A 57,303-nucleotide genomic window follows, 5' to 3' on the forward strand; every position below is an offset into this window, starting at 1 on the left:
ACAAAGACAAACTTAGCAACGAACTGCTGATGCGTTTATTACGCCACTTTAATCGTCATAAACTGGGCAATAAAAACCTTTATAAAGCCGATTTGTTGGGCGATGCCTATGAATACCTGATCGGTATGTTTGCTGACGATGCGGGTAAAAAAGGCGGAGAGTTCTACACTCCACATGGTGTGGTAGAGCTGATTGTAAAACTGATTGACCCTAAACCTGGCCACGAGATCTATGATCCAACCTGTGGCTGTGGCGGCATGCTGGTCGAAGCCGCAAACTACATTCGGGATACCTATCCTGATGATGGCGTCGTAATGGGTAAACCCAACTGTAAGCTCTACGGTCAGGAAAAGAACCTTGGAACCTGGGCTATCGCCAAATTGAATATGTTCCTGCACAACCTGGATGGTGATATCAGGCGTGGAGATACGCTGGTCAATCCACAGCATCTTGACAGCAACAATGGCGTAATGCCATTTGATCGCGTCATTGCTAATCCACCGTTTTCCAGCAAAGAGTGGTGGGAACCGCTGGAACTTAACAAAGAAACTAAAGTCGATAAGAACGGCAAAGAAACCGAAATCGCACCAAAATACGCTACCGAACTTAAGGATCCTTTTGGTCGCTTCGGATTAGGTGTAGCGCCCCGGACGAAGGCTGACCTTGCCTTTGTGCAACATATGATCACATCCACTCGTGAAGATGGTCGTATTGGCGTGGTCGTCCCGCACGGTGTGCTTTTCCGTGAAGGGGAAGAAGGTAAAATCCGTCAGGGCCTTCTAGTGGGTAAAGATGACTTTAAGGGGGATTTAATTGAAGCCGTTATTGGTCTGCCTCCCGCATTGTTCTTTAACACTGGAATTTCAGCTGCGATTGTTCTGATTAACAAAGCTAAACCTGCTGCGCTTAAGGATAAAGTGATCTTTATTGACGCCTCATCTGACTATGAAGATGGTAAAAATATGAACCACCTTCGAGAAAGAGATATCAAACGCATTGTTTTCGAGTTAAATAAAGCCAAGCAGACGATGATTGATGCCGGTGAGAACACTGAAGAGTCATTGAATGAAATACTGAAAAAAGTTGAAGTTGATAAATTTTTACGTATCGTCGAAATGGCAGAGATCATTAAAAACAATTACAATCTAAATATTAGTAGATATATTGACACATCAAAAGACGAAATAAAAATAAACATATCAAAGACATGGGATAGGTTATCTTTTATTGATTCGGAACTCGATAAAGTCAATAAAGAACTTGCTACATATCTTTCAGTTCTTAGGGAGATATAATATGAAAAAAATATTTATTGAAAAATCATTTCAATCTTCTCCGATCGGGGAGATTCCCACTGACTGGAAACACATTCCGCTTTCTGATATCGCAGAAATTAACCCTAAGCCGATCAAACTTTCTAATGATTTTACTAAGATCAGCTTCATTGGAATGGCTGACGTTACCGTTGACTCTCATCTTAGTAATACTACCGATAAGTCCTATGGTGAAGTTAAGAAGGGATTCACGTCATTTTATAATAATGACATTTTAGTTGCGAAGATAACACCTTGTTTCGAAAATGGTAAAGGAGCTCTCGTTAAAGGCCTTAAAAATGGAATAGGCTTTGGAAGCACTGAATTTCATGTGCTAAGAGCTAAACCAATGAAAGGTTGTGCATCATTTATTCATTATATCACCACCACTGAGGACTTTAGAAAAAAAGGTGAGATGAATATGACAGGAACTGCTGGGCAAAAACGCGTTGGGAAAGATTTTATTGCCAATTATGTGATTGCATGTCCTCCTGTTGACGAACAAACAGAAATAGCAAATTTTTTATCGATAGTAGATAAAAAAATTGAGCTTATTGACAGAAAAATCATTGAGACGCAAAATCTTAAAAAAGCTCTATTGCAAAAGTTATTCTCTGAAGGAGTGGGGGTTCAAGATGAAAATGGTAAATGGCATCCACATACTGAATTAAAAAAATCATCATGTGGGAAAAACCCAAAATCTTGGCATATTGCTAAACTTGGCGAGCATGCAACCAAGGTTGGTAGCGGTGTAACCCCTAAAGGGGGAAGTAAAGCATATGTTAACCACGGCATCCCTCTATTAAGAAGTCAAAATATATTATTTGGAAAATTGAAGTTAGATGATGTTGCTTTCATCACAGAAACGCAACATGAAAAGATGAAAGGCTCTCAATTACAACCACGAGATGTATTGCTAAATATTACCGGCGCATCCATTGGCCGATGTGCTGTTTTGCCTGATGATTTTTTAGAAGGAAATGTTAACCAGCATGTCTGCATAATTCGCACGACGTCTTCTTTATTACCAGAGTTTGTTAGTATATTTTTGAACTCACATTTTGGCCAGAAGCAAATATGGAATTTACAAGCTGGTGGTAACCGAGAGGGATTAAATTTCCAGCAGATTCGTAGCTTTGATATCCCACTGCCACCTGTAAATGAACAAAAAGAAATTATGGGAATTTGCAGCACAGTTGATAGTAAAATTCGGTTACTTGAACAACAAAAATCCGAAACTCAGATTCTAAAAAAAGGTCTGATGCAAAAGTTACTCACAGGAGAATGGCGGATACCGTTGGATTGTGACGAAGCAGAAGCTGCGTAATGAGAAGATGCCCTTTTCCGGGCATCTTTTACACAACATGAATGAAGGAAACGGCTATGTCAGGTAAGACTGCAACATCTTTCCCGGAATTGGATGGCGTTGAGCGTCCAGCAATTGAGTTGCTAAAGAAGCTCGGCTATACCCACATCAAGGGATGTCAGGTTGAACAAACGGTGCGGACCGAGCCCTTGATTCTGGAAGAAGTCCTCCTCGAAAGGTTGCATGCACTCAATCCCTGGCTGGCAGAAGTTTCCGGTGCTGCTTCCCGAGCAATGAAACAACTGCGTGATATCTGGTTTGAAAATAACAGCGATTTGATGCTGGCAAACCATGCGTTCTGGGAAAACGTGCTGTTTCAGTCCAACCTGCAAGAAAAAGATAAAGAGGGGCGCAAGCGTAGCGTCCGATTTATTGACCAGTCCGGTGCGGCCCATAACCGTTTCCACGTTGTCAATCAGTATGTTGGTAAAAATAGTAATGCTGCACCTTTTAAACCAGACCTTTTGCTGTTCATTAACGGGATACCGCTTGCATTGATCGAATGTAAAGCCAGCAACGTCAAACTGAGCAAGGGCATCGCACAGATTGACGGTTACCAGAATTCATTCCCGCATCATTTCGCATTTAACATGGTGTGTGGGGCAATCAATCGCAGCCAGGCAAAATACGGTGCGCTTTATGCTCCAGAGCAGTTTTACCTTAAGTGGAAATTTGATCCTAAAAGGCCTGATGAGCACGTCATTCTCAATGAAATTAAAGCGTTACTAGGTAAAGAGCCCACAGCCCAGGACACTTTGCTGTGGGCATTATTCGAACCTTCTCGCTTTGTTCGTTTTGTTTGCTTCTATCCTCTGTTTGAAGTCGAAGATGGTCAAATGATCAAAAAACTGCCTCGCTATCAACAGTGGCGGGCCGTTGAGAAATCCTTGCTCCGTCTGCAGGGGAATGATCCAGCCTTGCCGGGTAAAACACAGGGAGGCGTGATCTGGCATACCCAGGGAAGCGGGAAATCGCTGACCATGGCACTATTGGCGCGTTTGATGCGCGCAGAAATATCCAATTTTGAAAATCCTAGCATTCTGGTATTAACGGATCGCACCGATCTGGACCGTCAGATCCACAACACCCTTACCAACGTGGGGCTCAGGGCGTCAAAAGCTGATTCAGTCGCTGGCCTTGAGGCAATGTTAAGCAATGATTACGGCGCGATCTTCACCTCTACGGTTCAGAAGTTTCAGGAAAGCGATGGTAAACAGATCCAGGCGGCAAAAGACTCTGAAAATAGTGAGGATACGGATGAAGAGCAGTCCTCAAAGAGCCGCGTCAGACGTGTCTTAAAACGTCTGGAAAACGGTAAGGATGAATGCTGGATAGTCAAAGAAAACAATCTTAACTTTGGTCTGAATAACGCCAGTGGCGAGCCCCTGAAAGCAAAATGGCAAAAAGTCAGCGAAGAAAAAGTGGATTTCCGGGTTCTCAGTACTAAAGCAAACTTCTTTGTTATGGTTGATGAAGCACATCGTAGCCAATACGGTTTTCTCGCGGCCTTTATGCGCGCATCACTCCCCAATGCGAAGTTCATCGCCTTTACAGGTACGCCTCTGTTCAAAGAAGACAAAAACACCCTTGGCGAATTTGGCGGCAAAGAATACATCGATATTTATCGCCTTGATGAAGCGGTGGCAGATGGTGCAACGTTACCCATCAAATACCAGGAAGGTATGGCCGAATGGGCCAGTGATGGCAATCTGAAAGAAGCGTTTGAAACTGAGTTTGGTCAGGAACCTCTGGCACGCAAGAAAAAACTGAAGCAACAGCTGCTGAAAAAGCGCCGGGGGGCCATCAGTCGCATTGAACAGAACGCGAAGCATTTGATTGAGCACTTTCTTACCAGCGTAAAACCTCGAAAATTTAAGGCGATACTTGTCTGTGATGGCCGGGATATGGCGGTTCGCTACAAAGATGTTATTGATGGTCTGATGGCAGAACGCCAGGCACAAAATTTACCCACATTCGACAGTAAGGTCGTTATTTCTCTGGGGAGTATGACGGATAACCGTACTGGAGCAAGCGAGCAGAAAGCCCACAGTGCCACTGGTGCACAGAGGATTCTGGAAACGATAGAAGAGCGAGTAAAGCGCGAAGCTAAAGAAGGAAAAACTCCGGTTGCCGTTCTGAGCGATGATATTCCCACACTGGTCAACACCGAATTCAAACTGCCTTATGGTCACGAAGCAGAGAACAAACCTGATGGACAAGCTAGGAGCAATAACATTGGTTTGATCATCGTTTCCGATATGCTGCTCACTGGCTGGGATGCGCCGATTGTCAGTACCCTCTATCTTGATAAGCCGCTGAAAGAACATACCTTACTTCAGGCTATTGCCCGTGTGAACCGTACCCGCAAGGGGAAAAAGGCAGGTTATATCGTCGATTACTACGGAGTTGTCGAATACTTGGATGAAGCGCTCAAAATTTATGGTGGGGATGTTCTGCCTGAACAAGTCTGGACCGATGTAGAATCAGAACTGCCAAAACTTAAAGCCGCGCTGAGCAAAGTAGAAGATATTCTGCCGAAAAAACACAACCTGCTTAAGCACCCGGAGCCCTATAAAGAAGATGCCGACCTGTATTTAGATCCGGACGTACGGCTTGATATCGTGGAAGATTTCCTCGTTGCTCTTGCGGAGTTTAATGGTCGTTTAGATATTGTATTACCCGATGAGCGCGCGGCCCCGTTTAAACCTTATTTTAAGATATTCAATGAAATTAAACTGCAGTTGCTGAATAAAATGCCGGACAGTGCGGATAAGGTACGCATCACTGCTTCAGAATCAGAGCTGCTCAAGGGAATGCTGGACGAACATATTGAATCAAGTGAAGTCAAAAGCCTGCTGGGACGCGAAGTTTCTATCCTTGATGCTGCCGATATGGATCTTCTGCGTAAGCAAAAAAGCAAAGGTAGTGCAGCGCTGGTTATGAAGAATAAACTTAAACACACGATCAGAACCGGTAAAGGCAAAGATCCGGCGTTCTTCGGCGATCTTGAAGAAGAGCTCGCAAGACTGATACAAGAAGAGCGGGAAGGTCGGATCGAACAGGCTTTGTTTCTGGAACAGCTGGAATTGTTCGCACAGCGTGTCAGAGACAAAGATGCGAAGCCCAGCGAAATGGGGCTGAGTACCGCAACTGAGCGGGCAACGTTCAATTATCTGATAAAACAGGTTGCTGAAGCAGAAGCCTTGGCGTGGACGAAAGGATTATTCAATCATCCAGATATTGCAGCTGTCATGCGCTCTCCTATCTGGAAGAAACAAAGTGACATCCACAATGAGATCAAGAAAACGATACGTACAATTTTACGCGGTCTGGGGGGGTGGGACATGACCGTTGCGCGCCAGCACACCAATGAGATATTCCAGATAATGCTGAACAACTGACAGTCGAGTCATTAACAATGCCCATTTTTCAATACGGCACCACAGCTATCGAGTGGGAGTTCAGGGTCGACTCAAGGCTCGCTCATCACTACGTGACCGTGGAACGTGGCCATAAGGTACTCCTTCGAGGACCGGATGTGTCGTTGCAGGAACAGCAAGAGTTGATACGCTATCGCGCCCGATGGATCAAGCAACGTTTGGCTGAGGTCAACCGGCCATTGAAAGATGAGATCGTAACCGGTAGTCGCTTACCTTACCGGGGTAAGACGTTCTATTGTGAAGTCATTTCTTCGCCTGAGCTCACTGTACCCAACATTACGTTCAACCAAAGTCGATTCAAGGTGTTTTCACCCGAGGGCCATTTTGTAAGCCGTCGTCTTTTTAAACCTGCACTGGACGGTTTTTACAGGCAGAAAGCAAAAGAGAAGCTGCATGCGAGGATCCTTCACTGGCAACGAGAAACAGGCCTAACCGCAACGACGTGGAGAATTAAGCACTTTGATGCGCGATGGGCAAACTGCACGGAAAATAACGTACTTGAATTCCATCCCCGTTGTATGGAGTTTTCAAATCGCGTAATGGATTACATCATTATCCATGAGCTGTGCCATACCGTTGAGAAAAATCACAACAAAACATTCTGGTTACTCATAAAGAAATATTGCCCAGAATGGAAAGAGCTCCATGCTCAGGTTGAACATCCTGAAATGCAACTGTAATGCATCACATGGTCGATGAATATCTACCCATTAACAGGACTAACATAATCAACATCTATTATTTTTAAAGGGCTATAGTGTTCATCTTTGTTCTCATAAATCCCCCCCCCCATTATTGTCGCGCTTATTTTTAACAGTGGAGTGCCCTCCAGTATTTCAATAGAGTATGGTTACCATGATATAGATTATTTAATTTTGATTGTTATTTTACTGTCTATTTTCGCCAGTATTTTATCTGGCATCTTTTTACTGAAATCTAGCGTGAGACAGAATACTCCGCCATTACAGAAGGGCAACCGGCTGCACTATCTGGCTGACCGGGCCAGCATTATTGGTAAATTCATTAAAGCTGAATATTTGAAGTTTGATGAAGTATTATCGCATTTTATCAGTCAGATGGAATTGATATTGGCCACTGGTGAAATAGATCCTCGCTATGCCCACTGTGTCACCCTGTACCACAACGGTTTCACCTGCGAAGCCGATATACTTGGCAGTTGCGGCTACGTATACATCGCCGTTTACCCCACTAACGTTAACTACTTTCACAAGAGCACATATGAAAACTCTACCTGCAACAACTCCGTAGGCGGTGACGCTATGTCTGTCGCCCATGGCAGTCTGATAAATGCTGCTTGCACGCCTGCTGGAACAATATTATGGCCTGATACTCACCAGCACACTATTCAGTGATGAAACGGTAATTCAGGAACATATAGATGCCAGTATATCTTTGGCCGATGCCGTTAATTTTCTGGTGGAGAAGTACGAGCTGACTCGTATTGATCGCAGGGGATTTGACTGAAAAGAACAGTCCCCGTATCTACGGGCAGTCGATATTTTGAGGGCGCGACAGACAACTGGCTTATTGAAAAGAAATCGTATTAACTCAACACGTTGAATATTGGGGGCAGCCTCCCTGATTCACATGCCAGCCGGATTTACTCATTATAAAAACACCAACTGATGCGGGCCGGTGCTTTTGCCTATATGGACGAAATATCATGTAAATAGAAGCTGTAATTTTAACTGACCATATCATCGCGAAACACGATCCAAGAATGTTGGGCCGTCGTTGTAGAGGGTTTTGACGCATGCGGCGAACAAGATTATGATCCGGCTTTATTTCTTTTCCTTATGAAGGGACGGGTATGGGCAACAGAATGTGGATGATCCGCGGCGATGGTGGCAAGCTCTATGACGATTTTCGCGATAAGCAAATTGTAGGCATCGGTTGGTCTCAGCTGGCCCCATTAGTCAAACCCGGTCTGTCACGATCCCAGTTGCTCGCTTTATACCAAGAAGCCGACCCTTTAACGAAGCTGGGAACAGCCCGTTCTGGTGCATCGCAGGTCTGGCGTTTTGTGAACGAAATTCAAAAGGGTGATTGGGTTATTACCTATTCGCCGGCCAACCGTACTTATCTTCTGGGCAGAATTACATCTGATTTCCAGTATCATCCTGAATGGGCGGAAGAGGGAATGGGGATCGCTCGGCAGGTTAAATGGAATACTCAAGAAATCGACCGCGATCGACTGTCTGTTGCTACCAAAAACACATTGGGTTCTACGCTGACGGTCTTCCAGCTTCCAGAATATGCTCTAGAGGAGCTTTTGCAGGATAAGAAGCCCACTGTAGACGCTATTACTCATAATCCAACAGCTACAGATGAAGATGAGGTCGTTTCTGATCCGCTTCGCGATGTGGAGTCGCTGGCGCGTGAAGGTATTAAAGATCGAGTTAATGGGCTCGATCCGAAGGAGATGGAGTACCTGGTTGCAGGTGTTTTACGCAGCATGGGATATAAAACACAGGTGTCTCCTGTGGGTCCAGATCGTGGGAAGGATATCATTGCTTCACCTGATGGATTTGGATTTGAGAATCCACGTATCGTCGTTGAGGTAAAACATCGTAGAGAACAAATGGGAAGCCAGCAGATCCGCAGCTTTATTGGCGGTCGCCATAAAGACGATCGCGGGCTTTATGTCAGTACCGGCGGCTTTACAAAAGATGCTCGATATGAAGCCGATCGCTCGACGATACCCTTGACGCTCTGGACGCTAGACGACCTTGTCAGAGCACTCATTGAAAACTATGAGCAGGTTGATATCGAAACCAAACTTTTGGTGCCTTTGAAGAAAACTTTCCTGCCTGCCTGATATTGCTTTGATGGCCATACCGGTGTTCTACTGGTATGGCTTTATACCCACTTGCAATGTCTATTTTTTGTACGGATTTTAACTTGTGGGTACAAGTGCGGGTATAACCATTTATTTCTGCTTATAAACTACATTGATATCAGTCTATTAAGTGTAAAATGCGAGTCTGGCCTTCGCACGTAATAATTGTTCAAAAGGTGCACCCATGAACAAACTCCCTAACAGCCTATCCCGCGAAGCCATCCTCGCCGCAGCCCAAGCCTACGATGCAGGAATTGATCACCCCTTCGCTGACTCCCGTGACTACGACGCCATCATCAATGACCGCCGTTACCCACCGAAAGCCATTGTCGGCCTCGCTGCCTCTGCACTCACCGGCCTTACTTTCACCCCAGCAGACTTCACCGGTGGGATAAAATCCAAGTGCGTCAGGCTCCTCACCGATCAAGGCTTTCAGATCGTCCATAAAAGCGAACCCATCACATCAAACCTCTTCCCTGATGAGATCAAGCGAGAAGCTACCTATGTCGAAGGAGCAGCCGTTCAGGTAACCGTCAACCGCTACGAACGTGACCGCAAGGCTCGCCAAGCTGCTCTGGAGTGGCATGGTTATCAGTGCAAAGTATGCGGTATCGACATGACCAAGGTGTACGGTGAAATTGCGAAGGGCTTCATTCATGTACATCACCTTATTCCTTTGTCAGAGATAAAAGAGAACTACCAGGTTGACCCTAAAACCGATCTCATTCCTGTATGCCCCAACTGCCATGCAATACTGCATCGGCAGGATCCACCGCTTAAGCCAGAGGTACTAAAAAATTTAATAATAAAATAAGAATATACGCATCAAGCAATATTGCTTTTTATGGTCTTTCTTGTAATTTATGCCACACAACGATTGTTCCAGCTATCCTTAAAAACAATATTCCCATCGACATACTTCCACTCAATTGACTCGTACCTCATCTCGATATTTTCCAGATGAGTTCCCGTCATTGATCCGGGATGAAGGTTAGGAGTAATGCCTGTTATCTTCACGTTCTCCATAAGTATATTGAAGTATTCAGTTTCTATGCCTGCATCCAGGATACGATACATCTTTAACTCCGCCGATTTTAGCGTGACTCCTAAGCTGATTGCACGGTAAAGAAAAGGGGTTATACGATCAAATTCTTTCTGAAAAACTATAGGGGTATGGACGCGAGTTGCTGTAAGTCTGCCTGTACTACTGTCCGTTGGAATACTCATGTGATGAGTAAGCGATTTTATCTCTATAGAACCTTCTCGACCAAGTACAGAGCAGCTTCCGATAATGGGGGAGCCGTTTTCATCCGTTAACCATAAATATGCTGGGTTTGATATATGATTTCCTCTAGTAAATGTTTTTCTTTCTACAATTTTCTAATTTACGTATGAATTTAGATGTGAAGTAGAATGTGATGATCCATATTCCTATGTAAACAAACTTCATGGACCAGGGTTCGAAAAGCATAACGCAGAGTACTATGCCTAAAATAAATAAAGGTGACTCAATAACATCCCAAATGTTCGTTAGCGTATATATAAAGATGTCTGTGGCAGCTTTGACCAAAGTCGTCAAGTTTTTAACGCAAAACATGAAGTTTCTTTCCCAGCACTGATATTATCTCGTCGAAGACAGGTTTACCCCGAGTTACACCAATATGAATAGCATCAACAAATGGCTTTACCACTGGCTCAAAAAGGAAGTAGGTAAGGTCGTAATCATGTGGACGTAGTAGTGAGTAAATTTCTGGATCTTCAGATAGAAGGGTTTCAGATTTTCTAATTGAGCGCTCACTCATCCCACCAATAAGAAGAGTGAAAGCTACTTTCCCTATTATACCTTTACTCTCTGCCGCCGCGATAAACGATGTTCGTTCAATTATGGCTGCTGCGGTTGTTATAGCAATTTGCGTTGCTAATATTCTTCCGGTAATTGCAGAGACAACACCTCGATACGTATTATCTTGTTTTTCTTTAGATAAGTATTTATTGAATTCTTTGAATGTTATTTGAATAGCATCAACGATATGATCGTAGTTCAAGATGTCATGACGTATCGCCGCAAACATACGAATCCGTTGGGTTTGGTGGTCGTATCTTGAATCTGTATCTAAATAGCCTAGCGCCAGATATCCAAAATCGAGAGGAACTGTCAGTGCGCCGTTAATCATTCCTTTAATTGTATTAGGTGAGTCAATAATGTTAACTATCCTGCCTGCTATATCTTCTGCATCGCTTATGTCTGCCATGACCATTTCTCCGCTGAACTATGTCATGACTCTAAATCATTAAAAAGAGTATGGGTTAAGCGATTCGTTGCATTTTTAGCAGCCCTTGCCCCGCAAAAACCTCCCCCCACCCATTGCACTCTCCTCCCTAAAGTGGACAATGTTTATCCATCGGCTGTTTTATAACAGCGAAACCAATAATTTGCATGCAGCAACAGGACAGGCGATGGACAGTAACACTTCAGGGTTCGCCGCATACTGGCGCAACTCGCTGGCGGATGCGGAGTTCGGCAAGGGAACGTTTGAGCGTAAGGACGTTAGCGGTTTTACTCAGTGGATCGACAGGGATTCAGGACGTCTGAGCGAGGAGATGGTCACTGCACTCTTTGCAGGCGAGCGGGATGATGTCAAAACGGTAGATGTCGTGCTGCGGCCTCACGTCTACTTCCGGCTGCTACAGCATGGTAAGGAACGCACGGCTGGCGCACCGGAGGTGATCACTCCGCTAGTGACCTCGGCAGTCGTGAACCGCGAAGGATTTTTGTTCCCCACTCCTGCAACTTCAATTCCCCGCGATCTGCTTGAGCCGCTGCCCAAAGGGTCGTTCTCTATCGGCGAAATCTCCCGCTACGACCGATACAAAACCACTCATCCCTCGGTCTCTGCCAGCGTCGATGAGTTCGACGCGGATACTGAAACCGATGAAGAACGGGCGAAGCGTCACGAAGGCTACCGGCAAAAATGGAAATGCTACCAGGATGATGCAGAAGATCTGCTGAAAGCCGTTGCCGGCTCCTCGCTGGATGACCAAAAGCAGTACGAACTCGCCGACTATGGCTATCTGGTTAAAAAGACCCAGCCCGGCGGAGCCAGCTTCCATATCCTTGGTCTCTACGATCACCTGCTGGTCAGCAAAAAAGATGTACCGCTCTTTGAGCGCTTTGCCTCGCTGGAGAACGTTCCGACCGAGCCGCTGCTGGCTCCAGGCGCGAAGTTCAGCGAGCGGCTGGGCCACTCTGGGGACAGGTTCCCGCTGGCGGAGGCCCAGCGCGATGCGTTGAGTCATTTTCTGGATAGCAGGGATGGCGACATCCTGGCGGTTAACGGGCCTCCGGGCACGGGCAAAACTACGCTGCTACTCTCCATCATCGCTACCCAATGGGCGAGGGCCGCGCTGGAGCAGGACGAGCCGCCGGTGATCGTGGCGACATCCACCAACAATCAGGCGGTCACCAATATCATCGAGGCCTTCGGGAAGGACTTTGCCACCGGAACCGGGCCGATGGCGGGGCGGTGGCTGCCGGAGGTTAACAGCTTCGGGGCCTATTTCCCGTCACGCAGCAGAAGCGCCGAGGCCGCCAAAAAGTATCAAACCGAAGACTTCTTCAACCGCGTAGAGTCCAAAGAGTACGTTGAGGATGCGCAGGCGTTCTATCTTAGCAAAGCGCAGGCCGCCTTCCCCGATGAAGCGTGCACCTCTCCAGAAGCCGTTGTCGAGCTGCTCCACGGCCAGCTTCAGGCGCAGCTAAATAAGCTTGAGGCGCTAAAGACCGCGTGGCTGACGTTGAGCCAGGCCCGGGAGCAGAGAGCGGCAATTGCCGATGACATCGAACAGTATCTCGCCGATAAGACGCAGCTGCTTACCGGGCAGGCGCGTGAGATTGAAACGCTCACCAGTGCCAGAGCGGCATGGCATGACTATCGCGCTAAAGAGTCGCTGCTCTACTCCCTGTTCTCATGGATCCCGTCCATCCGCAGCAAGCGGTTCTATATGATCAAGCAACATCTTGAGCCTAAGCTGGAGCGGCCTATGGAGGGGAGCGAGTGGGCCAGCCCGGAAGCGATCGATAGCACCATCAAGACGCTGCTCGATGCCGCAGAAAGCGCGCGTAGCCAGTACCAGCAGCAGATCGCTACGGCTCAGGAAGCCGTACTACAGGAGAGCAGGGCGGCACAGGCGTGGCGGGATCGCATCCGCGAGCTGGGCTATACCGGCGATGATGAGTTGAGTTTGGCACAGGCCGATGAGCTGGCGGATACGCAGATCCGCTTCCCGACGTTCCTGCTGACGACCCACTACTGGGAAGGCCGCTGGCTGATGGATATGGCTAAAATTAGCGATCCGGTAGCAGAGAAGCGCAAGACCGGGGCGGGCACCGTTAAACCGCGCTGGCAGCGCAGGATGAAGTTGACCCCCTGCGTGGTGATGACCTGCTATATGCTGCCTGGCCATATGAAGGTATCGGAGCACAAAGGGCAGAAGGGTTGGGAGGCGAACTATCTCTACAACTTCGTGGATCTGCTGATCGTCGATGAGGCGGGGCAGGTGCTGCCGGAGGTAGCTGCTGCATCATTTGCTTTAGCGAAGAAGGCGCTGGTGATTGGCGATACCAAACAGATCCCGCCTATCTGGAGTATTTTGCCGGCGATCGACGTGGGCAATATGCTGGCGGAGAAGCTGCTGCCGGGCGATACCCAGGATGAGATAGCTGGCTCCTATGCCGCCATTGCTGAAGCAGGTAAAAGCGCCGCGTCTGGCAGCGTGATGAGGATCGCCCAGCTGGCCTCGCGCTATCAGTACGATCCTGAGCTGGAGCGCGGGATGTATCTGTATGAGCATCGTCGCTGCTTCGACGACATCATCGGCTACTGCAACGCGCTCTGCTATCACGGCAAGCTCCAGCCCAAAAGGGAAGACAAAAGCTCCACGCTGCTTCCAGCGATGGGTTATCTGCACATCGATGGCAAAGGCGAGCTGGCCAGCAGTGGTAGCCGCTACAACATGCTGGAGGCCGATACGCTCGCCGCCTGGCTGATGGATAACCGGGAGCGCATCGAGAGCCACTACGGTAAGCCTATCCAACAGGTGGTGGGGATCGTGACGCCGTTCAGCGCTCAGGTCTCCACCATTAAACAGGCGCTGGGTAATCACGGACTCTCCGCTGGCAGCGGTGAAAATACCCTGACCGTCGGCACGGTGCACTCCCTGCAGGGGGCTGAACGGCCTATCGTGATCTTCTCCCCGGTCTACTCCAAGCATGAGGACGGCGGGTTTATCGATAGCGACAGCAGCATGCTGAACGTGGCGGTCTCCCGGGCGAAGGACAGTTTCCTGGTGTTTGGTGATATGGATCTGTTTGAGATCCAGCCTGCTTCATCCCCGCGTGGGCTGCTGAAAAAGTACCTGTTTGCCGATGAGAACAATGCCCTCTATTTTGCCTACAAGAAGCGCAAAGATTTAGAGACCAGGGAGACGCGGGTCTACACCCTGCACGGCGTTGAGCAGCACGATAGCTTCCTCAACCAGACGCTGGAGAAGACCGCGAAGCAGATCACCATTGTCTCGCCGTGGCTGACCTGGCAGAAGCTAGAGGAGACGGGCTTTTTAGCGTCGATGCTCCAGGCCCGCGCGCGAGGCATTGACATCACCGTGGTCACGGATAAGAGCTACAACACCTCTGACAAGGACTATGCGAAACGCCAGGAGAAGAAGCAGAACCTGACGGCGGCGTTAGAGCAGCTGGAGGCCGTTGGCATCGCTACCCGGCTGGTGGATCGTGTGCACAGTAAGATCGTTATCGGTGATGATGGCCTGCTGTGCGTCGGATCGTTTAACTGGTTTAGTGCGACACGCGAGGCAAAGTATGAAAAATATGATACCTCGATGGTCTATGACGGCGGTAATCTGAAGCGAGAGATAGAGGCGATCCAGAGCAGTCTGGATAAGCGCCAGATTTGATCGTAATTGAACAAGGAGGTTCGATCTCATGCTGAAAGTGACCGTGTTGCTGGAAAACCGGAAAGCAAAACAGGCCGATGGACTGATCTGTCGGCCAGGGCTAAGCCTGTTAATTGAAGATGACATAACGAGGATATTATTCGATACCGGGCCAGACAACTCGTTTATACACAACGCTGAAAAGATGGGCGTGTCACTTGAGCATATTGATTGGGTTGTTCTATCTCATGGTCACTACGATCACTGCGGTGGGCTGATGCATCTTCATAAGCTACCTAAGGTGCTGTGCCACCCGGGCGTTTACGATCATAAATATGCAGGTGTGAAAATTGTAAACCGCTTCATAGAAATCAAGAAGATATCTACTCAGCCACCTTCGGTTAAACACAAGTTCTATTTTACAAAAAAGCCTTACGAGATAGGTGACAGGTTTATATGGTCAGGTGAAATCGCATCAGCTAAATCTTACGGCTATGTAAAAGGAGAAAGAGTAGAGCCTGATGCACTTAAGGATGAAGGCGTCCTGATATATAAGTCCGGGAAGGGGCTGGTGATATTCACCGGCTGCGGGCATAAGGGCCTGAAAAATATTATCGAACACTGTAAAAGGCTTACGGAAGTTAGCACTATCTACGCAATTATAGGCGGGATGCATCTCCGGCACGCCATGCCGTGGAGTTTGATGTCTTTACGGAGTTACATCAAAGCCGTTAATCCTGAGCAGATGTTTACCTGCCACTGTACCGGAAAATGGGGAAAGCTGTGGATGCCGGATGCAGAAGAGATCAACACCGGGGATGTTATAGAGTTATTATAGCATCCGCGGTTTATGGCTAGGCGATAACAGATAATAATGCAGCAACGCCAGATAATAAGACAATTAATGACAATGCTATGTTATCTTTTTTTCTTAGGAAATGAATAGAGGGTATGAAAAATATTGTTATTGTTATCACAGGCAGAGAAATATATGATATGGTTTTCAAAATACTAAAATTTAATGTGGCAAAAAGGGTAGATATTGCCAGTACAGACATCACAGACAACCATTTCTTTTCTAATCTAAATGAAATTAGGCTGTCGACAATACCTGTCAGTGTACCTAGATATGCTCCAATACTTGCCAGCAGAATAGCGGCTGCAGACATTATTATAGCCGAAGAAGTACCGCTTTTTCGTGAGACGAATGAGAGTGAGTCTAAATTGTTAGTATGCAATGCCAAATAATCTTCGGTATTTAACACGTGCGATAGAGAAAAACAAAATACGATAATGAACGTTAGGATGACAACTGTTCCTAACCCAATACATAGCATAGCCTTTACGCTACTAATAATAGATGATTTCTGTACGAATCTTTGAATACATGGTGAGAAGTTAAAAACAAAAAGTAGAATTGGGAACATTGATACGAAGGTGCTCGTATAATTGGGAGAAACAAAAGTATCCTCTCTGAAGTTTGAGAAGAATACAGCTAAAATACAAATAGTAATAATTGTAAAATAAGAGATTTTAGCTGTAAAAACCTCTATGTTTCTGTCAAATTTTAACCATGACAAACAAAGTATTAGACATATAGTCAAAGATAAAATGAACCTTGAGATTATAGAACTGTTTATATAGGGAGCAAGTTGATTAACAATAGTTATGAAATTTATTAAGGCAATGCTTAGCATAGAGATAAAAAACAGGAAACATGTTATCTTTGCTATTTTGCAACCACAACTTTTTTCAATTGCATCAAGCATCATCTTTTGATTGCTAGTTTGAATGAATTTATATAGTTGATAATGAGTGCAAAAAGAGATGAATGCACATATAAACGATATAATAATAAACTTATTTGGGCTTGTTACACCAGGTCCTACAGATTGAGGTAGATAAAACACACCAGCACCAAAAGCAGTCGAGAAAAAAGTTACGGCCCAGCGGATCCAGCTTATTTTGAATTTTATCATGGGATATCTCTATTATCGGCCATGCTATCTATACATAGCATGACCGATTTAATTATTTAAAGCATGATTTACCAAAGAAAACCAGCAAAGATGGCAGGTTTAAGTCATAAAATGATAAGGCAGCTCTATACCCGTCCAGAACGTTCTTCATTGAACAAAGAGGGAAAACGCCGATATGAGATGTATAATTGTCAAAAGACTTATTGGAGGAAATTTTGTGTCTAATTGCTCTGAATGTCGCAGCGTTTCCTGCTGCGCAAGTAGGTTTGTTGTTTTTTATAATTTCAAAAGAGGTATTTTTATCGAGCATCCAGATGCTTGAACCTTCTTTTCGAAATTTACTTGTGTCTGATAAACTGTTTTTTATATGGCGGCGAAATCTGTCAGCCATATTTTTCTCGCTGACATAAAATGCTTTTATCTGGATTTGATTATTTTCTTTAATATCCAGGATCTTCTGATTGACCTTTTCAGGTATGATATAGGGTGAAATGGCCTTTTTTCTATAATTGTTTGCCCCGTCAATTTCGTCACCATCACTTTTTTCCATATAAAAGTCATTTATTTCCATAAGAAAATCCGGCTGTATTCCTAGAGTAGTTGCTGACCGAATAATGTAGTCAAGGCAAAAGTCCACTGACTCTTCTACTTCTTTGCTTATGGCAAACCTGTCATTTAAATTGACAACCGTATGCCCTCCCGAAATTATTACGTTACTATCCGTGTGGTATTTCGAGAGTTCAAGCAGAGTTGCTATGTTACTTTGATCTATCGGAGAGTTTACGATTTCAGCTAAACCTTCTCTATCAGCCTTGTAAACAATAAATCTGTCTTGTTCTTTCCAGTATTTTTGGCAGTTACAATTATAGCCTTCGAGTATAACTCTGTCTGCATTTTTATAGAACTCAGCTGGCATCACTTCTAAACATTCAATATCAGGCATAACCTTCTCCGCAATGAAAAAATATTGATCCGCATATTAAATGAACTCATATCTTCAAGTGAAATTTTGTGATTTATTTCAACAAATAAACATACTTAAGCGCATGATAAATTTTATGGAGGTGAGCTCACAAAAAAGAAATGGGGTTATTCCATCCTGCCGCAAGGGTGATATAGTTGGCTCCAACAGCGGAGAGGTGGGCGAGCGGTTTAAGCCAGATTTGCTACTTTATTGTTAAATAACTTTAATAGCCAAATCCACACGGTGACGTGTCGTAGGTTCAAATCCTACTCTCTCCGCCAACTTAATTAAGTATTACTTATGCAATGTTAACTTAGAATAATCATCGTATTCTCAATATAATTCTCCATAAATTATCCATATTTTCAATCAATACAAATTTTATCGCTCAAGCGATTCTTAATTTTTCGCCACACTACCCTTTTGTATAGTATGTGTAAAAAAGTGTCGTATTGCGCTCCAGGGCATCCGGGCAAACAATGTTGTTACTGCCTGGCTATTCCCCGGGCCAATTTTTAAGGAGTGCATTATGACCCGTGTTGTTCGCTTTCATGAATATGGTGATGCCAACGTACTGCGTATCGAAGACGTAGACGTGCCCGCACCTGCCGCTGATGAAGTCCAAGTCTCCGTTCACGCTATCGGCCTTAACCGTGCCGAGGTGATGTTCCGCACCGGCCGCTATCTGCAGGAAGCGGTTTTTCCTTCACAGCTGGGCTATGAAGCGGCGGGCGTGGTGAAGGCGCTGGGCGCAGAGGTGACCGGCTTTGCAGAAAATGACGCGGTGAGCGTGATCCCGACCCTGGATATGGCTCGCTGGCCAACCTATGGCGAAGTCATCAATATTCCCGCTAAGTTTGTAGTGAAACATCCGTCGAATCTGTCATTTGAGCAGGCGGCGGCATCATGGATGCAGTACGTTACGGCGTGGGGCGCGCTGATCGCTCAGGCGAAGCTGACCGCGGATGATTTTATTATCGTCTCGGCGGCGTCGAGCAGCGTTGGCGTTGCCGCCATCCAGATCGCCCGCAGCGTTGGTGCGACCGTTATTGCCACCACCCGCACCGAGGCAAAAGCGCAGGCGCTGCGCGATGCCGGAGCGCACCACGTTATCGCGACGGAGCAGGGCAATCTGGCGGAACGCGTACGACAGATTACTGATGGCAAGGGTGCGCGCGTTGTCTTTGATCCCATCGGTGGACCTGCCATTGCCCAGCTTGCAGAGTGCATGGCGTTTGGTGGCATTCTGCTGGAGTATGGCGCATTGAGCACCGATGAGGGGGCTTTCCCACAGTTCGCTCTGCTAGGTAAATGCCTGACCTTTAAGGGCTATCTCTATATCGAGGTGACCAGTAATGACGCACTGCTGGAGCAGGCAAAAGCCTTTATTAACGATGGTCTGGCGAGCGCCAAGCTTGTGCCGCTGATCTCTCGTACCTTCAAATTTGATGAGATACAGGAGGCGACCCGCTTCCTGGAATCTAACGCCCAGATTGGCAAGATCGTTGTCACGCTGAGCTAAGTCAGGAAAATGCCGGGCGGCGCTTAGCGCTTGCCCGGCCTACGGGATCGTTACTCTGCTTTCTCACGTAATCCGCGCCGCTCCAGCCAGCCCGTTCCCCACTCATTGAGCTGGCAAAGTATCGGCCCAATGCTGCGCCCTTCGTCGGTTAGGGCATACTCCACTTTCGGCGGCACGACCGGATAGACGGTGCGGGTGATGAAGGCATCCTCCTCAAGCTCACGCAACTGCTTGACCAGCAGACGCGGTGTGCAACCGGGGAGCTGGCGATGCAGCTCGTTAAAGCGCATCGTGCCCTTGGTCTGCAGATAGTAGAGGATCACCCCTTTCCAGCGACCACTAAGCAGGCTGAGCGTGGCGACCATTGCACATTCGGGTAATTCATCATATTTGCGACGCTTGGGCATCTCTGGATCCTATAAACATTAAGCCAAAAATATATTTGAGGGCAATATACCTACAAATCAAATACATCAATATATATTGAAAAAAAATATAAATCTTTTTGTAAAAGCTTATTTCTTAAAATGTTATTTGTTCTACGACCTATTACTTAAGACAAATCTTAAAATCCTAAGGATGATTCAATACCGAAGCTGGATCTGAATCATGGGCTATCCTTATAAGCGGTACGACGACTTTTATGAAAATGTAAGGTTTTCATATTTAAGCATTTATTTATTCTTCATTCAGCAGTTGTGAACGATGCTGGAAAATAAATAATCACTGGAGTGAGCCTATGTTCAGACATGTAAAGCAATTACAGTACACCGTACGCGTTGCCGAGCCGAATCCGGGGCTGGCAAACCTCCTGCTTGAGCAGTTTGGTGGCCCGCAGGGCGAACTCGCCGCTGCCTGCCGCTACTTTACCCAGGGGTTAGGGGATGACGATCCGGGCCGTAAAGATATGCTGATGGACATCGCTACTGAAGAGCTAAGCCACCTCGAAATTATCGGCTCTCTGGTAGGGATGCTCAACAAGGGCGCGAAAGGCGACCTGGCTGAAGGTACCGATCAGGAAGCCGAGCTTTATCGTAAAATCACCGGTAACGGCAATGACAGCCATCTGACCGCGCTGCTGTATGGCGGTGGCCCGTCGCTGACCAACTCTGCCGGCTTCCCGTGGACCGCGGCCTATATCGATACCATCGGCGAAGTGACCGCTGACCTGCGCTCCAACATTGCCGCTGAAGCGCGTGCAAAAATCATCTATGAACGTCTGATCAACATGACTGACGATCCGGGCGTAAAAGATGCGCTGGGCTTCCTGATGACCCGTGAAGTAGCCCACCAGATCTCCTTTGAAAAAGCGCTCTACTCAATCCGCAACAACTTCCCGCCAGGAAAACTGCCGCCGATCGAGAAGTACGCTAACACCTACTTCAATATGTCTGAAGGTGGTGAAGTGCGCGGTAGCTGGAACTCAGACGAGAACTTTGAGTACGTATCTAACCCACCGCCGGCCGTGGACGGTGGCGATGGCTTACCAAGCGTCGTGCTGCCGGGGCCGCAGCAGGCGAACCTGGACGCAATGAAGCTGCGTACCGCATCTGACCCGTCGGTTAACCCGGTTACCGGTACCGATCTGGGCTCGGTTCCACCGATTGAGAACGAGACCGCTAAAAAAGCGCCGTAATCGTCGGTAAAAAACAAAAAACCCGGAAGGTTAGCTTCCGGGTTTTTTTATGCCGTTACGCGCCTGCCCCGCGTCGGCTGACGCTGTTTTTCACCTTCTCGGCGGCATTCTTCCCGGCAATAAACGCATGATCGGAGTTGTAGTACTCCCACTCGCTATAGCGGCCCGCCAGCACGATATCCTGAGTCAGCAGCCACTGCCGCACCGTCTCGACGTTTTTCGACCGCTCATGATCGTAAACCACGTAGGCATAGGGAATATCCAGCTGATTCGCTACCAGCACCTCATCCTCCGCCGTAAAGATGCCGACTTCAATACACTCGGCAATACAGCGATCGATCAGCGCCTGGCCATCAACCGGCAGCGGTTTATGCTCGGAGTAGGTGATCTCGCACGTCAGGCCGCAGCCGCCAGGTGGATTACACTCAGGGCTGGTGTTACCTTGCACAAAGATACGGTGGAAAATGGTGTCGCCAGCAAAGTAGATCCAGTGCTTATCGGTGAGGTTGGCCCGACCAATGCCAAGGTTTACGCAGCGCACCGAGACATGGTGCAGCCCGTTTGCCGCCGCGATCACCTCATCCGGGGCCTCATCGCCAATGATGCGAATAAGCTCGGGAAGGGGCATGGTGCTAATTAGCTGCTCATAGTGGAACTGCCTGCCATCGGCGAGCACGGCGATATGCTGATTCGCCAGGATATGAACAATCTCGCTGTTGGTCTCAACCACGCCTTTGATGTGCGGTAAGAAGGCCGACATTAGCGCCTGGAAGCCGCCCTTCAGCGGGTAACCAAAGCGGGCGTTGGGGCCCATCGGCTTGCCGACTGGCTCCACTGCACCTTCAACGATCTGGGCCAGATCCGGTAGCGGCACGCGTCCGCCAAGCCATGAGGTCTCCATCTCAGAGAGCGGCACGGTCCACAGCTTCTGATTATAGGGGATGGCAAAATGCCTGGCGATACCCGCGCCCCAAACCTGATAGATAAAGCGTTCAAAGTTCTCTGGCGGCACCTGCGCCGTGCTGCTGTACTTGGCTTCAATGGCGCCGAGGATACACTCTTTGATGGTCTCGGTCGGCAGGCCATACAGCGCCCCCTGGAAGGGATAGCGCGTGTAGACGCCGTCGGTGTAGATCCACGCCTCGCGCATCTGCCAGTGTAGATTGTCCCCTAGCAGCATGTCATACAGCTCCAGCACATAGGGATCGTTCGAGAACATGATGTGCCCGGCATAGTCGAAGGTAAAACCCCCGTCTTCAATGGAGCGGCACCAGCCGCCGACGCTCGCGTTGCGCTCCAGCAGCACCGCCTGCGAGCCGTAATGATATGCCGCGCTCAGGCCCGTCGGGCCACCGCCGAGGATCAGACAGCGGGCAGGGATGGCGTTTTCGCTGCGGGAGGGTTTTAGCTTCAGCGCCGTGTTTTTTCGCGCAGCGTCATTTGCCGCCTGCGCGGCAGGCGTGGCGATCCGCTGCGGAGCCGATTTCGCCAGCTCCTTCTCAATCAGGCCGTGCATGGCCTGCGCCGTGACGTCCCAGGAGGTGCTGTCAACGATCCGCTTCATCTCTCGCTGCATCGTCTGCCTTGCCTCAGGCGTCAGGGCGAGCATCTTTTCGCAGGCGCGTACAAAGCCTGCCCGATCGTAGCCGATGGCGACCACATGTTTATAGGGCTCAACGACGTCGGTAATCGCCGTGCTTACCACCGGCAGCAGCGCGGCCATATACTCAAGCACCTTGGTCGGGCTGATGTAGCGCGTTGAGGCGTTGAGGGCGAACGGCATCAGGCAGACATCCCACCCGGCCAGGAACTGAGGCAGGGCCTGATAGGGCTGCATACCGAGATAGTGAATATTAGGGCGCTGGGGCAGGGTGGCGGGATCGATTTTGACGACCGGCCCGACCATGATCACCTGCCACTCCGGATGGGCATCGGCAATCGCGGCCACCAGATCGAGATCCATACGTTCATCAATAACGCCACAGTACCCTAAGCGCGGGTGCGGCAGATCCTGGATCAGCGGATGATAGTTGTTGCGGTCAAGCGCCTGCTCAAAGTGGATGGCGTCTACGCTGCTGGTAAAGCAGTGGATATTCTCATGCCGCCCCGACTTTGCCTTATAGAGGCTGGGCCCGCCGGTAAAGACGATATCGGCCCGGTTAAGCAGGGCAGACTCGCGCTGTAAAAGCTGTCTTGGCGCATTCTCAAACGCCGCCAGCTCATCCATACAGTCGTAGATCACCAGTGAGGGATTGAAGACTGCCAACAGCGGCAGCGCCATCGGCGTATAGAACCAGACCAGCGGCGCCTCATTTTCGTCGACGATATCTGCCAGCAGCGGCTGGAGATAGGCTATCTGACTGTCGTGGAAGCCATGCACCTGAAGCGGCGTATGCGGTTTTATCACGGTTACATTGGGCGCAGGATGCGTCAGGGTTAAGCTGGCAGGCGGAGGCGCGAAGGTTGGCTCTTCAATAAAGTAGATCTGGTAGTGTTTCGCCAGCCGGGTCAGGAGATGCTGCGGGCGCTGAAAGACGAAGTCCCAGCGCAGATGGCTAAAGATATACAGTTTTTTCATAGGGTCGCTACTATTCTTAGCGTCATTCAGATCGCATAATCGGGATTGGAACAGACCCAGTGTGTGCTGCGCCTTTTGCAAAGCGGCGGCATAAACAGGATCAAGTATGCGTGCCAGTGGGTCCGTGCCTTGATGGTCAAGTTCCCATAGTCCGCTGCGATGCCAACGGCTCAAATCCTCCCAGTCGGGCCGGTCGATGGCGGGATAAAGACACACCCCATGTAGCTCGACGCCTGCCAGCTGCGCCTGGGCTACCTCTGCCGCTATCTGGCTTATCCATGCACCGCGTCCGCTGCCTACGTGGCTGGTCTCAGCCAGCAGGATCGGGCGCTCATAGCGACGGTAAAGCGTTTCTAACATATGACTAAGGCGGACCCGCCTGGGATCGCCAAGGTGCCACCACAGGCGTGCATTGCTGCCGCTCTCCCATTGGTTATCGTGGTAGTAGTTCGCCCCAATGAGATCGAGGTAACGGGGCGCGCCGCCCAGGTCCGGTTCTGTTCTGCCTGAGAGCATGTCCCAGGTTTGATACTGCGAGTTGTAATGGCCCGCGGTCATGGCCAGCGACTCCGGGCTCTCGTCCGGCGTGGCCAGATGAATAATCGGATCGCAATGTAAGATGCGTGCACGTGGATCGGCAGCCCAGATCGCTTCGCAGGCTGCTATGGTTGCGCGTACTAGCTGGCGCTTGCTCTCTTCCCCGGTGGCAATGCCCGGCGGTGCGGAGCAGCGAAAAAACCCTACCGAGAGGGCCCAGCTGGTAAACGAGATCTCATTGACCGGCGAGTAGACCGGCGAAGAGACGTACCAGGGCACTAAAAATTGCGCCAGCGCACCGCAGAGCTTTGCAAAGCGAGGCACAAAGTCAGGTGAAAAAATATCGGTGTCGTCCGGCCAGCCGTAGTGACAGATCGTCCAGCAAATTTGTATTCCGGCCTCGTTTGCAGCCTGCATCTTTTCGGCAACGGATGAAAAATCATATCCGTGAGCGGTCTCAACAAGACGCCAGCCCACGCTCTCCCGCACCGTTGAAATATTTAACTTCTTTAATGAAATATAATCGCTTAGCACTCTGGCGTTGTGCCCGGTTACGTCATTCATTGAGAGCGGCATACCTTGTCCGTTACGGTGATCGGCACCCTCGTAACCTGCTTGCCAGAAGCTGTCAAATATAGGCATCCCGCTCTCTCCTGCATTTTTATTTTTTGTGATCCGTAAGCGAATAACGATTTATAAAGGCATCGCTATTTACCGAAGCGGCAATGGGCAAGGCATTGAGAAATTTAAGCGTATATCCAATAGGTTATATTTTCTCTCATGCTTATGCATGAGCAATTTTTAATAGCAATAGAGTGGTGAATATATTTTTGTTAATTTTGGTTAAGTATAGTGCTGGCAATCCTTTTTACCAGGTGAGTCTTGCTAAAGAGTGATAAAAAATTATTAGAATTGTTTATATATGAAACGCGCCATCAATAAAAAGTATGACTTTTATAGCGAGTGAATACTCAGTTAAAAAAATTATTATAGTTTTCAAGGATGCTGCCGTTAATAATTATGACATTAACATCTTTCGAGACCCTCTCTACGGGACATAAAACAATGAAGGATAACGGCAGTACAAAATACGACCTGCTTATTGAGCGCCTGTGTGAAACCTTTGGCGCGCTCTATCAGGGCGTCACCATCGATAAAAATTGGCTTTGCGAGCGGTTTGGCATTGCGGAACGAACGGCCTACCGGGATCTCGCCAGGCTTGCCCATGTGCTGGATGAAGTATCAAGCGGGCGCTTCAAGCTAACGGCAAATCTGTTGCCGTCGCTCCATGCGGGCCACCTTGCAGAGTTCGCCAGCTTCGCCGGCGTTGCGCATCTTTTCCCGCACCATGATGGCCAGTCTCTGCGTAAGCGCATGAACAAAGGCGACAATATTGCTATTCACGGAGCCAGCAGCCGGGAGAATCAGCAGTATGGCGATCTCATCAATAGCCTCGATACGTCGATTACCTCCCGCACTGAAATTACCTGCGTTTATCGCGAAAAAGCCCGCCGTCTGCAGCCGTATCGGCTTATTAACCACTATGGCCTCTGGTATCTGGCGGCGGTAGAGCAGGGCTGCCTGAAGTCGTTCGAGCTGGCGCGTATTGCGGAGTTTGCCACCACGCAGGCCACATTCGAGCCGGACGCTGACGTTGTCGAAGAGCTTGAGACGACCTCTGGCATCCGCTTTGGTAAAAGGACCGACGTGACGCTGCACGTCTCTGCTCATGCGGCCACATTCGTGACGCGCCGACCGCTTTTTCCCGCCCAGCGCCTGCTGAAGGAGCATAAGGACGGCAGCATTACCATTGCGACAGCGATCAGCGACCAGAACACGCTGTTTCGCTGGTTACGCTACTGGCTGCCCGACATTCGTATTCTTGGCCCAGCCACGATGAGCGAGGCTTTCACGCAGGATCTGCTGGCACGCTGCGAACCTGCTCTACATGAACAGCCGCAAGACGCTTAGTTTACCCGTCTCTTTGCCGCGACCAGGTCGATATAGTCCTGTACCTGGCGCTGCTTTCGCGCCGAGAGCGTACTGATTTTCCGCACCGTTTGAATCAGCTCCTCTTCAACGGGTTTAGCGATCAGCACAATACAGCCGTTCAGTATTCGGACATCCATCTCCGTACCGGTGGGGAAACCGGCCTCTGCCAGCCATTGACCTTTTATGGTGATGGCAGGCACATGGGCGCGATCGTGAAAACGTGTCGCGTAGCTGACGGTTAAACGGCGTTGCGTAACGGGTTCTACAAGGCAATTCTCATCTGCCATGATAACGGCTCCTTAGCGAGAAAGAGGCGATGCGCCGAACAAGAGAGTAACTGTAATTATATACAGTAGTTGCCGGCTGGCTATTTAGAAAAACTCAAATCACTGTTTAGAAATAGTGGGTTCACCAGACTCTTGACCCATGACAAGGCAGCGTCGGTCATGGCCTCTTTATAATCAGGGACGTTTTCTCTCTCTGGTGTGAACCTATGGCTTACCAACTCGACCTCAACTGGCCGGAATTCCTTGAAAAGTATTGGCAAAAACAACCGGTTGTCTTAAAAAATGCCCTGCGGGACTTCGTTGATCCTATCAGCCCTGACGAACTGGCAGGGCTGGCGATGGAGCCAGAGGTCGACAGCCGCCTGGTCAGCTATCACAACGGCCAGTGGCAGGCCAGCAATGGACCGTTTGAGCACTTTGATCATCTGGGTGAGACCGGATGGTCGCTGCTGGCGCAGGCCGTCAACCACTGGCATATGCCCTCTGCCGAGCTGGTGCGTCCGTTTCGCGTGCTGCCAGACTGGCGTTTAGACGACCTGATGATCTCTTTCTCTGTTCCCGGCGGCGGCGTGGGCCCGCATATCGATCAGTACGATGTCTTTATCATCCAGGGGATGGGCAGCCGTCGCTGGCGGGTGGGCGACAAGCTGCCGATGCGCCAGTTCTGTCCGCACCCGGCGCTGCTGCATGTCGATCCCTTTACGCCGATTATTGATGAAGATCTTGAGCCGGGCGATATTCTCTACATTCCCCCCGGCTTTCCGCACGACGGGGTTACCCACGTCACGGCGCTGAACTACTCCGTTGGCTTCCGGGGACCCAACGGCAGGGATCTGCTCAGCAGCTTTGCCGATTACGCATTGGAAAACGATCTCGGTAGCGAACATTACAGCGATCCCGATCTCACCTGCCGCGATCATCCGGGGCGAGTAGAGGCCTACGAGCTCGATCGTCTGCGCGCAATGATGATCGAGATGATCCAGCAGCCGGAGACGTTTAAGCAGTGGTTTGGCAGCTTTGTGACTACGCCGCGCCACGAGCTGGATATCGCGCCCGCCGAACCGCCCTATGCGCAGGATGAAGTACTTGACGCGCTGCTGGAAGGGGAGTGCCTGACCCGGCTGAGCGGCTTACGGGTGCTGAACGTCGGCGACAGTGTCTTCATCAATAGCGAGCCGCTGGAGATGTCCGATCCCGCAGCGGCGGATGCACTCTGTCGCTACACCACGCTTGGCAAAAACGAGCTGGGCGCGGCGCTCGGTAACCCAGCCTGCGTGGCGGAACTGACCGCGCTAATAAACCAGGGCTACTGGTACTTCGATGAATAGGGGGACCGGTTCATCTGCTGGTGTGAATAGTGAAGCCCGTTTCGCCAGGGAGAATATCGTCTCTTAGCGTAAGCGCCGGGATCGTATACTCCCCGGCATTTTGCTGACGATACGCCACAGGTGCAATCTCCCACAGGCTGTCCAGCCGCTGGGCCAGCGCGTCGGCGTGGGTAGCGAAGCTATCTTCGTTGATGCGTCCGGCACGGTAGATCACCATCGGCGGCAGGACGGTAAAGCCCGGGTAGTAAAGGATACCGTGCTGGATCGGAAAAAGAATGTCGTCGATAGGGCCGTTAATACCGCGCGGGCTGTAGTGGGAGTCCCAACCACCGGTAGTGACTAACAGCATGGCCCGTTTGCCGACGAAGCTACCCTCGCCGTAGCGATCGCCCCAGTGGCTGTCGCTGTGCTCGCCCACGCCGTAGGCAAATCCGCAAGCGTAAACCCGATCGACCCAGCCCTTCATAATCGCGGGCATGGAGAACCACCATAGCGGGAACTGGAATATCACCGCGTCTGCCCAGCGCAGCTTCTCCTGCTCGCGGGCAATATCCGCGCTCTGCATACCATTCTCGTAGGCGTATTTCGAGTCCACCGAGACATCAAAACGCCCGCCCGCCAGCTCGGCAGTGGTGTCGTCAGCATCAAGGTGCGCTTTCCACTGCATGGCGTACAGGTCTGAAACCTGCACCTCGTGACCGGTACGCTGCAGATGCGCTACGGCAAAATCTTTGAGCGATCCGTTGAGCGAGCGTGCTTCCGGATGGGCGTAAACAATCAGTACGTTCATGATCTATTCCAGTAATAAGAAAGAAATGCAGAATAGGGGGGTAGGAGATATAGTAGAAATTAATTATTAATATCTTTGGTATAGTGATGGTTAATATCGGCCAGCTGGATCTCAACCTGTTACTTACTCTTGACGTGCTGCTGGCAGAACACAACGTGACGCGGGCGGCGCAGCGTCTGAATCTTTCCCAGCCGTCCGTCAGCGTGCAGCTTGCCCGACTCAGAGAGATCTTTAACGATCCGCTCCTGCTTCCCGGTCCGCGCGGCATGATACCTACCGCCAGAGCCGATGCGCTGCGTGAGCCGCTGCGACAGGCGCTTGAGACGCTCCAGGGCGCCGTTGCGCCGGAGGAGGCTTTCGATCCGGCAAAAGCTCATCTCACCTGGCGCGTTGCCGCTACCGACTACACCGAAACCGCGATCGTGCTGCCAGTGCTAAACGGTTTGCGCACCGCTGCGCCGGATACTCGCCTGGCAGTATATGAACTCAGCCCAGGACAGAGCGTACGACAGGCAGAGCAGGGCGAGCGGGACATCATTTTTCATACCCGTGACAGTGCGCCGCCGGAGCTGCATCAACGATCGCTGTTTACCGAGCGTTACGTGCTGGTCGGACGTCAGGCTCATCCTAAGCTAAAGCGTCGCCCGACGCTGGCGCAGTTTTGCCAGCTTGAACATATGATGGTGTCACCGGACGGCGGTGGCTTTAGCGGTGCAACCGATGCTGTATTGGCATCACACGGCCTCTCACGCCGGGTGGTGCTTTCCGTACCGCATTTCCTGTTTATGCTCAAGGTACTGGCGAGTACCGATCTGGTAGCCGTAGTGCCGGAGCGGCTGGTTAAGTCGGTGCAAGGGTTAATCGTTGTGGAACCGCCTGTCGAGATACCGGGCTTTGAAATTTTAATGCTGTGGCACGAGCGCGTGCATCGCGATCCGGGGCACCAGTGGCTGCGGAACTACATTGCTAAAAGCATATAGGACTGGCACCTTTCGCAATCCATGCTCTTAACCTGGCCATTTCTTGATAGTTTTCCTGATAAGCATTAGCTTACCCCGCTTTTGTCAATCGACGCTGTGGGCATGCCTTGTGCGCCGCTGCATCACCTGCACTAATACCGTAAGACATAATAATTATGATGACGCCTGAACAAAAATTCGCCCGCTGGGTAAGGGTCAGTATTGCCTCTTTCCTGCTGATGTTTGTCTATTTTATCGTTGCGGATATCTGGATCCCGCTGACGCCGGACTCCACCGTGATGCGCGTGGTATCCCCTGTCTCCGCCCGCGTCTCTGGCTATGTCGCGCAGGTCTATGTGCACAACAACAGCCAGGTAAAGAGGGGCGATCTGCTGTTTGAGCTGGATAAGACACCCTTTATCAACCGCGTCGAGGCGGCGCAGATTGCGTTGCAGCAGGCAAGGCTGACCAACCAGCAGCTGGATGCGCAGATCGCCGCCTCGCAGGCGAGCCTGACCAGCGCCCAGCTTTCCGCCCGTAACGACAAGGCGACGTTCGATCGCTATCAGCGCCTGAGCGCTACACAGAACGTCTCCCAGCAGGATCTCGATAAGGTTCGCACCGCGTGGCGGTCCAGCGAGCAGTCGGTTAGCAACCTGCTGGCAAGCATCCGCGCGCTGCAGATCCAGCGTGGCGACCGGGACGATGGCCGCAACGTCACCCTGCAGAAGTATCAGAACGCGCTGGAAGAGGCACAGCTTAACCTCGGCTGGACCCAGATCCGTGCTGAAGCGGACGGCACCATCAGCAACCTGCAGCTTAGCCCCGGCTGGTACGCCACCGCCGGATCGGCTGCGCTGGCACTGGTGAGCAACAATACCGATATCGTGGCCGACTTCCGTGAGAAGAGCCTGCGCCATACCAGGGCGGGCACGGATGCCGCAGTGGTCTTTGACGCGCTGCCGGGTCAGGTGTTTCATGCTCGCGTCACCTCCCGCGATGCCGGGATCCTGGCAGGCCAGGAGGCGGTAAATGGCGATCTCTCCCAGCCGGAGACCTCTAACCGCTGGGTGCGCGATGCCCAGCGAATGCGTATCCACGTCGTGCTGGACGAACCGCTGGCGCAGCCGCTGCCGACCGGCGCGCGCGCCACCGTTCAGCTCTACAACAGCGAAGGCCCGTTTGCTCATTTCTTCTCGGGCCTGCAAATCCACCTGGTTAGCCTGCTGCATTATGTCTATTAGTACGCTGGCCCGCGTTTTTTCGCCTCACGACAAGGTCGTCTACTCGGCTAACGATTTCCGCCAGACGCTGCGCATTGCGCTGGCGGGAACGCTGGCCCTGAGCATTTCGAGCTTCTACAACGTGCAGTACGGCGTCTTCTTCGTGGTCTACCCGCTGATGCTGGTGTCGCTGGTGCCGGTCTTTAACGCTCACGTGGCGAGGCAGTTTATCTTCAGCTCGGTGATCAACTGCATTGAGATGGTGCTGATCATCGGCTTTCTCTCGCACTGGCCGGTGATTATGACGCTGGTGGTCTTTGCGTTGTACGTAGTGCGCTTTCGCTTTATGAGCCAGGGGCCGCTGTTTCTCTTCGGCTCGATGGGCGTAGTGTGTCAGAGTACGATGCTTAACTTTATGAGCTATCCCACCAACGACTGGCACGTGCTGTTCTTCTCTAACATTGAAGCGTGCGTGCTGGCGGTCTGCCTGAGCGCGCTGCTGCACTACCTGATCCCGGACGTTGAGCCGCGTATGCGTCCGCCGGTCATTGAGAAGGACGCGGCCCGCATTCGCCACGAGTCGCTGCTCTCCGGCACGGTGGCCACGCTGATCTTTATCGTCTTCCAGGTATGTAATCTCAGCGACTCGCTGTCGGCGCTGATGGCGGGGGTGCTTAGCCTCTTCCCGATGAGCTACCGTGGTTCGGTGCTCAGCTCGATGTGGCGAATAGCGGGGGTGGTGTTAGGCTGCCTCTATATTCTGCTGATCCAGCTGGTACTCTACGATCACAGCAGCCATATGCTGCTGATGATGCCGCTGATCTGCCTCGGGCTGGGGGTTGGCGCACGGCTGCATACGATGGAGAAGGTGGGGGCCGGGGTGGGCTTTGCCAGCATCTCCACCCTTGGGATCATGTTCGGCCAGAATATGCACCCAAATCAGGATCTGGTGTTCAGCGATCTCTACCGCATTATCTCGGTTACCTTGTCGCTGCTCATCACCCTGACGATGGTGTTCCTGGTCCATCTGCTGCTGAATCGCTTTGAGGCAACGCGCTACGTGATACCGCCGCCGGCTTGATCAGCCGGCAAACAGCCCCGGCAGCTGCGACAGGAGCCAGAGGATCAGCCCGATGGTGCCGCCGACCAGCGTGCCGTTAACGCGAATAAACTGCAGATCTTTGCCGATGTTGAGCTCGATCTGCTGCGACATCTCCTTTGCATCCCAGCTCTTGACCGTATCGCTGATATGGCGGGTCAGGAACTGGGCAAACTCCGGGGCGACGCTGCGGGCGGCCTGCTCGAGATGCTGATTAAACGAGGCGCGCAGGGCGCTGTCCGCCACCAGCGTCTCGCCAAACCACTGTCCAGCCTCGGCAATACGCAGCTGCACTTTTGAGTTTTCACTCTCCATATCGGCCTTCAGCCAGTTGCGCAGATCTCCCCACAGCTCGCCCAGATAGCGGTTAAACGCTTCGTCCTCTTTCAGGTAGGTCTTGGTGCTCTCGGCGCGGGCGGCCATCTCCGGATCGTTCTTCAGTCGATCGATCAGCTTCAGAGTGGCCTTATCAAAGGCCTGGCGGATCTGATGCGCCTGGTCGTGACTGATGTCATCCAGCAGAGAGTTCACCGCGCTGGAGACCACCTCCGCGCTCTGCTCCCCCAGCCACTCGGTGGGTAGCAGCATCGCCTTACGCGGATGCTCGGTCTTCAGCCAACGCACAATGTGATGGGCAATAAAGTCGCGGGTGCTCTGGCGTTGGATCAGCGTCAGGAGCTGGGCGATCAGCGAATCCAGCAGCACCTGATGCCGGTTGTTTTTCGTCAGGCTCTCCAGCACCAGCGCGGTAGTGCCGGAGAGATCGACCTTGTCGATCGCCTTATGCACGGCGCGCTTGAGCAAGTTCTGGATGCGGGCATCGTCGGTCAGATCGAGAAAGCCGCTCATTACCTGCAACAGGTGCTGACCCACGCGACGGGCGTTATCCGGCTGGCTGAACCAGGTACCGATCATCAGCGCAGGCTCGTGGCGGCGGATCAGCGCAATCAGCGACTGGGTATCGAGAAACTTCTCCTGCACAAAGATGCCGAGATTGTCGCCGATCCGCTCCTGATTACGCGGGATGATCGCCGTATGGCGGGAAATAAAGGGCAGCGGCACGCGGCGAAACAGCGCTACCACCGCAAACCAGTCGGCCAATGCACCCACCATTGCTGCTTCAGCGACGGCTTTCACTGCGCCTACCAGACGAGTGGGCGGCAGAAAAAGGGTGGTGGCAAAGGTCGCCGCGGCGATCAGCAGCAGCGACAGGGCCAGACGCTTGGCGCGTTTAAGTTCGGCTAATTTATCCATCTGTTCATCATAGATCCCTGACGACTAAATAGAAATCCCGATCAGGGTTTCCAGCGCCGTGAAGGGGTCTCTTTCTCGTAGGGCATCGGTGAGGGACGCGAGATAAATTCAATGATGCCGCCCCAGGGCGTGCTGCCGTAGCAGAACTGATTGCCGTCGCCGTACTCGGTAGGGAAAGTAAGCGGTTTGGGTTCGGTGAACATCTTGCCGCCAGCCTCTTCGAAGCGCTGCGTTGCCTGCTCGATGTTATCGGTGTAGACCGCAAAGTGCTGTAAGCCATAGTCACTGGCCCGTGGGGGGCGATCCTGATCTGGCCCCTGCATCTCAAACAGCTCGATGCCCGGACCGTTGTGCAGCTTCAGCATTCTTACCGCTTTCACTTGCGTACCTGGGGCAAGGCGCAGCGTGTGCTGCTGGGCGTTCTGATCGATCTCCTGGCCGGGCGAGACGGACTCATAGAGCAGCTCAGCGCCCAGGGCGGCGCAGAAGAAGGTGGTGGCCTGCTTGATGTCCGGTACGGTAATGCCGATATGGTCCATACCACGAATAGTCGCTTCGCTCATGATCTCTCCTGATGTTAGTCAGTAATTTTATCCATGTGGTTAAGCGTAGAAGGTGAACCTCGCATCGCGCAAACGCTGAGCTATTCTCTACTTCGCAGGGGTCTCGGAACCGTCCGTTTATGCCGGATAATCCATGCGCCGTCACGCATTTCAACTACCCTTATTAACCTTATCAGCATCTTTTACTGCTAACCAGGAGGTATTTGAGATGGCCTATCAGACAGTGAATCCATTCACAAATCAGCTTGTTAAAGAGTATCCGTCCCATACTGATGCGGATGTCGAGGCAGCGCTGAAAAAAGCGGATGCGCTATACCACTCCTCATGGTCGAAGGGCGATATCGGGAAGCGTCTCCCTGTCCTGCTTAAGCTTGCCAATCTGCTGGAGGAGCGTTCAGAAGAGCTGGCGAAAATCGCCACCCAGGAGATGGGCAAACTGATTGAGCAGAGCCGTGGCGAAGTCAAACTCTGCGCCAACATTGCGCGCTACTACGCCGATAACGCGAAAACCTTCCTTGCACCGGTTAAATACAACTCCGATCTGGGCGACGCCTGGGTTGAGCATCACCCCATCGGCGTGCTGATGGCGGTGGAGCCGTGGAACTTCCCTTACTATCAGCTGATGCGCGTTCTGGCGCCAAATCTCGCCGCCGGTAACCCGATCATCGTTAAACACGCCAGCATCGTGCCGCACTGTGCCGAAGCCTTTGAGCAGCTGGTACGGGAGGCGGGCGCCCCGGACGGTGCCTACACGAACCTGTTTATCTCTTCGGATCAGGTCTCCACTATCATTGCCGACGATCGCGTTCAGGGCGTGGCGCTGACCGGCTCTGAAACGGCGGGCAGCGCAGTCGCGGCGCAGGCGGCCAAAAAGCTGAAAAAAGCGACCCTGGAGCTGGGCGGTAACGATGTGTTTGTGGTGCTGGACGACAGCGACCTGGATAAAGCCGTTGAGGTGGGCGTCACGGCGCGTCTGCAAAACGCCGGGCAGGTCTGTACCGCCGCGAAGCGTTTTATTGTCCAGGAGGGGATCGCCGATAAGTTCCTCGAGAAATACACTGCGGCCTTCCGCCAGGTGAAGATTGGCGATCCGATGGATGAGTCCACCACGCTGGGTCCGCTGTCATCGAAGGACGCACTGGAGACCCTGACCAAACAGGTTAACGAGGCGGTGAAAAACGGCGCGAAGCTGCATCTTGGCGGTAAGCCCGTTGAGCGTGAGGGTAACTTCTTTGAGCCGACGATCCTGACCCACATCACCCGCGACAATCCGGCCTATTTCGAAGAGTTTTTCGGCCCGGTAGCGCAGATCTACGTGGTGAAAGATGACGACGAAGTGGTGAAGCTGGCGAACGACTCAAACTACGGCCTGGGCGGTTCCATCTTTAGCCAGAATATCGACCGGGCGAAAGCGCTGGCGTCACGGATTGAGACCGGGATGGTTTACATCAACTCCCTGACCGATACCGCACCGGAGCTGCCGTTCGGCGGCGTCAAGCGCTCCGGCTTTGGCCGCGAGCTGTCGGATCTGGGGATCAAAGAGTTCGTGAACCAGAAGCTGGTCGTTGTGAGCAAATAGCCTCAGTAAATAATAACGCCCCTCCCGCCTGGGAGGGGACTACTCCATCGCCACTTTCACCGCGTTGCCCAGTTTTTCCATCACCGCCTGATGCTTCTCGTTTGGCGGTAATGCGCAGTTGATGCGCACGCAGTTGCGATATTTGCCTGATGCCGAAAACAGCGATCCTGGCGCAACCTGGATTTTTAACCGGCACAGCTGCTTAGCCACACACACCATGTCGACAAGTTCCGGCAGCTCGACCCACAGCATGAAGCCCCCTTTCGGGCGGGTAATGCAGATCCCCTCCGGGAAATATTCCCGCACCCAGCAGGTATAGATCTCCATATTGCGCTGATAGAGATGGCGCATCCGTCTGATATGGCGATGATAATGGCCCTCTTTGATAAAGCTTGCCGCCGCCAGCTGGGTTACCGGAACATTGCTACCCAGCACGGCGTACTTCATCTGCAAAAAGCGATCGTGGTAGCGGCCAGGCACAATCCAGCCAACGCGCAGGCCCGGCGCAACAGTTTTGGTAAAAGAGCTGCACAGTATGACCCGGCCATCAATGTCCCAGGAGTGGATCGTCCGTGGACGGGGGTAGTCAGTCGCCAGTTCGCCATAGACATCATCTTCAAAGATCGCGATGTCGTGGCTTTGGGCAAGGGCGAGGATCGCCCGTTTACGCGCGTCCGGCATGATAAACCCAAGAGGGTTATTACAGTTCGGCACGGTAATGATCCCCTTGATTGGCCACTGGGCAAGGGCCAGCTCCAGCGCCTCCACGCTCATACCCGTTTCCGGATCGGTCGGTATCTCGATGACCTTAAAACCCAGGCTGCGCAGAAGCTGCATGGTGCCGTAATAGGTGGGGGATTCGATAGCGATGATATCGCCAGGCTGACACACCGCCAAAAGGGCAAGCGATAGCCCACTCTGGCTACCGCTGGTGATGATAATATCCTCCGCTCTCACCACGGAGCCGCCGTCTAACATCAGGCGGGCGATCTGCTCCCGCAGCTCCACACGACCGGTGAGGGAGTCATAGCCAAGAACGTCGTCAAGGTTATGCTGCACCAGCCGTTTTAGCTCGCGCCAGAGCGGCTGCAGGCTGGGCTGCTCAATATCGGGCGCGCCGCTGCTGAAGGGAACAATCTCTTTATCCCTGTGGCCCTTCAGCATATCAATCACCTGATCCCACTGGGTGATCTCTACCGGACGCTGTACCGGCCGCGACATCGGCGGCACCGGCGGCTGGACCTTACGCGGCGCCACAAAGTAGCCGGATCGCGGCTGCGGAGTAATAAGCTGCCGTGTTTCGAGGGTCTGGTATGCCTGCTGAACGGTACTGATGCTCACGCCATGCTCCTGGCTCAGGCTGCGTACCGAGGGGAGTTTTTCTCCATGCCGGTACAGGCCTTGCTCAATACGCTCGGCTAACAGACTCGCCAGAAGTTGGTAACGTGCCATGCTGTATCCTTTCTGTTTGCCATACAGATAAAAAAATCAGTACAGATCCGCGTTAATAGCGCTGTTCAGATACCGTTTTAGCCGATCTGTATGGAAAAGAAAATCGTTTTGTGAGTCTGTATTGTTTATGCCTCTCTCGCTGAAAATAAAGCTTCAGTCAACGCGAGGAGGCAGAGAATGGAATTTCATGAAAACAGAGGTAAAAGACCCTTTATCGGCTTTGTTATCCTCTGGCGAGCGATCAAAAAATGGCATCTGCGCAATCAGGCACAGCGTACTCTGCAAAAAATGAGCGATGCGCAGCTAAAAGATATTGGGCTACGGCGGGGGGAAGTGGAGTAGCGCCGTAGCCAGCGGAATTTACGCTTGCCGGGCCCAGGGTTCGGCAAAAAACCACGTGGCTAAAATCCATAATCCAAACCCCATCAGCACCGCACCGGCGATACGCTCGATAACGACCACCGCCGCCGAGAGGCGTTTTTGCACCGGCGGCAAACCAATCAGCATCACCACCAGCAGATCCCACATCAGCACCACGCTCACCATCCAGATGCCGCTTACCGACTGCTGGAGCAGCGTAACGTTGGACCCCAGCAGCGAGGCCATCAGCGCCAGGTAGAAGAGGGCGTTTTTCGGGTTGAGTAGCGCCGAAGCCAGCCCCATCAGCAGCTGCTTCACCAGCGACGGGCGGCCAGCATCGACTCCCTGCAGCGCCAGGTTGCCCGGCCTGCTGCGAATCAGATGGCTGCCGATCCACAGCAGATACGCTGCCCCGGCCACTTCGATCAGGGAAAACAGCAGGGGCGAGCGCCGTAGCTCGCTCCATCCGATAATCGCCAGCACGATATAGACCGCGTTGCCCGCGGCGATACCGACGCACAGCCCGATGCTGCCGCGCAGGCGGTAGCGGATAGCGTAGCCCGTTAGCAGAAAGAAGTCCGGGCCGGGGCTGAGCAGGGCGACAAAGTGCGACAGCGCCAGCATGGCAAACGCGGCGGGAAACAGGGTATGTAACAGATCCATAGCGGCCTCAGAGAGTAAACCTGAGGCCATCCTACGGCGTATGGGGCATTAATTATTGTCAGATATTGATCGGCCCGTGGCGTACTGGCGCGGGGTAGCTGCGGTATAGCTGACAAAGGTCTTATGGAAGTGGCTCTGATCGGCAAAGCCGCTCTGGTAGCCAACATCGGCAATAGCCGCCCCGGCACGCAGGTGCGTTTTGGCAAACTCAATTCGGGCGCTATTGAGAAAGGTGATGGGCGTCAGGCCAATATCCTGCTTAAAGGTGCGGATCAGCGTCTCTTTGCATAGGGAAAACCGGTGGGCCAGCGCATCCAGTGAGGGCGGAATCATCAGGTTTTCAAGCAGCGTTTCCTGCAGCTGCAGGCTGGTAGGGCGCAGCGTTGCAGGCTGAACGGGCTCTGTGGGAAGCGCGGCGAGCAGCGTCTCGATTGCCTGAGAAGAGAGGTTCTCAATGGCTTGTATATAGTGACGGAACAGGGATCCGCTCCGCACGATCTGCGGCGCGGGCTGAAAATCCGTTTCGATGTAGAGCATATGGTAACTGCGAGGCTGTCCGTCCACTGGATTGCAGCTGTGCGGGGCATGCGCGGGGATGATGATCAGATCTCCCGGCGAGAGCAGCCAGGTTTCACCGTTGCAGACGCAGCGGGTTTGCCCTTCCACAATGGCACCGATCGACAGCTGAGTGTGGCTGTGCGTCTTATATGCCTGGCGGCTCTGCCAGGTGGAGCGTAGCTCCACCCCCGGCAGCAGCGGCGAGCGCCAGAAGGTTTGCGGAATATCCCGGGTCACTGGGTTTTCAACTCAGCAAATGCCGCCCGGATCTCCTCCTCCGGCAGCTGGACGCCGATAAACACCAGCGTGCTGTGCGGCGGCTCGTCATCCCACGGACGATCCCAGTCGGCGCTGTAGAGGCGCTGTACGCCCTGAAACAGCAGGCGGTTGGGTTCGCCGTCGATCCACAGCATCCCCTTGTAGCGCAGCAGCCTGTCGGCAAAGCTGAGCAGCAGATTCTCCATCACCCGGGAGACCGCGCTAATCTCTACCGGGTAGTCCAGCTCTACCACAATAGACGAAATAGCGTTCTGCTTGTCCGCCATAAAGTGGAAGCGCGGCGTCGCCGGCACCACGTTCTCCTCCAGCATAAAGCCGTTGGTATTAAACAGCAGTGCCAGATCGATGTCGCCGTGGGTGACGGTGTAGATCGGTGCCCGGGCGTTGATGCGCTGGAGCCGCTCGCGCAGGGCCTCGGCGCTGCCTGCCACGTCGGTTTTGGTCAGCAGAATACGGTCGGCGTAGCCCACCTGCGACTGGGCAAGGGTGAACTGATTCATCTGCCCGTCGGCATGCACCGCATCTACCAGGGCAATGACGCCGTCCAGCAGGTAGCGCTGGCAGAGGATCTCATGGGAGAAGAAGGTCTGGATAATCGGGCCGGGATCGGCCATGCCGGTGCACTCGATCACCAGCCGGTCAAAGGCGATATCGCCCCGGTCGAGGCCGTCGAGCAGATCCAGCAGGGCGCTCTCCAGCTCGTTGGAGCGGGAGCAGCAGATGCAGCCGTTGGTCAGGGTTTTGATCTGCGTGGCGCGATCGCCAATCAGCTGGTCATCTACGGAGACTTCGCCAAACTCGTTCTCAATGACCGCTATTTTATAGCCGTGCTGCTCGTTGAGGATGTGGCGCAGCAGGGTGGTTTTGCCTGCGCCAAGAAAACCGGTCAGAAGCGTTACTGCAATGGGTGTCATAGTGTCTCCTAACAGCAGCTGCTTCCGCCGCTGCCATAGCGTGCTTCCTGTCGCTCGCGGAAGAACTCGTTATAGGTCATGTAGGGCTTGTCCGGATGATTGGTCTTCATATGCTCGACGTAGTTATCATAGTCAGGAATTCCAATCAGCATTTTCGCGGCCTGGCCGAGATACTTTTTTGCTTCGCCTAAGTTACCAAACATAATGCCATCCAGAAATTACAAAAGCCCGGCAAGATTGCCGGGCCGAAAAACGTAGGCCGGATAAGCGCAGCGCCACCCGGCGTTCCGTTACGTTCGATTAATGGTGTGAAGAGGTCTTCACGCCACCTTGCGGCACCGGCACGTACGGCGTCTCTTTATCCGTACGGATCGTGCTGTTGCGGGTCTTCATCCAGGTTTTGAAACCGTAGAAGATGATGCTGTACACCACCACCAGGAAGAGGATGCTCAGACCGGCGTTGGTGTAGTTGTTCACCACGATGTGGTTCATGTTTGCCACTTCCTGCGCGGTCAGCTCGCCACCGGCGGCAATACGTGCTTTGTACTGGTTCGCCATATAGAAGAAGCCTTCCATCTGCGGGTTGTCGCTGAACAGCTTCAGCCCCAGCGCCCAGGTGGTGCAGATCAGCAGCCAGACCGCCGGAACCACGGTGACCCAGATGTATTTGGTGCGTTGCATCTTAATCAGCACCACGGTACCCAGCACCAGCGCCACGGCGGCCAGCATCTGGTTGGAGATGCCGAACAGCGGCCACAGGCTCTTCACGCCGCCCAGCGGATCGACCACGCCCTGATAGAGCAGGTAGCCCCAGAGGCCGACGCAGCCTGCGGTACCGACAATGCCCGCTACCAGAGAGTCGGTTTTCTTCAGGAACGGCACAAAGTTACCCAGCAGATCCTGCAGCATAAAGCGGCCGGAGCGGGTCCCGGCATCCAGCGCGGTCAGGATAAACAGCGCTTCGAACAGAATGCCGAAGTGGTACCAGAAGCCCATGTCCGCCCACGGCAGAATTTTGTGGAACACGTGGGCAATACCGACTGCCAGCGTTGGCGCCCCGCCGGCGCGGTTCAGCACGGACGGCTCGCCGATATCCTTCGCGGTTTGCAGGATCTGATCGGGAGTGATGACAAAGCCCCAGGAGCTGACCGTAGCGGCCGCATGGGCAGTGACGTCTTGCAGCTGCGCCATGATCGCCGGGGCGTTCGCGCCGCCCAGCTCATGCAGATTCGGCATCACGATACCCAGACCGGCAGGCGGGGTGTTCATGGCGAAGTAGAGGCCCGGCTCGATAATCGAGGCCGCCACCAGCGCCATAATCGCCACGAAAGACTCCATCAGCATCGCGCCGTAGCCGATAAAGCGGGCGTCGGTTTCACAGGCCAGCAGCTTCGGTGTGGTACCGGAGGCGATCAGCGCATGGAAGCCAGAGACGGCCCCGCAGGCGATGGTGATAAACAGGAACGGGAAGAGCGCGCCTTTCCACAGCGGACCGGTACCGTCAATGTACTGGGTCAGGGCCGGCATCTTCAGCTCTGGGTTGAGGATCACGATGCCAATCGCCAGGCCGACAATAACGCCGATCTTCAGGAAGGTCGCCAGGTAGTCACGCGGGGCGAGGATCAGCCACACCGGCAGCAGGGCGGAGACAAACGCATAGCCAATCAGCGTAAAGGTGATGGTGGTGTCTTTAAAGGTCAGCGCCGGGCCCCAGTACGGGTCGGCCGCAATCACGCCGCCGAAGTAGATGGACGCCACCAGCAGCACGATACCAATCACCGACACTTCGCCCACGCGGCCCGGGCGCAGAAATCGCATGTAGATCCCCATAAACAGCGCGATCGGCACGGTGGAGCAGACGGTGAAGACGCCCCACGGGCTTTCTGCCAGCGCCTTAACGACGATCAGCGCCAGTACGGCGAGGATGATGATCATGATCAGGAAGCAGCCGAAGAGGGCGATAGTACCCGGCACCGGACCCATCTCCTCTTTGATCATCTCCCCGAGAGAAGCACCGTTACGGCGGGAGGAGATAAACAGCACCATAAAGTCCTGCACCGCACCGGCCAGCACCACGCCTGCCAGCAGCCAGAGCGTACCGGGCAGGTAGCCCATCTGCGCGGCCAGCACCGGGCCGACCAGCGGGCCTGCCCCGGCGATAGCGGCAAAGTGGTGGCCAAACAGCACGTTACGGTTGGTCGGGACGTAGTTCAGGCCGTCATTGTTAATGACCGCCGGGGTGGCGCGGGTCGGGTCGAGCTTCATGACCTTCTGCGCGATGTAGAGGCTGTAGTAGCGGTAAGCAACGAGGTAAACAGAGACCGACGCGACGACGATCCACAGGGCGCTTACGTTTTCACCCCGCCGTAAGGCGACAACCGCCAGACAGAAAGCACCGATGATCCCGAGGATCATCCAGGGTATGTGCTTGAGTAGCTTTTTATTATCCATATCAGACCTGGCTATATGAAAAAGATTACAGGAGTAGGAGGCGTTAAATTGATAAATTTTCCCTGAGGATCATGGCAAACGGCGGGTAGAAAACGGGCAATAAGTGGCCGAGCGGTTGAATGTGAGGGGTAAGCGGTCGCTGGAGAGCGATAAGCGGTTTTAACGGGGCGTGAACGGGAAAAAGAGTGTGATGCGGATCACTGGCTCAACGCTCAACCAGCAGGCCTGACCACGGCGTGACGCACAACTATTCGGTAAAGTTTTCCTGTTCCAGGCCGAAAATCTGTTATCCCTCTAAAGGAATGAGAAAACATGTTAAACCGTATCAAAATTGTGACCAGTTTACTTCTAGTCCTTGCACTATTTGGCCTGTTACAAATCACCTCCGGCGGACTGTTCTTCAGTGCGCTGAAACACGACAAAGATAACTTCACCGTTCTGCAAACCATCCGTGAGCAGCAGTCTACGCTCAACGGCAGCTGGGTTGCCCTGCTGCAGACCCGTAACACGCTTAACCGTGCCGGGATCCGCTACATGATGGATCAGAACAACATCGGCAGCGGCACCACCGTCGCCGAGCTGATGCAGACTGCCAGCGCCTCCCTGAAGCAGGCGGAGCTGCACTGGAATGAGTATCAGACGCTGCCGCACGATCCGCGTCAGAACGAAGCCTTAACCCAGGAGATCAAGCGCCAGTACGATATCTATCACGGTGCGCTGGCTGAGCTTATCCAGCTGCTGGGCGCAGGCAAAATCAACGAATTCTTCGATCAGCCGACCCAGGGCTATCAGGATGGATTCGAGAAGCAGTACGTTGAGTTCCTGCAGCAGAATGACAAGCTGTACGATCTCGCCGTTGCAGACAACAACAGCTCCTACAGCATGGCTATCTGGATCATTATTGGCGTCCTGCTGGCAGTGCTGGCGGTGATCGTTGCCGTCTGGTTCGGCATCAAAAACGTGCTGATCTCCCCGCTTAACCGTCTGGTGGAGAGCATCCGCCATATCGCCGGTGGCGATCTGGTGCAGAAGATTGACGTGCACGGCGCTAACGAAATGGGTCAGCTGGCGGAAAGCCTGCGCCACATGCAGGGCGAGCTGATGCGTACCGTAGGTACCGTACGTACCGGTGCGAACGAGATCTACAGTGGCGCAAGCGAAATCGCGATGGGCAACAACGATCTCTCCTCCCGTACCGAGCAGCAGGCTGCCTCTCTGGAAGAGACCGCTGCGAGCATGGAAGAGCTGACTGCGACCGTGAAGCAGAACGCCGAAAACGCCCGCCAGGCGAGCCATCTGGCGCTCAGCGCCTCTGAGACCGCGCAGAAAGGCGGTAAAGTGGTGGATAACGTGGTGCAGACCATGCGCGACATCGCCGGTAGCTCGCAGAAAATCGCTGACATCATCAGCGTGATCGACGGCATCGCGTTCCAGACCAACATCCTGGCGCTGAACGCCGCGGTAGAAGCAGCGCGTGCCGGTGAACAGGGCCGTGGTTTTGCGGTGGTCGCAGGGGAAGTGCGTAACCTGGCCCAGCGCAGCGCCCAGGCCGCTCGCGAAATCAAGAGCCTGATCGAAGACTCCGTAGGCCGCGTAGAGCTTGGCTCAACGCTGGTAGAGAGCGCCGGTGAGACGATGGACGAGATCGTCAATGCGGTTACCCGCGTAACAGACATCATGGGCGAAATCGCCTCTGCTTCCGACGAGCAGAGCCGCGGTATCGACCAGGTGGGTCTGGCGGTTGCCGAGATGGATCGCGTCACCCAGCAGAACGCCTCGCTGGTGCAGGAGTCTGCCGCAGCGGCAGCCGCGCTGGAAGAGCAGGCGAGCCGTCTGACCCAGGCGGTAGCGGTGTTCCGCATTATGCAGGATCAGCGTAAAGAGGCCCGCGACCAGGCTATCATCGCCAAAGCCTCAGCGCCGCTGGCAACCCGTAAACCAGCCGTCGCCGACGCGGGTGATAACTGGGAAACCTTCTAAGTTGTAATAACGCCGGGTGGCGCTGCGCTTACCCGGCCTACGTTACGATCCTACCCAACCGGGGGCCTCTAGCCCTCGGTTTTTACCACCTTAATCTCCACCATCCCAATCCCTAACTTGCGCGGCGAGTGGCCGAGGATATTCCCTTCGTTCGTTGACTGCGGATCCGGCGGCACAATGGTCAGCGTATTGCTGCGGGACGGATTATGGAACCGCAGCGTAGTGGTAGAGATCTCGTTGCCTAAAGTTAGTGTCTGCTCACTATCACCTACCCGCACCGGGATCGGCTTATTGGCGTTCGGGCCATAGGCTTTAGCAGTAATCACCAGATCGAAACTCTCCGGCAGCGGCGCGTTGTACTCAATCTTCACTTCATCACCGAGCTGCGCGTTGGACCAGCGGCCCCAGCTCTCCGGGCGTGAGATGCCGCTGAACTGCTTCACCTCTTCCGGGGCGCCCGCCACGTTGAAGATAAAGCTGTCCGCCTTGTAGCGAACATCGTTATCCACCACTTTGAGCATATCCACGTTGCGCTGATAGCGCGCGGTGTCGATGACCGTATCTTTAAACGCGGTTTTGCCTTGCCACTGCGCGCTGTCGACGTGCTGCACCCTTTGCTGACCGCCCAGCTGGCCCTGGGATACGCACCAGTCGGTAGAGAGCGCCAGCTGTTGGGCCCACATCTGCGCCATCTTGTAGCAGCGATCTACCCAGACAAAATTATCCCGTGGCGCAAAGTCGGCGAGCTGGAAGCGCAGCGGCGCGGAGTACTCGCTCTCCGGCAGCGGCTCTATGCGCTGGTCCGAGACCCGGATCAGCAGCGGCAGGCGGAAACGACTGCCGGAGAAGGCGATCATCTCCTTGTCGCGCTCGACGGTAAACGCCTTCATCTCTTTCGGGAAGTTCCACAGGCGAATGATATCCGGCTTCCACGCCAGCACCTTCTCCTTCATGTTCAGGAACGACTGGGAGAGCGACTGACCGGAGAGGCTGCTGCGTCCGAGGCCGAGGAAGTTATCCCCGCCGAGAATATCCAGCACCGTGGCGCCGTTATCCATCGTGTTGCGTTTCAGCCCGATGACGTCCTGGGCAGGCTGGTCGCCACGTAGAACAAAGAAGAGGTTGTTACGATCCTGCTTGCTAAGGTACTTCCAGGCGGTGTTATTCATCGCCAGATGATCGGAGGAGACCACAATCACCGTATCTTTAAACCACGGTGAGGCTTTGATCTTGTTGATCAGCGCGGCGATATGCTGCTGGCTGCAGGTGACCGCGCTAAAGGACTGGTTCGCTTTCCCGTCGATGGTGTAGCTTTTCCGTTCACAGCTGCGCGAGACAAAGCCGTCCGGGTGATGGGTATCCACAGTCAGAGCAAAGAGCGAGAAGCGCTTGCCGCTCTGAGAGAGCTGCTGATACTGCTGCCATACCTCGTCCAGCACGGTGTCGTCGTAGAAGCCCCAGTCGTTGCGGTAGGTCGGATCGGCGACGCGGCCTTTCAGCTCCTCGGCACCAATAAGGTGGTCAAAGCCGTGGGATTTTAAAAACACATCTTTCCCGGCAAAGCGCAGGTTTGCCCCCTGCACGAAGTGGTTCTCATACCCGGAGTTCTTCAGGATATCGCCGAGGCAGAGGTTGTGCGGGAAGAAGCTCGACATCGAGGCCGAGGCGTTACCCTCGAAGGGCGCAAACAGCGGAATGCCGCACTGGGAGGCGACCATCCCGGCAATGGTGTAGTCGGTGCCCGGCAGCTGCGCGGTGTGGGTAAAATCCAGCCCCTCATTTTTCAGGGCGCCCAGCTCCGGCGTCAGGCCAGGAAAGGCATCGTTATCAAAGTAGGTGCGCTCCAGGCTCTCGCCATAGATATAGACCAGGTTAAGGGCCGGCTGCGGAATGCTTTTTGCGGGCTCTTTATACCAGACCGCGAAGTCCGGATCCCCCGCCCGAGACTGGGACTTAACCAGCTCGGTGATCTGCCGGAAAGCCGGGCTGGCATCCACCGAACCCAGGGCCAGCAGCAGTGCCAGCAGGCTATAGCCGACGTGCAGCGGATGATGGCGACGACGGCGCAGGATCCAGCCGAGAGCAAAAAAGAGCGCCAGCAGGCCAACAACCAGTGCCGCGCCCGGCAGAATATACTTGCTCACGCCGGCGCCGGTCAGGCTATTGGTGATGGTATAGAGCACCGCGTCGTTAATGCCATCGCCGGTAAAGTAGTCGCTGGCGTAGAGGGCAATATTAAGCACCACAAACAGGCCCAGCACGGCAAGGATAGCGGTAAACCACCAGGTATTGCGGCCTGCCTTCAGAGAGTAGATAGCTATCGAGGCAATAAACAGGACAAGAGAGAGAAATTCAGACAACGGTCGATCCTCAATAGCAGCAGCCGGAATGGTGCAGGGAAAACACTGTAATGGCGAATTCACATAGCTGCAATTCTAGCGTCACACTCACTACATTCTATTAAGAAAAGGTTTAGAGAGGGGGGTTTTATGAGCGATGTCTCATTTCGAAGGGGAGACGCGCCTGCCTTGCAGGGTGAGCAGACGCGCTAAGGTGTCATAATCAGGAGAGGAAGTTCATGCCCTGCTTCAGCACCAGGTCGCAGGCTTTGGTTTTCACCTTCTCCGCCAGCGGCGTGCTGCCGATATTGTTCAGGTTAAGCTGCTCGCCATCTTTGGTATTCAGCATCCCCTGAAGACCTTCGAGGAAGTTGGTGTCTTCCTTCTGCTCCGGCGCGCTCAGGCCCAGCTTCTCCAGCACCTGACTTTTGATATTCTCCGCGCTGGTTACCGAAGCCAGCTTGTTTTTGGCACAGTATCCCATGATGCCCGCGGCATTATTCATGGTATCGGCGCTCAGCGCCTGGTTACCGCCGTTCAGCAGGCCGCCAAGGGCGGAGAGCGAGGTGCCACTCTGCTGGTTTGAGGTGGTGGAACCTGCGTTCTGGCTCAGCTGGGTCGCTGCGCTATTCAGTTGCTCCTGCCAGGTAGCGGCGTGAGAGAGGGAAGAGAGCAGGGCGCTGGCGATCGCGACGCTGCACAGTAAACGTTTAGCTGATTTCATATGGTATAACCCGTCAGGATAAGTCGCGTCAGTATATAACGGGACACCCGGCAGGCTGCGCCAGGAAAGCTCTTAATACTCTTTGCCGGTGACACGGCTACGGTAGCTATCCCAGTCGAAGATAATGTACAGACTATCGCCCAACTTCATACGATCCATCACGCGTTCGCCGAGCAGTCGCGTCATTTGCTCAATGTTGTGGTTCGTCAGCATACCCGTCGGACGCTTGGAGGAGGAGCGGCGATCGACAATCTGATTAATGATCACTTTTTCATAGCGCGATTCGGTTTGAACGCCAATTTCGTCGATAACTAACAGATCTACATTGCTAAGATCGTTCAGGAGCTGTTCTTCGGTCGTTTCACGGTTAGTGAAAGTATTCTTCATGGCGGACATAATGTCGGCCACGGTGATAATCAGCACCGACTTCCCGCGCAGCAACAGCTCGTTGCAGATAGCCGCCGCAAGATGGTTTTTGCCGGTACCGGGCTTACCGGAGAAGATAAAGCTGGCGATGTTGCCGTCAAACTCCTCAACGTACTGACGCGCCTGGCTCAGGGCGTTCATCTGCCCTTCGTTTTCGACCTTATAGTTTTCAAAAGAGCAGTTCTGATGCAGAGGACGGATGCCAGAGCGGTTAAAGGTGCGCTGCATCTTCATCGCCCGGTTTTCCCGGGCAATCGCTGCCGAGCGGATCTCACCCTGCTCTTTTTGCCAGGCCAGCAGCTCTTCGCCGGTGGTAAACGCCGGTTTCACATGGGCAGGCATCATCTTTTGCAAACGCTTCATCATTTCGCCGACATCTTTCATTTAGCACCTCGAAATCCTTGGGGAATCTCTGTATCCGGCTGTGAAAAGACATTGATATCACGCTCGCGCTTAACCGCGCCGCGGCCAATCTGCACGCTGCGGGCCAGCTTCTGCTGCCACTGCATATGGTGGAACACCTTACCCTCGGCCTGCCAGTAGGTGACAAACGAGGCCAGCTCCTCGTGGGTAACGGGCTGGCTCAGGCCGATCCCCCACAGGGCGGCAAGGCGCTGAAAATCGGCGTCCGGCTGCCAGCCTGCGTACATGGGGAATTTCCCCATCGGCACGCTGGGTGGTGCGTCGGGCGGCTCGCTAAAGAACTGCTGATCGAGCGCAATATCGCTGGCCGGGCGCTGCAATCGGGCTTCCAGTTCCAGCAGCTGTGCCAGGCGCGCGGGCGTCAGGGCATAAAACGCCGGAGCGTTATCAGCAAAAACGGCCACCGTCCCCTCACGGGACTGGGTCAGGACGCGGGCGTGATCGTGCATAAACGCGTCGATACCGATGACATTGGTGGAGAGGATTCTGGAAGACATAGCGCTATCTCAAGCTAAAAACAGAGCGGAAAGATCCGCGGGTGATATGTGCTCATAGTAGCACAGAGAGGGGGCGCTTTTATAGGCCGGGCAAGCGCTGGGCCGCCCGGCCTTGCTAACTATCAGGCGATGATATTCAGCGTCACGTCGATGTTGTTGCGGGTGGCGTTGGAGTAAGGGCAGACGATATGCGCTGCATCGACCAGCTTCTGCGCTTCAGCCGCGTCCATACCCGGCAGGTGGATATTCAGCTTAGCTTCGATACCAAAACCGGTCGGCAACGGCCCGATACCCACTTCGCCTTCAACAAAGGCCTCTTTTGGCATCGCGATTTTGTCGCGGGAGGAGACAAACTTCATCGCACCGAGGAAGCAGGCGGAGTAGCCAGCCGCAAACAGCTGCTCCGGGTTAGTGACGTTACCGCCCATGCCGCCCATCTCTTTCGGCACGCCCAGCTGCACGTCCAGCACGCCATCAGAAGAGGTGGCGCGGCCGTCACGGCCACCGGTTGCTTTGGCTTTTGCGGTGTAAACGACTTTTTCTAAAGACATGGCAGGTTCCTTACTTTCGCTGTTATCGATATATTCACTATAAAATAGTGCGCTATTTATATGTTACGCATAAGGCCGTCAGGGACGGCGCTATACCTTATAAAATCTATGCTTTGTAAAATCTATGCTTTGTGGAGCTGGTGGCGCAGCGTCTCCAGCTCGTGCTGAAGAGCGGCCAGTGAATCGGTATCGCACGCCGCGGCGCAGCGTACCGATTCCGGAATAGTGAGCGCCTTCTCATGCAGCGCCCGTCCCGATTCGGTCAGGGTGACGGCCACCTGGCGTTCGTCCTGGCGCGAGCGCTGGCGAACAATCAGCCCGGCGCTCTCCAGACGCTTCAGCAGCGGCGTCAGGGTGGCAGAGTCGAGAAACAGCTGCTCGCCAATCTCTGACACGGTGATATCGTCCCGCTCCCACAGTACCAGCATCACCAGGTATTGCGGGTAGGTGAGGCCTAACGGAGCCAGCAGCTGCCGGTAGAGTTTGTTCAGCGCCAGGTTTGCGGAGTAGAGCGCAAAGCAGAGCTGGTTATTCAGGGCCAGCGGCGCATCCGCCGGAGCCGTCGATTTCGTCTTCATGAGATGAATATAGATAGTGCACGATTTAATTGCAAGTTATATTTTTGTGACGCGCGTCGATCCCTTAGGGACACACATAGCGCAATACCACCTGCACCGCCATTGCACGGTAGTGTGCCTGCTGGGCCTGACTATCCGCGTCCTCTTCAAACAGCAGGGTAAAGGTGTAGCTGTTGGCCACATAGTGGAAGCTGAAGCTGCTCATCAATCGGTGAACGTCGCGCGCGTTAACGCTGCGGCTGAAGAGCTGCTTTTGCTGGCCGCGCTGTAGAATATCCTCCAGCAGGGTCAGCGCGCTGCGGTTAACCTTGCGCAGATACGCCGACTGCTGCATATAGCGCCCGCGCTGCATGTTCTCCATACAGATAATGCGAATAAAATCGGGATGCGCAGCGTGATAGTCGAAGGTGCTCTCCACCAGTTCCACCATCGCCTCTACCGGCGGCAGGCGCGTCAGGTTGAGCCGCGTTTCGCTGGCGCGGATCTGGGTATACACGTACTCAAGTACCTGCAGATAGAGGTTCTCTTTGGTTTTAAAGTGATAAACCACCATCCGTTTAGTGGTGCCCGCCTTCTCGGCGATCTGCTCCATTCGGGCACCGTTCAGGCCATACTCGGCAAACAGTTCAATGGCACTGGTGAAAATTTTGTCCTTCAGGCTGGACTCGTCCAGTTTCTCCGGTAAATACACGCCGTCGTGCTTCACATCCGCCTCTTTTTGGCCGCAACAGGAACAGGGATTATTACCACGGCGCAGGCAGAACACAAACTTCAAACGCGGGGGCGCTTACGGTAGATCCATAATCCTGGCACCGACAGGCCGATGGAGAGCGCTGCAACAATTGACGTCGCTTTCAGGAAGTTAGTCAGCAGCAGGATCATCATCGCTTCGCTATAGCCAAAATGGCCTATCTTGACCGCAGAGATCATCGCCGTGTAGGCCGAGATGCCTGGAAACATCGGGATCACCGCTGCGACGGTAAAGACCTTAGGGTGGGCAAGATACCAGCGTGACCAGCGGATGCCAATGCAGCCAACCAGCATGGCGGCAACGAAAGTGGACCATTCGGCGTTGATGCCGCTGGTCATCATCACCATCCGCGCACCGTGGCCGATGGCGCCCAACAGCGCGCACCAGGGCAGGGCGCGCTGCGGCACGTTAAAGACCATAGCAAAGCCAACGGCGGGAATGGCCGCCAGGATCATGTCCTGCGCCAGCGCCAGCAGAAAATCGATCATACCCATCCGCGTAGCCCCCATAGCGTCATGGCCATCACTACCCCGATACAGGTAGCCAGCGTCAGCAGGCTTGCGATGGCCCAGCGCGCCAGTCCGGTATTAATATGGCCTTTAAACATGTCGGCGACGGCGTTAATCAGCGGAAAGCCGGGAACCAGCAGCAGGACGCTGGCCGCCATCGCGACCGTTGGCGTTCGGGCAAAGGCGGGCAGGGTGAGCAGCAGTCCTGAAACGGTAGTGGCGACAAAGGCCGTCAGGCAGAAGTTGATTTGCGGATGCAGATGCCGCTGGGCCAGCGTCAGGCGCACGTACATCGCCACGCTGCTGGCGCAGAAGGTGATGACCGCACCATCCCAGCCGCCGTTGTTCAGTTTGCAGAAACAGGCGCAGGAGAGACCAACAACCAGCGTCACCAGCCAGCGCGGGTAGCGCAGCGGCTTAATCTGGTTAAAGCGCCTTTCTACGTCTCTCTCATCCAGCAAATTATGTTCGGTCATGATGACGATGTGTTGCACCTGGGTGACCACATGCATGTTGATCCCCCGGTCGCTGTTTTTGCGCGTGGAGGTCAGACATTGTCCGTCCTGAATGGTGGTGAGCACAATGGCGTTCGCGGCGATGGCGCTTTCAACGCTGTCCATTCCCAGCGCCAGGCCGAGCCGGGTAGAGAGCTCCTCCACCAGCGCGCTCTCTGCGCCGTGCTGTAATAAGAGAAGACCGCACTGAATGCACAGTCGCGTTACGGCCCGCTGTTTATCCCGATCTGCTTGCATGAGTTGCCCTGGTCGCGTAGCACTATGCCAATGTGGCGAAATAGAAAACCTATTTTTAACACAATGTGCTACCCGCCCGGTGCTGTGATAGATCAATATTTAGCTAATAAATCAATTTATCGTGAGCGTCACTATTTGATCCGCGCCCATCCCTCGCTCAGCCTTTAGACATCTCTTTTATTATTCATGCTATGTATATATTTAAATTTGCTTACTCTATATTGTAATTTTTTAACGTGTCAGCCATTATTTTTTTTAACGAAGATGTGCAATATTAGCGTAGGGATAAAAGAACCCTCCTTTAAGGGGTGGATATCCTCTGTATGATAAAAGAGTAACAAATAAATTATATCCTGGGCTTAGCCTACGGAACGTATGTCATGTAAAGATTTATAGAGTTATTGATTTATTCATAAACCTTATCCAAATGAATGAATAACCCAGAGTTCACGAATGGAAGCGGAGGTGATATGTTGCCAGAAAAATACAGGTGCGCCGTAGTAATAAGCCGAGCGCCAATAATACAGCGAGGCCTTGTCGCTATTATGGAAGACTCACTTCATGAGTATGAAGTGATCTGCTGCGCAACCCAACAGGAGACGAATTTCTCTTTGCTACAGCGCGCAAGCATCGTCATTGTCGATCTGACCAACGATCTGCATAAGGCGCGCAGTGCCTGCAGGGAATACGCCGCGATGATGGTTCATCTTACTGAAACTCATTGGATTTTTATGGTTCCCCTGCAAATTTACCCGATGGCAGTCGAGCTCCTTTTACGTTCGGAGAGTACGCTGCTTTCGAGTATGGAGCCTATTGACGGTATTATTAATGCAATCCGTAGCGGTAGCCGTCGCGCGGGGAGAGTGAGCGAGGCGCTATTGTCTCCTCATGTTTACGAAACCGAGAGTGAAAACGCACTTCCAGTATCTTTAACTTATTCAGAGCGACAGGTATTACGACTTATTAGTAAAGGATGGGGTATTAATCAAATTGCAGCCATGCTCAAAAAGAGCAATAAAACGGTTAGCGCGCAAAAAAATAGCGCCATGCGACGCCTCTCTTTACGCAGTAATGCTGAATTATTTGCGTGGATTAATAGCAGTCAGGGCGCGAGTATACTGAATTTAAATAAAACGTACGGAGATGATGGAAAATGGAAAACAGCGGAACAAGAAAACACGTTGCCATTATTGAACAATGTGCCATAAGTGAGATTGGTCTAAAGCAGCTATTTTCCCAAACGGCGGACGAACGCTTTCAGTTTCATTTTTTTAAAGATTACTCTACGTTTCTCAGCGCAATGGTGTGGACGCCTTTCATTTCGCTGATCTACTCGCTATCGGGTATCAGAGCACAGCGGTTAGCATGTCTTAAAGCGCTGAACCATATGGAGAGGCACTACCCCGACAGGCAGCGCATTGTGCTGGCCGGAAATGAGATGGAGCAGCGGCTGATAAGCCGTTTTTCACCAACCACACCGCACGGTATTATCAGCAAAACAACACCGCTGGAGATGCTGCAAGAGCAGCTGTGGAAGTGGCTTAACGATAGCCAACCGCTAAATGATATCGTGCTCAACCTCTGGTACTACAGCTATGACCGGATGCTAAGCCAGGCGGAGCGCGACATTATTTACTATACCACTGAGGGCTACTCGACTACGGATATTGCCCACTACTCCAGACGCAATATCAAACTCATTCGCGCCTATAAGCTTAGTCTTATGGTGAAATTGGGTGTACGCACCGATGCAGAGCTGCTCTATGCTGCGGACATTCTTATACAGATGCAAAAAACACTGAACGATCCCACGGCACCCCAACGACGGATACCGGCCTGACTGTGAGGTAAATCCTGGTTATTCACAGTGGGATAGGCCGATTATCGATCCTCTTCACAATCATGGAAACCGGTTACAGTAACCGGTTGCACAGTACAGATCGCAGACTGATACTCATTTTGCCATTCCATCTTTCGCCTGACCGGAGAGCCAAAATGTCTGCCAACCACGCTGCGTTTAACCTGATCTTCCGTTTTGTTGAAAACTATGTCAGCCCCATCGCCGGACGCATCTCTGCCCAGCGCCATGTGATGGCAATTCGTGATGGTTTTATCTCGGCAATGCCCTTTATGATTGTCGGATCCTTCTTGCTCATTTTCGCCTATCCCCCCTTCTCACCGGATACCACCTGGGGCTTTGCTCGTGGCTGGCTCGATCTGGCAAAGCAGTATGAGGGGCGGATCCTCACGCCGTTTGACATGACGATGGGGATCATGTCGATCTACATCTGTGCCGCCATCGCCTATAACCTGGGTAAGCACTACGTCAAGTCACACCAGCTCGATCCCTTCATGTGTGCCATGCTTTCGCTGATGGCCTTTCTGCTGGTTGCCGCACCAAAAACCGAGAGCGCGCTGCCGGTGCATAGTTTGGGGGGCACCGGGATCTTTACCGCTATCCTGGTCGCTATCTACTGTGTGGAGATGATGCGCTTCTTGAAAGCGCGCAACATAGGTATCCGCCTGCCGGATCAGGTTCCGCCAATGATCAAAAATTCGTTTGATCTGCTGATCCCGGTGCTGGTAGTGGTACTGACGCTCTACCCGCTGAGCCTGTTTATTCAGTCGGAGTTCTCGGTACTGATCCCGCAGGCCATTATGGCCCTGTTTAAGCCTCTGGTGGCCGCCGCGGATTCGCTGCCTGCTATCCTGCTGGCGGTGCTGATTGGTCACCTGCTGTGGTTCGCCGGTATCCACGGGGCGGCTATCGTCTCCGGCATGCTGCAGATGTTCTGGTTAACCAACCTGGGGATGAACCAGACCGCGCTGGCCCAGGGTGCGCCGCTGCCGCACATCTTTATGGAAGCATTCTGGACGTTCTTTATCGTGGTCGGGGGTTCCGGGGCGACAATGGGGCTGGTGATCTGCTATCTGCGCAGCCGATCCGTACACCTGCGATCTATCGGTCGGCTCAGCATTGTCCCCAGCTTCTTTAACATCAACGAGCCGGTTATCTTCGGTACGCCCATCGTGATGAACCCGGTCTTTTTCATTCCCTTCCTGCTCGCGCCGCTGGTCAACTCGGTGATCGCCTGGGGTGCAATGAAGATGGATCTGATTGGCCGGGTGATTGCCGTGGTCCCCTGGACCGCACCGGCACCGATTGGGGCGGCCTGGGCTCTGGGCTGGGACTATCGGGCGGCCATCCTGGTGGTTGTGCTGGCGGCGGTCTCTGCGGTGATCTACTTCCCGTTCTTTAAGGTCTACGAGAAGCAGCTCCTGGAGCAGGAAGCACAGGAGTCACAGCGTACAGAGGGTGAGAGTCAGCAGATCGCGTAGGGGTTATTTAAGCGTACAGTCGCCGCACTGCTGGACATCCGGCAGGCGGTAGCGCTGACAGCAGGTACGACGCGTCAGCACGCCTTCACGCAGCACGACGGTGCGCCAGAGTGGGTTATCCATGCCGTTCGCCAGCGTTTTATCGAAGAAGCAGAGCTGGCGGAGGGCGCTGACTCTGGCATCACCGAGCAGCGGCTTCATCTCGTTCAGATACCAGTTGATGAGATAACCCGTGTTGCTCCAGATGAGCTTGCCGTTGATCTCACCGGTGGCCTCCAGCGCCTGGACTACTGGCAGCATCGCCGAGACGATCAGCTTCTCAATGCGTCCGCGATCGTCCAACAGCGTGGTGTAGCGATCGGCATGCACGTCGGTCCAGAAGCAGGCCGCGCGGCCTGTCTCATGGAACTCAACATGAAAATGTTCCGGGGAGACATCCAGCGCCGTGTCGTGCGCCAGCAGGGCCAGCATCAGCGGCGGAACCAGCAGGCCAAGGTACCACTGCGCCCACAGCGAAATAAGCGGTTTCCCCTCGCGCGGCAGGTGCGGCTGGTTGCGGTAGATATGATCGGAGTAGTCAGCCAGCAGCGTACGCAGCGCGGCGGGGCGCTGCCACTGGGCCAGGGTCATGGCCTGATGCGGCGGTGGCTCATCGAGGCGGATAATCTCCAGCATGTGCGGACGCTGGCTGGACATCGTTTCGCGTACAGCATCGGCAAGCGTTGGCGCAGCGCTGTGCAGCGGCGTTCGCCAGATAAGATCGGTTGCCAGCAGTTCGGAACGTTGCGCCATAGGAGATTAGACCGGAATCTAAATGATAATGATTGCCAATCCTAACCACCAGCAGGAACAAGCGCAACATTTTTGTCGCAAAATGCCCGCCTGTTTTTTGTTTACGCCATCTGCAGGTCGCCGCTGACCAGAATATGGTTGCGGCCCAGATGCTTCGCTTCGTACAGCGCTTTATCCGCTTTGCCTAACGCATCCTCAATATCTTCGTTCAGCAGGGGAGCAATACCGATGCTTACCGTGACGTTGGTTGCCACGCTCTCATTGAACATATGCGGGATCTTGAGATCGAAAACCTGCTGGCGAATGCGCTCGGCAGTGGTCCGGGCGTGCTCCAGATCGACATCGCTCAGCAAGATCATAAACTCTTCACCACCGAAGCGGGCAACGATATCCCGGGAGCGCACCGCGTCACGGATGGCCGCAGAGACGCGGATCAGCGCCTGGTCCCCCATCATATGGCCGTAGTGGTCGTTGTAAGCTTTGAAGTGATCAATATCCAGCAGCAGCACGAACTGTCTGCCGTCATCGTGCATTAGCAGGTTATCGATCTTATTTTGCAGGCCGCGGCGATTATAGAGGCCGGTCAGCGGATCGAGCATGCTTAAATCGTTCAACGTCTTGCGCTCGTCCAACAGCTTGTACATGAGATCCTGGGCAAAGCTATCATTACGACGCTGAATAACATGCTGGAAAGTGATCCCGACCACCGGCAGAGCGAAGCAGTAGAGCACCCTTAGCCAGGCGCTACCGTCGGTCAGCCAGAGGCAGGCCAGGCTTACTGGCAGCGAATGCAACATAAACGCGCTGATATTGTTAGAGAAAGCGATAGTGCCAATAAATAATACGCTTAACAACGCAGTTAAAAGATAAGCCGGATCCTCATGGCCAACAGCGGAATATTTCACGCTAACATGCCACGCCCACAGGCAGCCAAATAAGAGCGAGATGAGAGGAATATTTATTTTCTTTTCTGCTTGCCATCTATGCCACAGCAGCAGCGTGACGCTTGCCATGAAGAGCAGCGCGAGCGGCAGCGTCACGCTCTTCGCGCTGCTTAGGGGCAGCAGCCAGGAAAAGAGGGCCGAGACGGCATTGAGAAAAAAGAATAATCGCAGCGATAATTGATATTTCTTGTTACAGAGGTTATGCCAGGATTGTGCTGTCATGTGTAATGTCGTTATTAATCTGCAATATATAAAACGTTATGGTTGGCAAAATGAGAAATAACGCGTGAATAAAAGGTCGCGAAAAAGCGGTAGAAATTGTTATGTATTTTTCCGAGGCGCACAATTTATCACCTTCATGAATGTCTGTCATTAACAGATGTAGAAAGTTCACACAGTGCAGGCGCCGGATGCTGACAAATGAGAAAACATATCATATGATATTGGTTATCATTATCAGCGTGGGGATGGAAGCATGTTGCAGCGCGTGCTGGAAAGCGGGTGGGGATTCGTATTATCAGGGGTCGTTGCGCTCGGACTGGCGTGTGCCGATCTCTCTGCTGATGCGTGGCGTGCGGTTATTGTGCCCGGACTGCTGTTAACGCCCGCTATGCTCTACCACAAGCGTCTGCGCCACTTTGTGCTGCTGCCGTCGGGTATTGCTCTGATTGGCGGAATAGTGCTGGTGATAATGAGTGTGAAGATGGTGTGAAGCAGGAGAGGTGGTGCCAGGGGAGTGCAAGATAAGTGGTGCGAGGGGGGGGACTCGAACCCCCACATCCTAAGGACACTAACACCTGAAG

The 57,303-nt window shown here is 53.0% G+C and carries 49 protein-coding genes and 2 pseudogenes (1 of these 51 running past the window's edge); 25 read left to right on the forward strand and 26 right to left on the reverse strand.

Going from position 1 to position 57,303, the window contains the following annotated elements; genetic code table 11:
- From RTX96_RS17670 to RTX96_RS17705, 8 genes and pseudogenes are all read left to right on the forward strand, one after another.
- On the forward strand, positions 1-1,295 hold the 3' portion of the coding sequence (locus tag RTX96_RS17670) for a class I SAM-dependent DNA methyltransferase (protein WP_312671681.1). Its footprint begins 382 nt before the window's first position; the window shows 1,295 of its 1,677 coding nt (coding positions 383-1,677); the start codon falls outside the window, past its left edge; it ends in the stop codon at positions 1,293-1,295.
- 1 nt (position 1,296) lies between these two features.
- A complete protein-coding gene (locus RTX96_RS17675; RefSeq protein WP_312671682.1) occupies positions 1,297-2,640 on the forward strand; it encodes a restriction endonuclease subunit S in 1,344 nt (447 codons plus the stop codon).
- A gap of 56 nt (positions 2,641-2,696) precedes the next feature.
- Positions 2,697-6,080 (forward strand): type I restriction endonuclease, encoded by a 3,384-nt coding sequence (locus RTX96_RS17680; protein ID WP_312671683.1) that lies wholly within the window; start codon positions 2,697-2,699, stop codon positions 6,078-6,080.
- Between the two features lie 17 nt (positions 6,081-6,097).
- Positions 6,098-6,799 carry a SprT family zinc-dependent metalloprotease gene (locus RTX96_RS17685; protein ID WP_312671684.1) on the forward strand — a complete coding sequence of 234 codons (702 nt, stop codon included), beginning with the start codon at positions 6,098-6,100 and terminating at the stop codon, positions 6,797-6,799.
- A gap of 228 nt (positions 6,800-7,027) precedes the next feature.
- Positions 7,028-7,330 (forward strand): annotated as a pseudogene (locus RTX96_RS17690) (type IV toxin-antitoxin system YeeU family antitoxin); the annotation flags it as partial.
- A 97-nt stretch (positions 7,331-7,427) separates the two neighbouring features.
- A pseudogene (locus tag RTX96_RS17695) lies at positions 7,428-7,700 on the forward strand (TA system toxin CbtA family protein); the annotation flags it as partial.
- 250 nt (positions 7,701-7,950) lie between these two features.
- Positions 7,951-8,958, forward strand: coding sequence for a restriction endonuclease (locus tag RTX96_RS17700; RefSeq protein ID WP_312671685.1), 1,008 nt, complete (start codon positions 7,951-7,953; stop codon positions 8,956-8,958).
- A 205-nt stretch (positions 8,959-9,163) separates the two neighbouring features.
- A complete protein-coding gene (locus RTX96_RS17705; protein ID WP_312671686.1) occupies positions 9,164-9,793 on the forward strand; it encodes an HNH endonuclease in 630 nt (209 codons plus the stop codon).
- A 47-nt stretch (positions 9,794-9,840) separates the two neighbouring features.
- Here the strand turns inward: RTX96_RS17705 and RTX96_RS17710 are convergent, their stop codons facing one another.
- Both RTX96_RS17710 and RTX96_RS17715 read right to left on the reverse strand, forming a co-directional pair.
- On the reverse strand, positions 9,841-10,320 hold the full coding sequence (locus RTX96_RS17710; protein WP_312671710.1) for a type VI secretion system tube protein TssD: 480 nt from the start codon (positions 10,318-10,320) through the stop codon (positions 9,841-9,843).
- A 242-nt stretch (positions 10,321-10,562) separates the two neighbouring features.
- Positions 10,563-11,222, reverse strand: a complete 660-nt coding sequence (locus RTX96_RS17715; protein WP_312671711.1) for a hypothetical protein — start codon at positions 11,220-11,222, stop codon at positions 10,563-10,565.
- Positions 11,223-11,436: 214 nt separating this feature from the next.
- On the opposite strand from RTX96_RS17715, the gene RTX96_RS17720 reads away from it, so the two are divergent.
- From RTX96_RS17720 to RTX96_RS17730, 3 genes are all read left to right on the forward strand, one after another.
- Positions 11,437-14,949 carry an AAA domain-containing protein gene (locus RTX96_RS17720; protein WP_312671687.1) on the forward strand — a complete coding sequence of 1,171 codons (3,513 nt, stop codon included), beginning with the start codon at positions 11,437-11,439 and terminating at the stop codon, positions 14,947-14,949.
- A 28-nt stretch (positions 14,950-14,977) separates the two neighbouring features.
- Positions 14,978-15,766, forward strand: coding sequence for an MBL fold metallo-hydrolase (locus RTX96_RS17725; RefSeq protein ID WP_312671688.1), 789 nt, complete (start codon positions 14,978-14,980; stop codon positions 15,764-15,766).
- Between the two features lie 113 nt (positions 15,767-15,879).
- On the forward strand, positions 15,880-16,176 hold the full coding sequence (locus RTX96_RS17730; RefSeq protein WP_312671689.1) for a hypothetical protein: 297 nt from the start codon (positions 15,880-15,882) through the stop codon (positions 16,174-16,176).
- A gap of 783 nt (positions 16,177-16,959) precedes the next feature.
- Here RTX96_RS17730 and RTX96_RS17735 read toward each other — a convergent pair.
- Entirely contained in the window at positions 16,960-17,850 is an 891-nt protein-coding gene (locus RTX96_RS17735; RefSeq protein ID WP_312671690.1) for a hypothetical protein, read from the reverse strand.
- A 550-nt stretch (positions 17,851-18,400) separates the two neighbouring features.
- Here RTX96_RS17735 and RTX96_RS17740 point away from each other — a divergent pair.
- On the forward strand, positions 18,401-19,393 hold the full coding sequence (locus RTX96_RS17740) for a zinc-dependent alcohol dehydrogenase family protein (protein WP_312671691.1): 993 nt from the start codon (positions 18,401-18,403) through the stop codon (positions 19,391-19,393).
- A gap of 50 nt (positions 19,394-19,443) precedes the next feature.
- Here the strand turns inward: RTX96_RS17740 and RTX96_RS17745 are convergent, their stop codons facing one another.
- Positions 19,444-19,800 carry a helix-turn-helix domain-containing protein gene (locus RTX96_RS17745; RefSeq protein WP_312671692.1) on the reverse strand — a complete coding sequence of 119 codons (357 nt, stop codon included), beginning with the start codon at positions 19,798-19,800 and terminating at the stop codon, positions 19,444-19,446.
- Between the two features lie 332 nt (positions 19,801-20,132).
- Between RTX96_RS17745 and RTX96_RS17750 the strand changes: the two genes are divergently transcribed.
- Positions 20,133-21,029 carry a manganese catalase family protein gene (locus RTX96_RS17750; protein WP_103818540.1) on the forward strand — a complete coding sequence of 299 codons (897 nt, stop codon included), beginning with the start codon at positions 20,133-20,135 and terminating at the stop codon, positions 21,027-21,029.
- Between the two features lie 55 nt (positions 21,030-21,084).
- Here RTX96_RS17750 and RTX96_RS17755 read toward each other — a convergent pair whose 3' ends face one another.
- Positions 21,085-24,786, reverse strand: a complete 3,702-nt coding sequence (locus tag RTX96_RS17755) for an NAD(P)-binding protein (RefSeq protein WP_312671693.1) — start codon at positions 24,784-24,786, stop codon at positions 21,085-21,087.
- A 423-nt stretch (positions 24,787-25,209) separates the two neighbouring features.
- Between RTX96_RS17755 and RTX96_RS17760 the strand changes: the two genes are divergently transcribed.
- Positions 25,210-26,115, forward strand: coding sequence for a WYL domain-containing protein (locus RTX96_RS17760; protein ID WP_103818538.1), 906 nt, complete (start codon positions 25,210-25,212; stop codon positions 26,113-26,115).
- Here the strand turns inward: RTX96_RS17760 and symE are convergent.
- A complete protein-coding gene (symE, locus tag RTX96_RS17765) occupies positions 26,112-26,423 on the reverse strand; it encodes an endoribonuclease SymE (RefSeq protein ID WP_103818537.1) in 312 nt (103 codons plus the stop codon). The two genes, RTX96_RS17760 and symE, sit on opposite strands and share 4 nt — an antisense overlap.
- Positions 26,424-26,629: 206 nt before the next feature.
- Here symE and RTX96_RS17770 point away from each other — a divergent pair, with 206 nt between their 5' ends.
- Positions 26,630-27,751 (forward strand): cupin domain-containing protein, encoded by a 1,122-nt coding sequence (locus RTX96_RS17770; protein WP_312671694.1) that lies wholly within the window; start codon positions 26,630-26,632, stop codon positions 27,749-27,751.
- Between the two features lie 10 nt (positions 27,752-27,761).
- On the opposite strand, the gene RTX96_RS17775 is transcribed toward RTX96_RS17770, so the two are convergent.
- Entirely contained in the window at positions 27,762-28,541 is a 780-nt protein-coding gene (locus RTX96_RS17775; protein WP_312671695.1) for an NAD(P)H-dependent oxidoreductase, read from the reverse strand.
- Between the two features lie 86 nt (positions 28,542-28,627).
- Here RTX96_RS17775 and RTX96_RS17780 point away from each other — a divergent pair, with 86 nt between their 5' ends.
- The 3 genes from RTX96_RS17780 (at position 28,628) to RTX96_RS17790 (ending at position 31,804) form a co-directional block, all read left to right on the forward strand.
- Entirely contained in the window at positions 28,628-29,521 is an 894-nt protein-coding gene (locus tag RTX96_RS17780) for a LysR family transcriptional regulator (RefSeq protein ID WP_312671696.1), read from the forward strand.
- A 155-nt stretch (positions 29,522-29,676) separates the two neighbouring features.
- Positions 29,677-30,744, forward strand: coding sequence for an HlyD family secretion protein (locus tag RTX96_RS17785; RefSeq protein WP_312671697.1), 1,068 nt, complete (start codon positions 29,677-29,679; stop codon positions 30,742-30,744).
- Positions 30,734-31,804 carry a DUF2955 domain-containing protein gene (locus tag RTX96_RS17790; protein WP_312671698.1) on the forward strand — a complete coding sequence of 357 codons (1,071 nt, stop codon included), beginning with the start codon at positions 30,734-30,736 and terminating at the stop codon, positions 31,802-31,804. Before RTX96_RS17785 ends, RTX96_RS17790 begins: the two co-directional genes overlap by 11 nt.
- Here RTX96_RS17790 and RTX96_RS17795 read toward each other — a convergent pair whose 3' ends face one another.
- Both RTX96_RS17795 and RTX96_RS17800 read right to left on the reverse strand, forming a co-directional pair.
- A complete protein-coding gene (locus tag RTX96_RS17795; protein ID WP_103818531.1) occupies positions 31,805-33,076 on the reverse strand; it encodes a DUF445 domain-containing protein in 1,272 nt (423 codons plus the stop codon).
- Between the two features lie 41 nt (positions 33,077-33,117).
- A complete protein-coding gene (locus tag RTX96_RS17800; RefSeq protein WP_312671699.1) occupies positions 33,118-33,639 on the reverse strand; it encodes a VOC family protein in 522 nt (173 codons plus the stop codon).
- Between the two features lie 208 nt (positions 33,640-33,847).
- Between RTX96_RS17800 and RTX96_RS17805 the strand changes: the two genes are divergently transcribed.
- The gene (locus tag RTX96_RS17805; protein WP_312671700.1) at positions 33,848-35,218 is read left to right on the forward strand and encodes an NAD-dependent succinate-semialdehyde dehydrogenase; all 1,371 of its coding nucleotides are present in this window, start codon (positions 33,848-33,850) and stop codon (positions 35,216-35,218) included.
- A gap of 39 nt (positions 35,219-35,257) precedes the next feature.
- On the opposite strand, the gene RTX96_RS17810 is transcribed toward RTX96_RS17805, so the two are convergent.
- The gene (locus RTX96_RS17810) at positions 35,258-36,670 is read right to left on the reverse strand and encodes a PLP-dependent aminotransferase family protein (RefSeq protein WP_312671701.1); all 1,413 of its coding nucleotides are present in this window, start codon (positions 36,668-36,670) and stop codon (positions 35,258-35,260) included.
- A 177-nt stretch (positions 36,671-36,847) separates the two neighbouring features.
- Here RTX96_RS17810 and RTX96_RS17815 point away from each other — a divergent pair, with 177 nt between their 5' ends.
- Positions 36,848-37,012, forward strand: coding sequence for a DUF1127 domain-containing protein (locus RTX96_RS17815; RefSeq protein WP_103818527.1), 165 nt, complete (start codon positions 36,848-36,850; stop codon positions 37,010-37,012).
- Positions 37,013-37,030: 18 nt separating this feature from the next.
- Here RTX96_RS17815 and RTX96_RS17820 read toward each other — a convergent pair whose 3' ends face one another.
- The 5 genes from RTX96_RS17820 to RTX96_RS17840 all read right to left on the reverse strand — a co-directional run bounded on the left by RTX96_RS17820 (position 37,031) and on the right by RTX96_RS17840 (position 41,895).
- Entirely contained in the window at positions 37,031-37,693 is a 663-nt protein-coding gene (locus tag RTX96_RS17820) for a LysE family translocator (protein WP_312269753.1), read from the reverse strand.
- Positions 37,694-37,741: 48 nt separating this feature from the next.
- A complete protein-coding gene (locus RTX96_RS17825; protein WP_312671702.1) occupies positions 37,742-38,488 on the reverse strand; it encodes an AraC family transcriptional regulator in 747 nt (248 codons plus the stop codon).
- Positions 38,485-39,444, reverse strand: coding sequence for a GTPase (gene yjiA, locus RTX96_RS17830; RefSeq protein WP_312671703.1), 960 nt, complete (start codon positions 39,442-39,444; stop codon positions 38,485-38,487). The genes RTX96_RS17825 and yjiA overlap by 4 nt, the downstream gene beginning before the upstream one ends.
- Positions 39,445-39,452: 8 nt before the next feature.
- Complete coding sequence (locus RTX96_RS17835; protein WP_042388298.1) at positions 39,453-39,647, reverse strand: YbdD/YjiX family protein; 195 nt, start codon at positions 39,645-39,647, stop codon at positions 39,453-39,455.
- Between the two features lie 97 nt (positions 39,648-39,744).
- Positions 39,745-41,895, reverse strand: coding sequence for a carbon starvation CstA family protein (locus tag RTX96_RS17840; RefSeq protein ID WP_312671704.1), 2,151 nt, complete (start codon positions 41,893-41,895; stop codon positions 39,745-39,747).
- Positions 41,896-42,207: 312 nt separating this feature from the next.
- Between RTX96_RS17840 and tsr the strand changes: the two genes are divergently transcribed.
- Positions 42,208-43,875 (forward strand): methyl-accepting chemotaxis protein, encoded by a 1,668-nt coding sequence (gene tsr / locus RTX96_RS17845; RefSeq protein WP_103818522.1) that lies wholly within the window; start codon positions 42,208-42,210, stop codon positions 43,873-43,875.
- Positions 43,876-43,943: 68 nt separating this feature from the next.
- Here tsr and opgB read toward each other — a convergent pair whose 3' ends face one another.
- The 9 genes from opgB to RTX96_RS17890 all read right to left on the reverse strand — a co-directional run bounded on the left by opgB (position 43,944) and on the right by RTX96_RS17890 (position 51,425).
- A complete protein-coding gene (gene opgB / locus RTX96_RS17850; protein WP_312671705.1) occupies positions 43,944-46,235 on the reverse strand; it encodes a phosphatidylglycerol--membrane-oligosaccharide glycerophosphotransferase in 2,292 nt (763 codons plus the stop codon).
- Positions 46,236-46,437: 202 nt separating this feature from the next.
- Positions 46,438-46,938, reverse strand: a complete 501-nt coding sequence (locus RTX96_RS17855) for a DUF2501 domain-containing protein (RefSeq protein WP_103818520.1) — start codon at positions 46,936-46,938, stop codon at positions 46,438-46,440.
- Between the two features lie 72 nt (positions 46,939-47,010).
- On the reverse strand, positions 47,011-47,748 hold the full coding sequence (dnaC, locus tag RTX96_RS17860) for a DNA replication protein DnaC (RefSeq protein ID WP_312671706.1): 738 nt from the start codon (positions 47,746-47,748) through the stop codon (positions 47,011-47,013).
- On the reverse strand, positions 47,745-48,284 hold the full coding sequence (gene dnaT / locus RTX96_RS17865; RefSeq protein ID WP_103818518.1) for a primosomal protein DnaT: 540 nt from the start codon (positions 48,282-48,284) through the stop codon (positions 47,745-47,747). Before dnaT ends, dnaC begins: the two co-directional genes overlap by 4 nt.
- 122 nt (positions 48,285-48,406) lie before the next feature.
- The gene (locus RTX96_RS17870) at positions 48,407-48,835 is read right to left on the reverse strand and encodes an organic hydroperoxide resistance protein (protein WP_103818517.1); all 429 of its coding nucleotides are present in this window, start codon (positions 48,833-48,835) and stop codon (positions 48,407-48,409) included.
- Positions 48,836-48,957: 122 nt separating this feature from the next.
- Entirely contained in the window at positions 48,958-49,413 is a 456-nt protein-coding gene (locus RTX96_RS17875) for a MarR family winged helix-turn-helix transcriptional regulator (protein WP_103818516.1), read from the reverse strand.
- A 64-nt stretch (positions 49,414-49,477) separates the two neighbouring features.
- A complete protein-coding gene (locus RTX96_RS17880; protein WP_312671707.1) occupies positions 49,478-50,119 on the reverse strand; it encodes a TetR family transcriptional regulator in 642 nt (213 codons plus the stop codon).
- A 65-nt stretch (positions 50,120-50,184) separates the two neighbouring features.
- On the reverse strand, positions 50,185-50,658 hold the full coding sequence (locus tag RTX96_RS17885) for a threonine/serine exporter (protein WP_103818515.1): 474 nt from the start codon (positions 50,656-50,658) through the stop codon (positions 50,185-50,187).
- Positions 50,649-51,425 (reverse strand): threonine/serine exporter ThrE family protein, encoded by a 777-nt coding sequence (locus RTX96_RS17890; protein ID WP_103818514.1) that lies wholly within the window; start codon positions 51,423-51,425, stop codon positions 50,649-50,651. The genes RTX96_RS17885 and RTX96_RS17890 overlap by 10 nt, the downstream gene beginning before the upstream one ends.
- Before the next feature lie 470 nt (positions 51,426-51,895).
- Here RTX96_RS17890 and RTX96_RS17895 point away from each other — a divergent pair, with 470 nt between their 5' ends.
- The 3 genes from RTX96_RS17895 (at position 51,896) to RTX96_RS17905 (ending at position 54,764) form a co-directional block, all read left to right on the forward strand.
- The gene (locus tag RTX96_RS17895) at positions 51,896-52,633 is read left to right on the forward strand and encodes a helix-turn-helix domain-containing protein (protein WP_103818513.1); all 738 of its coding nucleotides are present in this window, start codon (positions 51,896-51,898) and stop codon (positions 52,631-52,633) included.
- Positions 52,579-53,265: a DNA-binding transcriptional activator BglJ gene (gene bglJ, locus RTX96_RS17900; RefSeq protein WP_312671708.1), complete on the forward strand. Its 687-nt coding sequence runs from the start codon at positions 52,579-52,581 to the stop codon at positions 53,263-53,265. The genes RTX96_RS17895 and bglJ overlap by 55 nt, the downstream gene beginning before the upstream one ends.
- 155 nt (positions 53,266-53,420) lie before the next feature.
- Entirely contained in the window at positions 53,421-54,764 is a 1,344-nt protein-coding gene (locus tag RTX96_RS17905) for a PTS sugar transporter subunit IIC (protein WP_103818511.1), read from the forward strand.
- Positions 54,765-54,767: 3 nt separating this feature from the next.
- On the opposite strand, the gene fhuF is transcribed toward RTX96_RS17905, so the two are convergent.
- Entirely contained in the window at positions 54,768-55,556 is a 789-nt protein-coding gene (fhuF, locus tag RTX96_RS17910; RefSeq protein ID WP_312269766.1) for a siderophore-iron reductase FhuF, read from the reverse strand.
- Between the two features lie 101 nt (positions 55,557-55,657).
- Positions 55,658-56,722 carry a GGDEF domain-containing protein gene (locus RTX96_RS17915; protein ID WP_312671709.1) on the reverse strand — a complete coding sequence of 355 codons (1,065 nt, stop codon included), beginning with the start codon at positions 56,720-56,722 and terminating at the stop codon, positions 55,658-55,660.
- A gap of 253 nt (positions 56,723-56,975) precedes the next feature.
- Between RTX96_RS17915 and RTX96_RS17920 the strand changes: the two genes are divergently transcribed.
- A complete protein-coding gene (locus RTX96_RS17920; protein WP_141092907.1) occupies positions 56,976-57,212 on the forward strand; it encodes a DUF1435 domain-containing protein in 237 nt (78 codons plus the stop codon).
- The last annotated feature ends 91 nt before the right edge of the window (positions 57,213-57,303 follow it).

Source organism: Pseudescherichia sp., assembly GCF_032052675.1.
Lineage (GTDB): Bacteria > Pseudomonadota > Gammaproteobacteria > Enterobacterales > Enterobacteriaceae > Pseudescherichia.

What these genes read in the sequence shown, in the direction of transcription:
- RTX96_RS17675 (WP_312671682.1), top strand. Translation starts at nt 1,297, where the DNA reads ATGAAAAAAATATTTATTGAAAAATCATTTCAATCTTCTCCGATCGGG.
- RTX96_RS17680 (WP_312671683.1), top strand. Translation starts at nt 2,697, where the DNA reads ATGTCAGGTAAGACTGCAACATCTTTCCCGGAATTGGATGGCGTTGAG.
- RTX96_RS17685 (WP_312671684.1), top strand. Translation starts at nt 6,098, where the DNA reads ATGCCCATTTTTCAATACGGCACCACAGCTATCGAGTGGGAGTTCAGG.
- RTX96_RS17700 (WP_312671685.1), top strand. Translation starts at nt 7,951, where the DNA reads ATGGGCAACAGAATGTGGATGATCCGCGGCGATGGTGGCAAGCTCTAT.
- RTX96_RS17705 (WP_312671686.1), top strand. Translation starts at nt 9,164, where the DNA reads ATGAACAAACTCCCTAACAGCCTATCCCGCGAAGCCATCCTCGCCGCA.
- RTX96_RS17720 (WP_312671687.1), top strand. Translation starts at nt 11,437, where the DNA reads ATGGACAGTAACACTTCAGGGTTCGCCGCATACTGGCGCAACTCGCTG.
- RTX96_RS17725 (WP_312671688.1), top strand. Translation starts at nt 14,978, where the DNA reads ATGCTGAAAGTGACCGTGTTGCTGGAAAACCGGAAAGCAAAACAGGCC.
- RTX96_RS17730 (WP_312671689.1), top strand. Translation starts at nt 15,880, where the DNA reads ATGAAAAATATTGTTATTGTTATCACAGGCAGAGAAATATATGATATG.
- RTX96_RS17735 (WP_312671690.1), bottom strand. Translation starts at nt 17,850, where the DNA reads ATGCCTGATATTGAATGTTTAGAAGTGATGCCAGCTGAGTTCTATAAA.
- RTX96_RS17740 (WP_312671691.1), top strand. Translation starts at nt 18,401, where the DNA reads ATGACCCGTGTTGTTCGCTTTCATGAATATGGTGATGCCAACGTACTG.
- RTX96_RS17745 (WP_312671692.1), bottom strand. Translation starts at nt 19,800, where the DNA reads ATGCCCAAGCGTCGCAAATATGATGAATTACCCGAATGTGCAATGGTC.
- RTX96_RS17750 (WP_103818540.1), top strand. Translation starts at nt 20,133, where the DNA reads ATGTTCAGACATGTAAAGCAATTACAGTACACCGTACGCGTTGCCGAG.
- RTX96_RS17755 (WP_312671693.1), bottom strand. Translation starts at nt 24,786, where the DNA reads ATGCCTATATTTGACAGCTTCTGGCAAGCAGGTTACGAGGGTGCCGAT.
- RTX96_RS17760 (WP_103818538.1), top strand. Translation starts at nt 25,210, where the DNA reads ATGAAGGATAACGGCAGTACAAAATACGACCTGCTTATTGAGCGCCTG.
- symE (WP_103818537.1), bottom strand. Translation starts at nt 26,423, where the DNA reads ATGGCAGATGAGAATTGCCTTGTAGAACCCGTTACGCAACGCCGTTTA.
- RTX96_RS17770 (WP_312671694.1), top strand. Translation starts at nt 26,630, where the DNA reads ATGGCTTACCAACTCGACCTCAACTGGCCGGAATTCCTTGAAAAGTAT.
- RTX96_RS17775 (WP_312671695.1), bottom strand. Translation starts at nt 28,541, where the DNA reads ATGAACGTACTGATTGTTTACGCCCATCCGGAAGCACGCTCGCTCAAC.
- RTX96_RS17780 (WP_312671696.1), top strand. Translation starts at nt 28,628, where the DNA reads ATGGTTAATATCGGCCAGCTGGATCTCAACCTGTTACTTACTCTTGAC.
- RTX96_RS17785 (WP_312671697.1), top strand. Translation starts at nt 29,677, where the DNA reads ATGATGACGCCTGAACAAAAATTCGCCCGCTGGGTAAGGGTCAGTATT.
- RTX96_RS17790 (WP_312671698.1), top strand. Translation starts at nt 30,734, where the DNA reads ATGTCTATTAGTACGCTGGCCCGCGTTTTTTCGCCTCACGACAAGGTC.
- RTX96_RS17795 (WP_103818531.1), bottom strand. Translation starts at nt 33,076, where the DNA reads ATGGATAAATTAGCCGAACTTAAACGCGCCAAGCGTCTGGCCCTGTCG.
- RTX96_RS17800 (WP_312671699.1), bottom strand. Translation starts at nt 33,639, where the DNA reads ATGAGCGAAGCGACTATTCGTGGTATGGACCATATCGGCATTACCGTA.
- RTX96_RS17805 (WP_312671700.1), top strand. Translation starts at nt 33,848, where the DNA reads ATGGCCTATCAGACAGTGAATCCATTCACAAATCAGCTTGTTAAAGAG.
- RTX96_RS17810 (WP_312671701.1), bottom strand. Translation starts at nt 36,670, where the DNA reads ATGGCACGTTACCAACTTCTGGCGAGTCTGTTAGCCGAGCGTATTGAG.
- RTX96_RS17815 (WP_103818527.1), top strand. Translation starts at nt 36,848, where the DNA reads ATGGAATTTCATGAAAACAGAGGTAAAAGACCCTTTATCGGCTTTGTT.
- RTX96_RS17820 (WP_312269753.1), bottom strand. Translation starts at nt 37,693, where the DNA reads ATGGATCTGTTACATACCCTGTTTCCCGCCGCGTTTGCCATGCTGGCG.
- yjiA (WP_312671703.1), bottom strand. Translation starts at nt 39,444, where the DNA reads ATGACACCCATTGCAGTAACGCTTCTGACCGGTTTTCTTGGCGCAGGC.
- RTX96_RS17835 (WP_042388298.1), bottom strand. Translation starts at nt 39,647, where the DNA reads ATGTTTGGTAACTTAGGCGAAGCAAAAAAGTATCTCGGCCAGGCCGCG.
- RTX96_RS17840 (WP_312671704.1), bottom strand. Translation starts at nt 41,895, where the DNA reads ATGGATAATAAAAAGCTACTCAAGCACATACCCTGGATGATCCTCGGG.
- tsr (WP_103818522.1), top strand. Translation starts at nt 42,208, where the DNA reads ATGTTAAACCGTATCAAAATTGTGACCAGTTTACTTCTAGTCCTTGCA.
- RTX96_RS17855 (WP_103818520.1), bottom strand. Translation starts at nt 46,938, where the DNA reads ATGAAATCAGCTAAACGTTTACTGTGCAGCGTCGCGATCGCCAGCGCC.
- dnaC (WP_312671706.1), bottom strand. Translation starts at nt 47,748, where the DNA reads ATGAAAGATGTCGGCGAAATGATGAAGCGTTTGCAAAAGATGATGCCT.
- dnaT (WP_103818518.1), bottom strand. Translation starts at nt 48,284, where the DNA reads ATGTCTTCCAGAATCCTCTCCACCAATGTCATCGGTATCGACGCGTTT.
- RTX96_RS17870 (WP_103818517.1), bottom strand. Translation starts at nt 48,835, where the DNA reads ATGTCTTTAGAAAAAGTCGTTTACACCGCAAAAGCCAAAGCAACCGGT.
- RTX96_RS17875 (WP_103818516.1), bottom strand. Translation starts at nt 49,413, where the DNA reads ATGAAGACGAAATCGACGGCTCCGGCGGATGCGCCGCTGGCCCTGAAT.
- RTX96_RS17885 (WP_103818515.1), bottom strand. Translation starts at nt 50,658, where the DNA reads ATGGGTATGATCGATTTTCTGCTGGCGCTGGCGCAGGACATGATCCTG.
- RTX96_RS17890 (WP_103818514.1), bottom strand. Translation starts at nt 51,425, where the DNA reads ATGCAAGCAGATCGGGATAAACAGCGGGCCGTAACGCGACTGTGCATT.
- RTX96_RS17895 (WP_103818513.1), top strand. Translation starts at nt 51,896, where the DNA reads ATGTTGCCAGAAAAATACAGGTGCGCCGTAGTAATAAGCCGAGCGCCA.
- bglJ (WP_312671708.1), top strand. Translation starts at nt 52,579, where the DNA reads ATGGAAAACAGCGGAACAAGAAAACACGTTGCCATTATTGAACAATGT.
- RTX96_RS17905 (WP_103818511.1), top strand. Translation starts at nt 53,421, where the DNA reads ATGTCTGCCAACCACGCTGCGTTTAACCTGATCTTCCGTTTTGTTGAA.
- fhuF (WP_312269766.1), bottom strand. Translation starts at nt 55,556, where the DNA reads ATGGCGCAACGTTCCGAACTGCTGGCAACCGATCTTATCTGGCGAACG.
- RTX96_RS17915 (WP_312671709.1), bottom strand. Translation starts at nt 56,722, where the DNA reads ATGACAGCACAATCCTGGCATAACCTCTGTAACAAGAAATATCAATTA.
- RTX96_RS17920 (WP_141092907.1), top strand. Translation starts at nt 56,976, where the DNA reads ATGTTGCAGCGCGTGCTGGAAAGCGGGTGGGGATTCGTATTATCAGGG.